The organism is Companilactobacillus bobalius (assembly GCF_002179915.1).
Taxonomy (GTDB): Bacteria; Bacillota; Bacilli; order Lactobacillales; family Lactobacillaceae; genus Companilactobacillus; species Companilactobacillus bobalius.
In genome coordinates this window covers 115,344-173,014 of the sequence record NZ_MYFM01000005.1, presented here as the reverse complement: position 1 = coordinate 173,014, position 57,671 = coordinate 115,344, and the positions used below count along the sequence as shown (strand labels likewise).

Annotated in this window: 62 protein-coding genes (2 of these 62 cut by a window edge); 50 read left to right on the top strand and 12 right to left on the bottom strand. The window is 35.4% G+C overall.

What is annotated here, in order from left to right; all coding sequences use genetic code 11:
* The 5 genes from LKACC16343_RS08885 to LKACC16343_RS08865 form a co-directional block, all read left to right on the top strand.
* Positions 1 to 73, top strand: the 3' end of a protein-coding gene (locus LKACC16343_RS08885; RefSeq protein ID WP_056950996.1) for a heavy metal translocating P-type ATPase. It extends 1,829 nt beyond the left edge of the window; 73 of the gene's 1,902 nt are visible here — the last part of the coding sequence; the start codon falls outside the window, past its left edge; it ends in the stop codon at positions 71 to 73.
* A gap of 83 nt (positions 74 to 156) precedes the next feature.
* Positions 157 to 387, top strand: coding sequence for a heavy-metal-associated domain-containing protein (locus LKACC16343_RS08880; protein ID WP_056950998.1), 231 nt, complete (start codon positions 157 to 159; stop codon positions 385 to 387).
* Positions 387 to 941, top strand: a complete 555-nt coding sequence (locus tag LKACC16343_RS08875; protein ID WP_056951000.1) for a ferritin-like domain-containing protein — start codon at positions 387 to 389, stop codon at positions 939 to 941. Before LKACC16343_RS08880 ends, LKACC16343_RS08875 begins: the two co-directional genes overlap by 1 nt.
* Positions 942 to 954: 13 nt before the next feature.
* Positions 955 to 1,641 carry a Crp/Fnr family transcriptional regulator gene (locus LKACC16343_RS08870; protein ID WP_056951002.1) on the top strand — a complete coding sequence of 229 codons (687 nt, stop codon included), beginning with the start codon at positions 955 to 957 and terminating at the stop codon, positions 1,639 to 1,641.
* A 322-nt stretch (positions 1,642 to 1,963) separates the two neighbouring features.
* Positions 1,964 to 2,728 carry a formate/nitrite transporter family protein gene (locus LKACC16343_RS08865; protein WP_056951004.1) on the top strand — a complete coding sequence of 255 codons (765 nt, stop codon included), beginning with the start codon at positions 1,964 to 1,966 and terminating at the stop codon, positions 2,726 to 2,728.
* Between the two features lie 116 nt (positions 2,729 to 2,844).
* Here LKACC16343_RS08865 and LKACC16343_RS08860 read toward each other — a convergent pair whose 3' ends face one another.
* Positions 2,845 to 3,717, bottom strand: a complete 873-nt coding sequence (locus tag LKACC16343_RS08860) for an aldo/keto reductase (protein WP_056951006.1) — start codon at positions 3,715 to 3,717, stop codon at positions 2,845 to 2,847.
* A gap of 178 nt (positions 3,718 to 3,895) precedes the next feature.
* On the opposite strand from LKACC16343_RS08860, the gene helD reads away from it, so the two are divergent.
* Complete coding sequence (gene helD / locus LKACC16343_RS08855; protein ID WP_082604475.1) at positions 3,896 to 6,208, top strand: RNA polymerase recycling motor HelD; 2,313 nt, start codon at positions 3,896 to 3,898, stop codon at positions 6,206 to 6,208.
* Between the two features lie 571 nt (positions 6,209 to 6,779).
* Here the strand turns inward: helD and LKACC16343_RS08850 are convergent.
* Entirely contained in the window at positions 6,780 to 7,019 is a 240-nt protein-coding gene (locus LKACC16343_RS08850) for a hypothetical protein (RefSeq protein WP_025085553.1), read from the bottom strand.
* Positions 7,020 to 7,199: 180 nt separating this feature from the next.
* Here LKACC16343_RS08850 and LKACC16343_RS08845 point away from each other — a divergent pair, with 180 nt between their 5' ends.
* Positions 7,200 to 8,198: a tRNA dihydrouridine synthase gene (locus LKACC16343_RS08845; RefSeq protein WP_056951274.1), complete on the top strand. Its 999-nt coding sequence runs from the start codon at positions 7,200 to 7,202 to the stop codon at positions 8,196 to 8,198.
* A 612-nt stretch (positions 8,199 to 8,810) separates the two neighbouring features.
* Here LKACC16343_RS08845 and LKACC16343_RS08835 read toward each other — a convergent pair.
* Both LKACC16343_RS08835 and LKACC16343_RS08830 read right to left on the bottom strand, forming a co-directional pair.
* Positions 8,811 to 9,446 (bottom strand): GPP34 family phosphoprotein, encoded by a 636-nt coding sequence (locus LKACC16343_RS08835; protein ID WP_025085550.1) that lies wholly within the window; start codon positions 9,444 to 9,446, stop codon positions 8,811 to 8,813.
* Between the two features lie 11 nt (positions 9,447 to 9,457).
* A complete protein-coding gene (locus LKACC16343_RS08830; RefSeq protein ID WP_082604476.1) occupies positions 9,458 to 10,039 on the bottom strand; it encodes an SGNH/GDSL hydrolase family protein in 582 nt (193 codons plus the stop codon).
* A gap of 92 nt (positions 10,040 to 10,131) precedes the next feature.
* Between LKACC16343_RS08830 and coaA the strand changes: the two genes are divergently transcribed.
* The 6 genes from coaA (at position 10,132) to LKACC16343_RS08800 (ending at position 16,739) form a co-directional block, all read left to right on the top strand.
* Positions 10,132 to 11,058, top strand: a complete 927-nt coding sequence (coaA, locus tag LKACC16343_RS08825) for a type I pantothenate kinase (RefSeq protein ID WP_056951010.1) — start codon at positions 10,132 to 10,134, stop codon at positions 11,056 to 11,058.
* 73 nt (positions 11,059 to 11,131) lie between these two features.
* Entirely contained in the window at positions 11,132 to 12,682 is a 1,551-nt protein-coding gene (gene guaA / locus LKACC16343_RS08820) for a glutamine-hydrolyzing GMP synthase (RefSeq protein ID WP_056951012.1), read from the top strand.
* Between the two features lie 144 nt (positions 12,683 to 12,826).
* A complete protein-coding gene (locus LKACC16343_RS08815; protein WP_056951014.1) occupies positions 12,827 to 13,333 on the top strand; it encodes a hypothetical protein in 507 nt (168 codons plus the stop codon).
* 58 nt (positions 13,334 to 13,391) lie between these two features.
* Positions 13,392 to 14,306, top strand: a complete 915-nt coding sequence (locus tag LKACC16343_RS08810; protein WP_087721285.1) for a hypothetical protein — start codon at positions 13,392 to 13,394, stop codon at positions 14,304 to 14,306.
* A gap of 241 nt (positions 14,307 to 14,547) precedes the next feature.
* Complete coding sequence (locus LKACC16343_RS08805; protein WP_056951018.1) at positions 14,548 to 15,741, top strand: hypothetical protein; 1,194 nt, start codon at positions 14,548 to 14,550, stop codon at positions 15,739 to 15,741.
* A 347-nt stretch (positions 15,742 to 16,088) separates the two neighbouring features.
* Positions 16,089 to 16,739, top strand: a complete 651-nt coding sequence (locus tag LKACC16343_RS08800) for a hypothetical protein (protein ID WP_056951020.1) — start codon at positions 16,089 to 16,091, stop codon at positions 16,737 to 16,739.
* A 253-nt stretch (positions 16,740 to 16,992) separates the two neighbouring features.
* Here the strand turns inward: LKACC16343_RS08800 and LKACC16343_RS08795 are convergent, their stop codons facing one another.
* Positions 16,993 to 18,207 (bottom strand): MFS transporter, encoded by a 1,215-nt coding sequence (locus LKACC16343_RS08795; RefSeq protein WP_056951022.1) that lies wholly within the window; start codon positions 18,205 to 18,207, stop codon positions 16,993 to 16,995.
* Positions 18,208 to 18,268: 61 nt separating this feature from the next.
* On the opposite strand from LKACC16343_RS08795, the gene LKACC16343_RS08790 reads away from it, so the two are divergent.
* From LKACC16343_RS08790 to LKACC16343_RS08780, 3 genes are all read left to right on the top strand, one after another.
* A complete protein-coding gene (locus tag LKACC16343_RS08790; RefSeq protein WP_056951024.1) occupies positions 18,269 to 18,652 on the top strand; it encodes a MerR family transcriptional regulator in 384 nt (127 codons plus the stop codon).
* A gap of 137 nt (positions 18,653 to 18,789) precedes the next feature.
* Positions 18,790 to 19,176: an effector binding domain-containing protein gene (locus LKACC16343_RS08785; RefSeq protein WP_056951026.1), complete on the top strand. Its 387-nt coding sequence runs from the start codon at positions 18,790 to 18,792 to the stop codon at positions 19,174 to 19,176.
* 243 nt (positions 19,177 to 19,419) lie between these two features.
* The gene (locus tag LKACC16343_RS08780) at positions 19,420 to 19,959 is read left to right on the top strand and encodes a dihydrofolate reductase family protein (RefSeq protein ID WP_056951028.1); all 540 of its coding nucleotides are present in this window, start codon (positions 19,420 to 19,422) and stop codon (positions 19,957 to 19,959) included.
* A gap of 55 nt (positions 19,960 to 20,014) precedes the next feature.
* On the opposite strand, the gene LKACC16343_RS08775 is transcribed toward LKACC16343_RS08780, so the two are convergent.
* Positions 20,015 to 20,728, bottom strand: a complete 714-nt coding sequence (locus tag LKACC16343_RS08775; RefSeq protein ID WP_056951030.1) for a VIT1/CCC1 transporter family protein — start codon at positions 20,726 to 20,728, stop codon at positions 20,015 to 20,017.
* A gap of 616 nt (positions 20,729 to 21,344) precedes the next feature.
* Between LKACC16343_RS08775 and eutM (LKACC16343_RS08770) the strand changes: the two genes are divergently transcribed.
* From eutM (LKACC16343_RS08770) to eutM (LKACC16343_RS08685), 18 genes are read left to right on the top strand one after another with little or no spacing between them, the layout of a single operon-like run.
* Positions 21,345 to 21,629, top strand: a complete 285-nt coding sequence (eutM, locus tag LKACC16343_RS08770) for an ethanolamine utilization microcompartment protein EutM (protein WP_025085267.1) — start codon at positions 21,345 to 21,347, stop codon at positions 21,627 to 21,629.
* A 13-nt stretch (positions 21,630 to 21,642) separates the two neighbouring features.
* Positions 21,643 to 22,662, top strand: coding sequence for a DMT family transporter (locus tag LKACC16343_RS08765; RefSeq protein ID WP_056951032.1), 1,020 nt, complete (start codon positions 21,643 to 21,645; stop codon positions 22,660 to 22,662).
* On the top strand, positions 22,659 to 22,940 hold the full coding sequence (locus LKACC16343_RS08760; protein ID WP_056951034.1) for a hypothetical protein: 282 nt from the start codon (positions 22,659 to 22,661) through the stop codon (positions 22,938 to 22,940). The genes LKACC16343_RS08765 and LKACC16343_RS08760 overlap by 4 nt, the downstream gene beginning before the upstream one ends.
* Positions 22,941 to 22,957: 17 nt before the next feature.
* Complete coding sequence (locus tag LKACC16343_RS08755; protein WP_025085270.1) at positions 22,958 to 23,254, top strand: BMC domain-containing protein; 297 nt, start codon at positions 22,958 to 22,960, stop codon at positions 23,252 to 23,254.
* 17 nt (positions 23,255 to 23,271) lie between these two features.
* On the top strand, positions 23,272 to 23,577 hold the full coding sequence (locus LKACC16343_RS08750) for a BMC domain-containing protein (protein WP_056951036.1): 306 nt from the start codon (positions 23,272 to 23,274) through the stop codon (positions 23,575 to 23,577).
* Positions 23,578 to 23,593: 16 nt separating this feature from the next.
* Positions 23,594 to 25,021 (top strand): aldehyde dehydrogenase family protein, encoded by a 1,428-nt coding sequence (locus LKACC16343_RS08745; protein ID WP_056951038.1) that lies wholly within the window; start codon positions 23,594 to 23,596, stop codon positions 25,019 to 25,021.
* Between the two features lie 24 nt (positions 25,022 to 25,045).
* The gene (cutC, locus tag LKACC16343_RS08740) at positions 25,046 to 27,592 is read left to right on the top strand and encodes a choline trimethylamine-lyase (RefSeq protein ID WP_056951041.1); all 2,547 of its coding nucleotides are present in this window, start codon (positions 25,046 to 25,048) and stop codon (positions 27,590 to 27,592) included.
* Between the two features lie 23 nt (positions 27,593 to 27,615).
* Positions 27,616 to 28,566: a choline TMA-lyase-activating enzyme gene (gene cutD / locus LKACC16343_RS08735; protein WP_087721284.1), complete on the top strand. Its 951-nt coding sequence runs from the start codon at positions 27,616 to 27,618 to the stop codon at positions 28,564 to 28,566.
* A 24-nt stretch (positions 28,567 to 28,590) separates the two neighbouring features.
* The gene (locus LKACC16343_RS08730; RefSeq protein WP_056951045.1) at positions 28,591 to 29,715 is read left to right on the top strand and encodes a 1-propanol dehydrogenase PduQ; all 1,125 of its coding nucleotides are present in this window, start codon (positions 28,591 to 28,593) and stop codon (positions 29,713 to 29,715) included.
* Positions 29,716 to 29,719: 4 nt separating this feature from the next.
* Positions 29,720 to 30,235 carry a hypothetical protein gene (locus LKACC16343_RS08725; protein WP_056951047.1) on the top strand — a complete coding sequence of 172 codons (516 nt, stop codon included), beginning with the start codon at positions 29,720 to 29,722 and terminating at the stop codon, positions 30,233 to 30,235.
* 2 nt (positions 30,236 to 30,237) lie between these two features.
* Positions 30,238 to 31,074 (top strand): ethanolamine utilization protein EutJ, encoded by an 837-nt coding sequence (gene eutJ / locus LKACC16343_RS08720; RefSeq protein WP_056951049.1) that lies wholly within the window; start codon positions 30,238 to 30,240, stop codon positions 31,072 to 31,074.
* A gap of 12 nt (positions 31,075 to 31,086) precedes the next feature.
* Positions 31,087 to 31,386: a BMC domain-containing protein gene (locus LKACC16343_RS08715; protein WP_025085277.1), complete on the top strand. Its 300-nt coding sequence runs from the start codon at positions 31,087 to 31,089 to the stop codon at positions 31,384 to 31,386.
* Positions 31,380 to 31,643, top strand: coding sequence for a EutN/CcmL family microcompartment protein (locus LKACC16343_RS08710; protein ID WP_056951051.1), 264 nt, complete (start codon positions 31,380 to 31,382; stop codon positions 31,641 to 31,643). The genes LKACC16343_RS08715 and LKACC16343_RS08710 overlap by 7 nt, the downstream gene beginning before the upstream one ends.
* Positions 31,644 to 31,657: 14 nt before the next feature.
* A complete protein-coding gene (locus tag LKACC16343_RS08705; RefSeq protein WP_056951053.1) occupies positions 31,658 to 32,245 on the top strand; it encodes a cupin domain-containing protein in 588 nt (195 codons plus the stop codon).
* Between the two features lie 25 nt (positions 32,246 to 32,270).
* Complete coding sequence (locus LKACC16343_RS14665; RefSeq protein WP_056951055.1) at positions 32,271 to 32,792, top strand: BMC domain-containing protein; 522 nt, start codon at positions 32,271 to 32,273, stop codon at positions 32,790 to 32,792.
* Between the two features lie 21 nt (positions 32,793 to 32,813).
* Entirely contained in the window at positions 32,814 to 34,349 is a 1,536-nt protein-coding gene (locus LKACC16343_RS08695; RefSeq protein ID WP_056951057.1) for an acetaldehyde dehydrogenase (acetylating), read from the top strand.
* Between the two features lie 8 nt (positions 34,350 to 34,357).
* Positions 34,358 to 35,029 (top strand): phosphate propanoyltransferase, encoded by a 672-nt coding sequence (locus LKACC16343_RS08690; protein WP_025085282.1) that lies wholly within the window; start codon positions 34,358 to 34,360, stop codon positions 35,027 to 35,029.
* Positions 35,030 to 35,052: 23 nt separating this feature from the next.
* Complete coding sequence (gene eutM / locus LKACC16343_RS08685) at positions 35,053 to 35,346, top strand: ethanolamine utilization microcompartment protein EutM (protein ID WP_056951059.1); 294 nt, start codon at positions 35,053 to 35,055, stop codon at positions 35,344 to 35,346.
* A 182-nt stretch (positions 35,347 to 35,528) separates the two neighbouring features.
* Here the strand turns inward: eutM (LKACC16343_RS08685) and LKACC16343_RS08680 are convergent, their stop codons facing one another.
* Entirely contained in the window at positions 35,529 to 36,365 is an 837-nt protein-coding gene (locus LKACC16343_RS08680) for a MerR family transcriptional regulator (protein WP_056951061.1), read from the bottom strand.
* Positions 36,366 to 36,808: 443 nt separating this feature from the next.
* On the opposite strand from LKACC16343_RS08680, the gene sufC reads away from it, so the two are divergent.
* From sufC to LKACC16343_RS08645, 7 genes are all read left to right on the top strand, one after another.
* Positions 36,809 to 37,600, top strand: a complete 792-nt coding sequence (gene sufC, locus LKACC16343_RS08675) for a Fe-S cluster assembly ATPase SufC (RefSeq protein WP_056951063.1) — start codon at positions 36,809 to 36,811, stop codon at positions 37,598 to 37,600.
* A gap of 9 nt (positions 37,601 to 37,609) precedes the next feature.
* Positions 37,610 to 38,791, top strand: coding sequence for a Fe-S cluster assembly protein SufD (gene sufD, locus LKACC16343_RS08670; protein WP_056951065.1), 1,182 nt, complete (start codon positions 37,610 to 37,612; stop codon positions 38,789 to 38,791).
* Complete coding sequence (locus LKACC16343_RS08665; protein WP_056951067.1) at positions 38,763 to 39,992, top strand: cysteine desulfurase; 1,230 nt, start codon at positions 38,763 to 38,765, stop codon at positions 39,990 to 39,992. Before sufD ends, LKACC16343_RS08665 begins: the two co-directional genes overlap by 29 nt.
* Positions 39,989 to 40,435, top strand: a complete 447-nt coding sequence (gene sufU / locus LKACC16343_RS08660) for a Fe-S cluster assembly sulfur transfer protein SufU (RefSeq protein ID WP_056951069.1) — start codon at positions 39,989 to 39,991, stop codon at positions 40,433 to 40,435. The genes LKACC16343_RS08665 and sufU overlap by 4 nt, the downstream gene beginning before the upstream one ends.
* The gene (gene sufB, locus LKACC16343_RS08655) at positions 40,428 to 41,819 is read left to right on the top strand and encodes a Fe-S cluster assembly protein SufB (protein ID WP_411762953.1); all 1,392 of its coding nucleotides are present in this window, start codon (positions 40,428 to 40,430) and stop codon (positions 41,817 to 41,819) included. Before sufU ends, sufB begins: the two co-directional genes overlap by 8 nt.
* Before the next feature lie 11 nt (positions 41,820 to 41,830).
* On the top strand, positions 41,831 to 42,142 hold the full coding sequence (locus LKACC16343_RS08650; protein WP_054643003.1) for a metal-sulfur cluster assembly factor: 312 nt from the start codon (positions 41,831 to 41,833) through the stop codon (positions 42,140 to 42,142).
* 589 nt (positions 42,143 to 42,731) lie between these two features.
* Positions 42,732 to 43,628, top strand: coding sequence for a serine hydrolase (locus LKACC16343_RS08645; RefSeq protein WP_234032509.1), 897 nt, complete (start codon positions 42,732 to 42,734; stop codon positions 43,626 to 43,628).
* A 39-nt stretch (positions 43,629 to 43,667) separates the two neighbouring features.
* On the opposite strand, the gene LKACC16343_RS08640 is transcribed toward LKACC16343_RS08645, so the two are convergent.
* The gene (locus LKACC16343_RS08640) at positions 43,668 to 44,258 is read right to left on the bottom strand and encodes a TetR/AcrR family transcriptional regulator (protein WP_056951073.1); all 591 of its coding nucleotides are present in this window, start codon (positions 44,256 to 44,258) and stop codon (positions 43,668 to 43,670) included.
* Between the two features lie 186 nt (positions 44,259 to 44,444).
* On the opposite strand from LKACC16343_RS08640, the gene LKACC16343_RS08635 reads away from it, so the two are divergent.
* The 7 genes from LKACC16343_RS08635 to LKACC16343_RS08605 all read left to right on the top strand — a co-directional run bounded on the left by LKACC16343_RS08635 (position 44,445) and on the right by LKACC16343_RS08605 (position 51,596).
* Positions 44,445 to 45,098: a hypothetical protein gene (locus LKACC16343_RS08635; RefSeq protein ID WP_234032510.1), complete on the top strand. Its 654-nt coding sequence runs from the start codon at positions 44,445 to 44,447 to the stop codon at positions 45,096 to 45,098.
* Complete coding sequence (locus tag LKACC16343_RS08630; protein WP_056951077.1) at positions 45,099 to 46,073, top strand: SIR2 family NAD-dependent protein deacylase; 975 nt, start codon at positions 45,099 to 45,101, stop codon at positions 46,071 to 46,073. It begins immediately after the preceding gene.
* 173 nt (positions 46,074 to 46,246) lie between these two features.
* Positions 46,247 to 46,555, top strand: a complete 309-nt coding sequence (locus LKACC16343_RS08625) for a PTS sugar transporter subunit IIB (protein ID WP_054643007.1) — start codon at positions 46,247 to 46,249, stop codon at positions 46,553 to 46,555.
* Positions 46,556 to 46,588: 33 nt separating this feature from the next.
* Positions 46,589 to 47,824: a PTS sugar transporter subunit IIC gene (locus LKACC16343_RS08620; RefSeq protein ID WP_056951079.1), complete on the top strand. Its 1,236-nt coding sequence runs from the start codon at positions 46,589 to 46,591 to the stop codon at positions 47,822 to 47,824.
* A 26-nt stretch (positions 47,825 to 47,850) separates the two neighbouring features.
* Positions 47,851 to 48,189 carry a PTS sugar transporter subunit IIA gene (locus tag LKACC16343_RS08615; RefSeq protein ID WP_056951081.1) on the top strand — a complete coding sequence of 113 codons (339 nt, stop codon included), beginning with the start codon at positions 47,851 to 47,853 and terminating at the stop codon, positions 48,187 to 48,189.
* Between the two features lie 11 nt (positions 48,190 to 48,200).
* On the top strand, positions 48,201 to 49,655 hold the full coding sequence (locus tag LKACC16343_RS08610) for a glycoside hydrolase family 1 protein (protein ID WP_056951082.1): 1,455 nt from the start codon (positions 48,201 to 48,203) through the stop codon (positions 49,653 to 49,655).
* Between the two features lie 30 nt (positions 49,656 to 49,685).
* Complete coding sequence (locus LKACC16343_RS08605) at positions 49,686 to 51,596, top strand: BglG family transcription antiterminator (RefSeq protein WP_056951084.1); 1,911 nt, start codon at positions 49,686 to 49,688, stop codon at positions 51,594 to 51,596.
* 43 nt (positions 51,597 to 51,639) lie between these two features.
* Here the strand turns inward: LKACC16343_RS08605 and LKACC16343_RS08600 are convergent, their stop codons facing one another.
* Both LKACC16343_RS08600 and LKACC16343_RS08595 read right to left on the bottom strand, forming a co-directional pair.
* The gene (locus tag LKACC16343_RS08600) at positions 51,640 to 52,473 is read right to left on the bottom strand and encodes a DUF1129 domain-containing protein (RefSeq protein WP_056951086.1); all 834 of its coding nucleotides are present in this window, start codon (positions 52,471 to 52,473) and stop codon (positions 51,640 to 51,642) included.
* A complete protein-coding gene (locus LKACC16343_RS08595; RefSeq protein ID WP_056951088.1) occupies positions 52,466 to 52,801 on the bottom strand; it encodes a PadR family transcriptional regulator in 336 nt (111 codons plus the stop codon). The genes LKACC16343_RS08600 and LKACC16343_RS08595 overlap by 8 nt, the downstream gene beginning before the upstream one ends.
* 112 nt (positions 52,802 to 52,913) lie before the next feature.
* Here LKACC16343_RS08595 and LKACC16343_RS08590 point away from each other — a divergent pair, with 112 nt between their 5' ends.
* Positions 52,914 to 54,146 (top strand): DUF389 domain-containing protein, encoded by a 1,233-nt coding sequence (locus LKACC16343_RS08590; protein WP_082604479.1) that lies wholly within the window; start codon positions 52,914 to 52,916, stop codon positions 54,144 to 54,146.
* 338 nt (positions 54,147 to 54,484) lie between these two features.
* On the opposite strand, the gene celB is transcribed toward LKACC16343_RS08590, so the two are convergent.
* Both celB and LKACC16343_RS08580 read right to left on the bottom strand, forming a co-directional pair.
* Positions 54,485 to 55,837 carry a PTS cellobiose transporter subunit IIC gene (celB, locus tag LKACC16343_RS08585; protein WP_056951092.1) on the bottom strand — a complete coding sequence of 451 codons (1,353 nt, stop codon included), beginning with the start codon at positions 55,835 to 55,837 and terminating at the stop codon, positions 54,485 to 54,487.
* 427 nt (positions 55,838 to 56,264) lie between these two features.
* Positions 56,265 to 57,134 carry a helix-turn-helix transcriptional regulator gene (locus LKACC16343_RS08580; RefSeq protein WP_056951095.1) on the bottom strand — a complete coding sequence of 290 codons (870 nt, stop codon included), beginning with the start codon at positions 57,132 to 57,134 and terminating at the stop codon, positions 56,265 to 56,267.
* Between the two features lie 99 nt (positions 57,135 to 57,233).
* Here LKACC16343_RS08580 and LKACC16343_RS08575 point away from each other — a divergent pair, with 99 nt between their 5' ends.
* On the top strand, positions 57,234 to 57,671 hold the 5' portion of the coding sequence (locus tag LKACC16343_RS08575; RefSeq protein WP_056951097.1) for a sulfite exporter TauE/SafE family protein. It continues 306 nt past the right edge of the window; only the first 438 of its 744 coding nucleotides appear in the window; the start codon lies at positions 57,234 to 57,236; the stop codon falls past the right edge of the window.

Here is a 57,671-nt window from a genome sequence, read left to right as displayed (position 1 = left end):
CAACGCAATGAGATTAATTCAAAATAAACCTTCGAAACTTGATTCAAATCAAGTTCTCAAAACAGCAAACTAAGTAAGATAGTATTTGTAAGTTAGTTGAGCAAGTACTCAACGATGATGCTGGTGAAAGATTTAAGAAATATGGAGGAATCAATTATGGCAAAAGCAATTTTACAATTAGGTGAATTAACATGCCCATCATGTTTAACAAAGATTCAAAAGGGTGTTGAAAACCAAGATGGCGTTTCAAATGTCAAGGTTCTCTTCAACGCTGGTAAAGTTAGGGCAGATTTTGATGAAGATAGGACTTCCGCAGACCAAATTTCCAATGTAATTACAGACTTAGGATATGAAGTTAAAAAGGTTAAAGTTAAGGAGAACAAATAATGGCAGAACTAACAATTGACGAAAAGTTTGCAGCAGAACAAAAACAGGCTGATGCAGATCACCACAAACCAACCGCAGGGGCAATGACAGGACATATTGTTTCTAATCATTTCTTGCTAAATATCAAGTTGCACCAAATCGAGTGGTTCATTAAGGGTGCCAATGCTGAAAACTACAAGGCCGTTTTAAAACAAACTATTGATGAAAATAATGCTTGGTATGATAAGATAGCCGATGAATTGCTTGATGAAGGTGAATTACCACCCTCAACAATGAAAGAATATACTGAATATTCAATGCTTGAAGAAGACGGTAAGAATAAGTACATGAAGGCTGAGGATATGATCCAAACGGTCGTTAATGACTTTGCTACAGATAACATGTTTGTTACACGTGCAATCAAGTTAGCTGAAAATGAAGATCGTCCATTCATGGCTCAAGTTCTAGTTCAATTACTTGGCTTTAACAATCACCAAATCAGAATCTATCAAGCACTTCTTGGCAATTCAGCTAAAGAAGGCTTTGAAGAAGAAGACGATGAAGACTTCGATTAAGGAGAGATAATTAATGGCAAAATTAGCGCATGATCATACAGCGGAAGACTGTGTTCAGTTAGTTCCAATATTTAACACCTTGTCACAAGAAGATATTGAAACGGTGGCTACTTTAGTTACCCATCACCACTACAAGAGTGGGGAATATATCTTTTCTGCTGGGGATGTTGCTGATTCATTGATTATTGTGGCTCACGGACAAGCCAAAGTATTTCAAATGTCCACGAGTGGTAAAGAGCAAATGTTACGAGTTTTGCAGACAGGTGATTTTGATGGAGAAGCAACACTTTTCTCCGATGCTGAGCACAATAACTTTTCTGAAGCCTTGATGGATACAGACGTGTGCCAAATATCTCGTCCAGACTTTCAAAAGTTAATGCAAAAAGCTCCTGCTTTGGCTGTTAATATGGTCAATGCACTAGGGCGTAGAATCGTTCAATTGGAACAACAGACTGCTGAAGCTACTACAGCTAGTGTAGAGAGTCGCTTGGCTAATTATCTGTTAGAAACCAGTGCTGGGTTAGATGAAGATGTTTTTACCTTGCCACTTAAGAAAAAAGATATCGCTACTTATCTTGGAACAACCCCTGAAACAATTAGTCGAAAGTTAAGTTCTTTGACTAAACAAGGTATGATTGAAAAGATTAGTAATAATAAGTTTAAGATTTTAGATGCAGATCGATTAATGATGATCGATTAGAGCGTGGAACAAGGGCGCCCAGCCTCTGAGGATTTGCCTAAGTACTGAAATCGCATGCGAATTATGCGTGCAATTCCAGTACTGTAGCAAACCGCAGGAGGTTGCCCTTGTGAAACGCGTTTCCACTATATTGCAAAGAACAACGGTTAATCCCAAATAGACAGTAAAAATACATAAGACAAAAAATAACACAGGTTATAAAAAATCTGTGTTATTTTTATACATTTTTATAACACGAACAATAACGGAAATTCAATTGACATAGTTCGTGAATGGATGCTATCTTTAATGCAATAAATTAAAAAAGGTAGGAAATTTATCTATGTTTACCCCTGAGGAGATCTTAGAGAAGAGCATTAATGCTGGTGTCGGAAAGTTGAAAAAAGCACTGATTGCCAAAATGATACTTGGTTTTATCGGTGGGGCTATGATCTCCATTGGATTCTTGGCCTACGTTAGAGTTACTGCTTCAATTCCGAAAGACTTGGCTAGTGTTAAATCATTAGTCGGCGGAACAGTTTTTCCTATCGGTTTGATCATTATCTTATTAGCTGGTGGAGAATTGGCTACGGGGAATATGATGGCAGTTGGAGCGTCGTTTTTATCGAAGAAAGCTTCAATACTAGATTATGTAAAAAATCTACTAATAATTACGTTATTCAATTTTATCGGGGCAATTTTTGTCGCCTATTTCTTTGGTCACGTTGTCGGATTGACTCATGCTGAACCATTTAGACAAGCTGTGATTGCTGTGGCTGCTAGTAAAACCAGTGCCGGATTTTGGTCAGCATTCATTTCAGGAATTGGCTGTAACTGGCTAGTTGGTTTAGCTGTTTGGCTCTCGTTTGGGGCTAAAGATGGAGCCGGTAAGATTCTTGGTATCTGGTTCCCAATCATGATTTTTGTGGCAGTTGGTTTTCAACATAGTATTGCTAATTGTTTCATTATTCCTGCAGCAATTTTTGAAGGTGGAAGTACATGGGGACTATTTTTACAAAATTTTGTTCCAGTTTACTTAGGTAATATCATTGGCGGATTAGTTTTTGTCGCTGGATTCTACTACCTCAGTTATAAGAAAGTTAAATAAGAACAGATTAGCTTCCGAGTATGTTTTTAGATTTTTCATAGATTAGTTTTAGAAATGTTTTAGATGAGTAGCAAAAAACCTCGGTCCATTTTAGGGCACGAGGTTTTTTGCTTCTATTATTTTTGCAAGTCAGATAACTTTTCAAAATCTTCATCGCTTAATTTTACATTAGCAGCACTTAAATTGTCTTTTAAGTGGTCTACTGAACTGGTTCCGGGAATAGGAATAATATTGTCAGAACGTTTCAATAGCCAAGCTAAAGCAATTTGTGCGGGACTGGCATTATATTTCTTAGCAATATCGTTTAATGGACTATTAGCTTGAACTAGATTACCAGTATCAAGAGGGAACCAAGGTAGGAAAGCCATATGGTTCTTTTCAGCGTAATCGACAATGGCATCGTCATCCTTATGATGACCAACGTTGTACATGTTTTCTACAGCATCAATCTTAGCTATTTTTTGAGCAGCTTTTAATTCATCGAGTGAAACTTGACTGATACCGATGTGCTTAATTTTACCCTCATCTTGCATCTTCTTTAATTCACCAATTTGATCCTCGATTGGGATATGTGAGTCAATTCTGTGCAAGAATAACAAATCTTCGTGATCACGGTTAAACATACGTAATGAAAGTTCTACTTCTTGGCGAAGGAAGGCTGGAGTCCCAACAGGAACCCATTCGTTTTCACCAGTTCTAACTTGACCAACTTTGTCTGAAATAAAAATCTTATCTGAATCAGAATATTCTTTTAGTGCTTTTGCCAAATATGAATCGGCATTCCAAGGTCCGTAAGAATCTGCGGTATCTATGAAGTTAACACCTAAATCAAAGGCACTTTTGATCAATTCAACGGCTTGAGCAGGATCTTTGTATGGTCCCCAAACGCCTTTACCAGTTAATTGCATGGTACCGTAACCTAAACGATTGACGATAAAGTCATCATCAAATTTGAAAGTACCTGCGTTAGTAGCATTAATCTTATCCATTAAAAATCCTCCTATTACTAAATAATTTACACTGTTACGTTAATCAATTTACTCATTTTATACAAACATTTGCTCCATAGAATGTGAATTTGGGCGGGACCGTATATGATGATTTAATATTTTTGAATTACCAAAAAAATAGTGGTAACATTATATAACTTTAATTTAAGAGGTTATTATGACAGATAAATCTATGATTAATGAACTAGACGAAAAAAAGCTTGAACAAGCACATTTAGAAGATGTGGTTGAAAAGATTAAAAAGTCTGAGGGCCAACTCCGTGAACACATGGAAGTTGCTGAAGAAGATTTAAAAGTTATCAATAATGCTTTTGATGACATTCACTTAGGCATGGATGGGGACTCAATCTCTATGGATGCCGCACTTTCCATTCATCAGCAACAACAGATGTTGGACGAAAGAAACAATAGTTGGCAACAATCTAAACAACGTTTGGGTATTTTGAAGAAGTTGGAAAAGAATCCATTCTTCGCCCGCTTAGACTTTCAGGAAAAGGGAGAACCTAAGAAGGAAACTGTTTATATCGGCTTAAGTTCTTTTACTGATAAAAATGATCATTTTCTAGTTTATGATTGGCGTGCTCCGATTTCTTCTATCTATTACGATGGAAAATTAGGTCAGGTCACTTACATGACTCCTGATGGAGAACAAGAAGTTGATCTCTTTTTGAAGCGTCAATTTTTAGTTGAAAACGGCAAAATCAGAGCTTATTTCGATACCCAAGAAACTATCGGTGACCAAATGTTGTTGGAAGTTTTGGACGGTAAATCTTCTACGCATATGAAGGGTATCGTTAAAACTATTCAAAAGGAACAAAACAAGATTATTCGTGATACTAAGTCGAAACTCTTGTTTGTTCAAGGTGCCGCCGGCTCTGGTAAGACTTCAGCTATTTTGCAAAGAATCGCGTTCCTATTATATAGATATCGTGGAACGTTAACTTCTAGTCAGGTTGTTATGTTCTCACCAAATTCACTTTTCAATGACTATATAAAAGATGTTTTGCCTGAAATGGGTGAACAAAACATGGTGCAAATGACTTACAAACAATTCTTAGCACGTCGTTTGCCTAATTTAACCGTTGAAAGTTTGGCTCAACAATTTGAAACAGTTGTTGATGCTGACAATAAGAATATTGGAAAATTTGTTTCAGATGTTGAATTCTTCAATATTATGACGAACTATAGCAAGTTGTTGGACCAAAGTGGGATGGCATTCAAGGATATCAAATTCCAAGGAAAAGTCTTTATTTCTAAAGAAAAGATTCAAGAAATCTATTACAGTTACGGTCCCCAATATAATTTGGGTAATCGACTAGATGCAACCGTTGACCGTTTGATCAAATTACTTCACCGTAAGATTGGTGCAGAAATGCGCTCTAAGTGGGTTGCTGAAAGAATTGAAAATTTAAGTAAGGAACAATTACAAGCACTTTATAGTACAGCTGATCAAGAGTTCAAAAATGGTGATGAAGAAAATAGATTCTTGGCTCGTAAGATTGTCACAGCTATGTTGCAGGGTGTCTACAAGAATATCAAACGTTTGAGATTCTTGAATGTGGCAGCTAACTACTTGAATTTCTTAAAAGCTGTTCCACAAATTACTGATTTAAGTAAGTGGGGTATTACCGAAGAACAATGGAAGAATTACGTTGATAACTTCGTTAAATCATTTACTGATAAGCAAATTTCAATGAATAACTTGAGTCCATATTTGTACTTGTATGATTTGGTAACTGGTCGTCATGGTGAATTGGAAATGAAGTTTGTCTTTATGGATGAGATTCAAGATTACACACCATTCCAGTTGGCTTATATGAAATTCAAATTCCCACGTGCTCGCTATACCATGTTAGGGGATTTGAATCAGTCGATCTTTACTAAGAAGAATAGTCAGACTCTGCTTTCTGAAGCTCAAAAATTATTTGATGCTGACGAAACTCGAGTTGTTCAGTTGGTTCACTCATATCGTTCGACAAAACAAATTACGGACTTTACGAAGGCAATTTTGACAAATGGTCAAAAAATTGAACCATTCAATCGTGATGGGGACTTGCCTAACATGTATTGTGCGAAAGATGAACAGGAATCGTTGCAACAGGTTAAAACACAATTGGCTGAAAATGATGAACACAATTTTACAACAGCTATTATTGCCAAAACTTTGGAAGACGCTGAACATTTGCACGATCAACTCAAAGAAAATGGGGTTAAATCTACTTTGATTCGTTCGGAAAATCAACGTTTGGCCGCTGGAACGATTGTCTTACCATCATTCTTGGCTAAAGGTTTGGAGTTTGATGCGGTTATTATGTGGGATGCTTCAAAGGACAAGTTCTCTGAAGATGAGCAACAGTTAGTTTACACAATTGCTTCACGTGCAATGCACAAGTTGACAATCACATCAATTGGCGAGTTTTCACAATTACTTCAACGTGTACCAGAAGAGTATTATCAATTGATGAAGTAACTTTCTATAGTTTGTTGGGGTGGAAGGTGCCGTCCTCCGCGGAAATTGAGAATGCATTGGAACGCTATGGGCACGATTTGAAACTAATTATTTTACACTTCGTGCAAAATAATTAGTTTCCAAAGTCGGCCTTATTGTAACCGGCAAAGCCGGTAACAATAATTTCATAGCTGAACGCATTCCCAATTTCCACTCCGGACTGAATAACGAGTTTTATCTTCTATCTCAATTAATTCAGAAATCAAAATAGCATCTATTCTAGAAAATCAATCGTTACCTTTGGTAAAAATTGAAATTAGGAATAGATGCTATTATTTTGGATTAAAAATTTAGAATATTAAATTTCAATAGAACTAACATTTAGACCGGAGCAACAAGAAAATTGGCTCAGCCATGAAGTTTATCTTAGCAATTTATTGCTTAGATAAAGGCTGAACTTGAAGATCCATGAATTTGCACAAAGTGAAAATTCATTAGCTTCCAGTCGGCCCATGGCGTTCCAGCCAAATTTTCTTGTTGCGGAGGGCGGCATACTTAATAACAATAACAGTAACTACACCGCCTAAAATCACTAGTTGTTCTTAATAATATCCTTAAAGAAATCAACCGTAATATCGAATAATGGCTTTAAAATAGCTAAGATTAATAACAATAAATCCACAAACAATAACTGAACTAACCATGTGACTGACATGTTAGTTGTGAAGTGGAAGTAAAGTGCAAATAATCCTAGGAATACTGCCACGAAAACAAAAATGTAAGTAATCGCTAGTCTTGTGATTCTTTCTGAATTTGTTTCTTTATTTTCCATGGCTTTTTCCCCCTCAAATATAAATAAATAGTTTAATTGTTAACGCTTACATTATAACATTTTAGGGCTTTTTATGTATATTTTATAAAATGTTTAAAGGATTAAAAACTTGCACTCAACCTTTCGAAATAGGTATAGTTGAGAGTATTGTAATTGAAAATTTTGATTGGAAGTGAGAGAGTGACCCAGTCAACTTACTGGAATCGCATTGCCGAAAAAGCTAAGAAGGAAAATCGTCCTTTCTTCAGCTTGGCACCAATGGAGGCTGTAACCGGATCAGTCTTTAGAAGAGTAGTTCAAAAAGCCGCTGCTCCGGATGTATTTTATACTGAATTTACTAATGCTTTAGCTATTAATCATCCTTTGGCTAAAGAAGCAACTAAGGGAAGATTGTATATTGACCCTAAAGAGGATCCTAAACCAATTGTTCAGCTATGGGGTAACTCTGGTGAAGACTTTGCCAAAGCAGCTGTAGAAGTGAAAAAGCAAGGCTATGAGGCAATTGACATCAATACTGGTTGTCCTGATATTGCCGTAATCAAAAATCATAGTGGAAGTGACTTAATTCGTCATTTTGATACTGCTAAAGAAGTTATCGAGGGCGCTCGTGAGGCTGGATTACCAGTCAGTGTCAAAACTCGTTTAGGCTTCAGTGAGATTTCTGAATATAAAGAATGGATTCCTTTCTTATTGGAACAACAAGTTCCCGTTTTAACAGTTCATGTCAGAACTAAAGAGGAAATGAGTAAAGTTCCAGCTCACTACGAATTAATCGATGACTTAGTTAAGATGCGTGATGAAATTGCACCAGATACGTTGTTGCAAATTAATGGTGACATTATGAATTATCAAGAAGGAATCAAATTAGCGCAAGAACATCCTGGTGTGGATGGAATTATGATTGGACGAGGAATTTTCTCTGATCCATTTGCCTTTGAAAAAGAACCACAACAACATTCAAGTACTGAACTTTTGAGTTTGTTGCGTTACCAACTCGATTTGTACGATGAATTTGTAGCTAAGGGAATTCCAGGTCATTTTGCACCATTACAACGTTTCTTCAAGATTTATGTTCGTGGAATGAAACATGCTGCTGAAATCAGAAATGATTTGATGCAAACTAAGACAACTGATGATGCCCGTAAAGTTATTGATAAAATTGAGGATAATGGATACTAGAGCGGGACATAACATGTTCAGCTTTCGAGCATTAAAGGAAATAGGACCAGGTAATCGTATTTTGATTACCTGGTCCTATTTGTTTTAAGCGGAAAAAGTTATGTTATGTTCCGCGTTTATGCTGCATATTTAATTAAATATGCAGTTTTGTTTAACTTAATAAGGTTATGGTGACACGATTCAAACGTTTCGACAGTTCAAACAATTTATCATAAATTGAATCTTTTTGATAAAATTCGTTGCTACAAAACTTACTGCAATGTTATTCTGACGATAAATTGTTGAGAGGGAAAACTCGATATATGAATTCCATGAAAAAATATATATTTTGGTTAACTGTATCTTTTAGTTTAATTGGCAGTTTCATTAATACATTCCTTCCCGAATTATTTGGGTATAAATTCATGATTATTGTTCAATCACTCCCGATTGTAGTAAAAATATTAATTCAATTAATTGTACTTGTACTAATATTTTTAACTTTTCCTTACAAAAACAAGGAGAAATAAAGTTTGTATTAATTATTTTCGGAGGGGTTTGTAATCACTGGTATTAAAGAGACTGAAAAAAATGAATACTAAAAAAGCGAAGTCATGTGACTTCGCTTTTTGTTTAACTTAATAAGGTTAGAGTGACACGATTCAAACGTTTCGACAGTTCAAACAATTTGTCATAAGTTGGATCTTTTTGATAAAGAGCAATCTTATCTTTCAATTGTTTCTGTTCGAATTGTGAGAAGTAGAATTTCAAGTCGTGGTTACCATAGAGGGTAGCTAATAAAGCAAAGGCTTCAGGAGAAATTTTATCTGCCGTTAGGATTTCCTTTCGAAGATCAGCTACCAATTCACGTTTCACGCTACGGTTAGGCAAGTAGTTATTCGTTTTGAAAACTAATCCAGTAACTGCTTTAGTTACATCGACTTTGTTGACGAGTGAGTCACCAATTTCGTTGTAAATGATTCGTGTGATTTTTTCATTTGTAGCCATGGCTCTCAAAACATGAGTGACACTTTTACCTTGATTCTTGTTGATGATCTGGAAGAACTCGTTGAGGTACTTCTTGTCGTCAGGCAAAACTTTGTTAATGATGACACTGTTGTCAGTTAGATCGATGATATCGTTTAAAGCTAAGTCAAAAAATGAGCTTTCAGCTAGATAGGCACGACGTCTGGTATTCTTAAAGATTCGGATACTACCTTTTTCATTACACGATAAAATAAAATATTTTTGAGGAATATTTAACTCCATAAAGTGCTCCTTCAATTCGACACTAACTCATTTTGTTTGGCCAGTGTGGCTTTAATTTCTGGTATTAATTCGTCTTCTAAAAGATTATAACCTTGTTTGGTAAAGTGCAAACCGTCAGTCTGTAGCAAATCGTCCAGATTAGCGCTATTTGCCATATCGTGAAGCAAATCGATATACGATACGTCTAGTTGTTTACTCAAATGTTCCGTCACCAATTCAAATTGAAGCTGGCGAGTCCAAGGCCGTTTGGGATCCTTACGCCAATCTGCAAATGGTGGAGAAAGTAGAATAACTTTTTGACTACCTAATGTATCAATCATACTCATTAAGTTGGCAGCAAATTTGCCAGGCTTAATTTCATCATCTACCGAAATATCGTTGATACCAAATCCCAAAATAACAATTCTAGGATCTAATTTTTTTACGCGATCAACTCGTGTCATAGCATTATTGGTTTTGTAGTCGGCAATCGACATATTAATAACCTCGTAACCTTGAAAGTCTTTGCGGATGCGTTTAGCTAACGTATCAGTAGCCTTGCCATCGCGTAGACCCATCAGGGTTGAGTCCCCAAATAATACTATTCTCTTCATATATTATTTCCTTTTTTAAAAAAGTTCTATACTATACTAGAATACCAGAAAATAAATAAAAGTTAATTACTATATTAGGTAGGTTTAACAATATGCAAAGTTTAGCTAACTATGATGAGTTCTCAAGAAAAGAGTGGGAAAACTTTCATGGTGAATACAAGAAACAAGCCATTACTGATGGAGAATTGCGGAAGATCAAGTCTTTAGATGATGAAATTTCAATTGATGACGTCCGTTCAGTGTATGCTCCGATTCGCCATTTACTACATATTTATTTAAAAAACTATCGCAAATTAACCAAGTTAAAGAATGAGTTTTTAAATAATAAAGTTCGTAAAGTCCCATTTGTGATCGGTGTCTCCGGTTCAGTCGCTGTAGGTAAGAGTACGACCGCTCGATTGTTGAAAATTATGTTAGAGCGTTCTTATCCACAATATAAAGTGGCACAGATGACAACGGATGGTTTTTTGTATCCCAGTAAAATTTTAAAAGAACGCCATTTAATGGATAAAAAAGGATTTCCTGAAACATATGATATGTCCAAACTGTTAGATTTCTTAGGTGAAGTCAAAACTCGTGGTGGCAAAATACGATATCCTTTATATTCACATAACATTTATGATATTATTCCTGGAAAATACGAAGAGTTAGATAATCCAGATATTTTGATCGTTGAAGGGATAAATGTATTACAATTGCCTCAGAACGAACAGATCTATGTCAGTGATTTCTTTGATTTTTCAATTTATATTGATGCAGAGGTCGATGATATTGAGGAATGGTTCTTAAATCGTTTTGAGACGCTTTTAGATTTAGCGAGAAATGATCCTAACAGTTATTACTATCAATTCACTCAGATTCCTGAAACTGAAGCGATGAAAATGGCGAGAAATGTGTGGAATACGATTAATTACCCTAATTTACGTGATTATATCAAGCCAACTATGAACCGAGCTGACCTTATTTTGCATAAGTCTGAAGATCATCAAATCGATAAAATTTATCTCAGAAAATATTAAGCGTTAACAATATATGACATGGAACTAATTTTCGTATACAATAGAATAAATAAAAAAAGTGGGGGAAATTGATTTGAGCAAGCAATGGCCAGATGCTGATAGCATCATTGTTCTAGACTACGGTAGTCAATACAATCAATTGATTACTCGTAGAATCAGAGATATTGGCATATACTCTGAATTACTACCAAATACTATTACTGCTGCAGAAGTTAAAGAAATCAATCCTAAAGGTATTATCCTTTCTGGTGGACCTGATAGTGTCTACGACGAAGGCGCCTTTACAATCGACCAAGACATTTACAAGTTAGGTATTCCTATCCTTGGTATTTGTTACGGTATGCAATTGATGTCTTATAACCTTGGCGGTAAAGTCGAATCAGCAAGCAACCGTGAATATGGTCACGCTGATATTACAGTTACTGATAAAGATGCTGTATTATTCAAAGACTTACCTGAAAAACAATACGTTTGGATGAGTCATGGTGACCTTGTTAAAGAAGCTCCAAAAGGCTTCAAAGTAGTTGCTACAAGTAAGAATGCACCTATTTCATCAATCGCTGATGATGAACGTAAGATGTACGGTGTGCAATTCCATACCGAAGTTAGAAATACTGAATTCGGTTCAGAAATCTTGAAGCATTTTGCATTCGACGTTTGTGAAGCAAAAGCTAACTGGTCAATGGATGATTTCATTGATCAACAAATTCAAAAGATTCGTGAAACTGTTGGTGACAAGAAAGTTCTTCTTGGTTTATCCGGTGGTGTTGATTCTTCTGTTGTTGGTGTTTTACTACACAAAGCTATCGGTACACAATTGACAAGTATCTTCGTTGATCATGGTCTTCTTCGTAAGAATGAAGCCGATCAAGTTATGGATAGTTTGAAAGGCAAGTTTAGTTTGAACATCATCAAAGTTGATGCTCAAAAGCGCTTCTTAGACAAACTAGCTGGTGTAACTGATCCAGAAAAGAAACGTAAGATTATTGGTAACGAGTTTATCCAAGTGTTTAACGATGAAGCTCAAAAGCTTGATGGTATTGACTTCTTAGCACAAGGTACACTTTATACTGATGTTATCGAAAGTGGTACAAGTACTGCTCAAACAATCAAATCTCACCATAACGTTGGTGGACTTCCAGAAGACATGCACTTCAAGTTGATCGAACCTCTACGTACATTGTTCAAGGATGAAACCCGTGAATTAGGTGAAAAACTAGGTATGCCACACGAATTAGTATGGCGTCAACCATTCCCAGGCCCAGGTCTTGGAATTCGTGTTATCGGTGAAGTTACCGAAGAGAAGTTACAAATTGTTCGTGATAGTGACTGGGTTCTTCGTGACGAAATCGCAAAGAATGGCCTAGATGAAAAAATTTGGCAATACTTCACAGTCTTGCCAGGTATCAGAAGTGTTGGTGTCATGGGTGATGGTAGAACATACGATTACACAATCGGAATTCGTGCCGTTACATCTATCGATGGTATGACAGCTGACTTTGCTAAGATTCCTTGGGATGTACTTCAAAAGATCTCAGTTAGAATCGTAAACGAAGTAGATCATGTCAACCGTGTAGTTTATGATATTACTTCTAAGCCGCCCGCAACAATAGAGTGGGAATAGGATTCCATAGAAAATAAAAGAGCATCTCTGACTATTGTCAGTGATGCTCTTTTGTATTAGGCGAATAAATAACTATACAAATAGACACTTATGCATTGATGTCATTATGATATAGTTACTTTAATAGATTGTTGAGGAGTATTAATGTCAGATAAAATTGATTTTCCATTAAATGTATTTATTAGTTCGGTCATGCGTAATGATGTTTATCCAGAGAGAAAAAGAATTTTGGATATTAGAAAAGGTTTATCTGAAGAGTTAGACAAGTATAAATTTATAAAAAAGTTTCTTCTTGAAGAAGATAACTCTTCGTCATTGCCTTTAGAACAGGAATATTTGACATATTTGCATAGTTGCGATGTTATATTATTTTTAATAGATGCGGATTATCCAATTTCAGAAGGAGTTTCAATTGAAATTGCTGAAGCCCGTGTCGCAGAAAAAACAAGAATATTTTATATTATTCCTAGTAAAGATGATCAAAAGAATGCCGCTATTAAGCATAAATTGATATCTCAGAATGAAAAGACTTATATTAATATAAAAGATTCTAGTAATTTTGTAGAAGAAATTATGGATGATTTTTTATCAGAAATAGTTACCGTATATCGTTCTAAATTTATTAATTTTCACTATAATAATGTTTCTTAAGATTACCAATGCTCTTATAGTTGTATTTACAAAGTGGCCATCTGAATCTGAGAAACTATTGAAATATATTGTTAAAAATAATGAAAAATATTTTAATAATAATATCAAATTATACATATCTTATCAAAACGATTACCAATTATTTTTAAATAATCAATTTGAGGAAATGAGACGTCAAAACGAACAACAAAATGGACAAAGAGTTTCTCTGTTTGGGATTGATCCTTTCATGAATATATATTCAAGGTTTGATAAAAATAGATTTATGGATGATGAAATATTGAATAAGTTATTTAAAGAAATGGTTGATACATTAAATAATTCTTTTCAAACCTTTGAAATTAAAAGATCTGTGACCAAAGTAGCATTAATGTTATTAACTTATGATGATATTAAATATAAATTGAAAGAATATTTTGTGAAAAACATAAAATTGGATGCGATGGTTGCGGAAAGCACTAGTTTCTTTGAATCTGCAGTACCAACTAATTTAATTGATCTAATTCGTGGAATTATGGGAATATCTTTATCTTTAAAGGAAAATAAAGATTTAATATATATTCTTTCAAATAGTAATTCTCCAGCATATGTGGAGTGTTTAACTGATATTTTAGTTGATTTTATTAAATTATCGATTAAAGACGAATCAAAAATAGAAATGATTCCGCAAGTTTTACAATTTCTTATAACGTACAATAATAGAAATAGTGATAACCAGATATTAATTAATATATCTAAGTGTTTCTTATCTATATCAGACGATAAGAGTTATGGTGAGTTTGCCATAGGGCAATTAAAACTTTTAGTAACGGATACTAATGACACCGTAAAAAGACAGGTGGTGGAAGAAATCTTTGAAATTAAAAATGAAACTAATCCAGATTTAGAAATAATTAAAAAAATATTGATGCAGAGTTCCAGTTTTTCAGTTCGAGATTTGGCAAATAGGAAATTTTTAGACACAGGAAATTAATTTAATTCTAAGTATCATTATTAAAATTGTAATTAAAGTGAGATCAATTGTATCATCGGCAAGAGTTTTATATTCAATAAGAATGTTTTGTTAGGACGATTTCACGTTATATCAAATATTACTTAGATTGTGTTAATTTTAAAGAGGTATAGTTAAGAATAAAGAGCATCTCTGATAAGATTCAGAGATGTTCTTTCAGTCTTATATTCTTTCATAATTATAAAAATGAGGAAATTATATATTGAAAATAGGAAGATGGGATAGAAACAAGTTTTATGATGAGGCATGGCCTGATGAATTTCATGAATTCTGGAAAATTAATAATGATCCAATATCAGTAAGTTGGGATAAGGATTATGTTAATAATTATTTAAAATTAGCAGATGAATATTATCAGGCGGCATGTTCAATTGCTAATGAAATTCTTCAATCTGAACATAGCAATGAGAAAAATGATAGGTGGTTTTTATCAGATATTTTCATGTTTAGGCAATCTATTGAATTAATTTTAAAAGCTAAGGTATACATGTATTATTCAAAAAAACAAGAGGTTCAAAAAATATTTCATGATTTAAAACATAATGTTAGTGGCCTATTTAAGCTAGTTAAAAATTTTGAAAATGATAATCTTACAAATTATGAATTAATATGGATCGAGGATTATTTGAATGATATGGAACAATGGGATAGGAATTCATCAGTATTCAGGTATCCTTTTTCTCCTAAATTTATGGAAAAGAATCCACCTAAATTTGTTGATATTTATCGAACTACAGTAAAAATGGATATAACTTATTCACTAATAAGAAGTACTTTTAAAGAAAGTGGACAATTTAAAGGTGGCATTCCAAATGAATTGCCACACCCAGAGTTTTTTACTGAGGCAAACGATGGTATGGAGAATTGTTATTTAGGTGGGATGGTGTATTCTGATTCTTTCTTTTCCGACAGTAGTAAGTATTATACAGTGGTTAATGGGTACCTGGCCGTAAGTGAATTCCTTTTAACAAATGACCACAAGTATGTTTATCCCGCTCTTTTTTCACTTAGACATCTTATTGAACTTGAATTAAAGCAACTTTCAAGTTCCGATTATAGTGAGATTAAATCACTAAATTTTCGAATGGGAAGTCATAAAATTTATTCTGATTTCTGGAAAAAATTACGTCCCGTAATTGAAAAAACAAATCAAACGGGTGAATCAACCGTTATTCTAGATGATATAGGTTCATTTATTGAACAGTTACAATTGATTGATAAGGAAGGTAGCTTTTTTAGATATCCAGCTGAGTATAATCATCAAGTTCATTACATTTCAAAAAAAATAGATCCAATACATATTTTGACATGTGTAAGGGCAATATCAAATCTTCTAAGTGGATGTTCTTCGATGTTTGATTGTTATTCTGAATATGAGTCTGAAATGTATTTATAATCATAGATATACGAATAATTTATAAAAGAATCTAAATATACAAAAGGGTGCCAATTAGTTATGCTATGCATTTTTTGTATATTTGGATCTAAGTCAAATCATGATGGTAATGATTATCGAGCAATTCTATCAAGATTTGTTTAAAAGAGTATTACCAAAAATGAATTTTGTTTTAGAAGCACTAGAGATAGAATTCATTTTAATATTAAATAATTTTGAAAAGCATTAATAAATTTAGCTGCCAGATATAACTTTTTATCGATAAGGAACTATATCAAAGTAGGATGGAATCGGTCAGAACTTCCCATATATAATTAACTGACATTAATTTTAAAAGGGGAAAGATTATGAAAAGAAGTGATTTTAGAAGAAGTAGGAAAAAGCCTAAGAGGAAAAGATATTGGATAGGTGCTGGAATAATTGCTCTTTTTATGGCAGTAAATGGTTTCACAAATGGTCATAGTAGTGATAATAAAGACAAGTCCCACAAGGTAGCGTTAAAGGATAATAAGAAAAGTGCAGAAAAGGTATCTAAAAAGAAATTAGCCAGTAAACTTGTTGAAAAGAAGAAAGAGGATACTTCAAAGAAAAAAACAAATAGTATATCTGATCAGAGAAAGAAAATTAATGATGAAATTAGGAAAAGTCTAGATGAATCTAAGGGATTTGCCCTTGGAGAATTAGATGAAAATGGTCAGCCAACAGAAAATGGAACTCCCAATTTGGCATTCGCTTGGTCCGTAGTTATAAAAAGAATTGAATATAATGAAAACAAACATGTCGACGTCTATGTAAACAGTGGTTTCAAGGATTTCACGGACAATGAAAAGTCAAAAGTAGCATTAATGGCACAGAATAAGGCTGTTCTTTTCGTAGGAGAAGCTGAAAAGTTCACAATGGATCAATACAAAAAAGGAATAATTACTTTTATTCATTGCGATAATGATAACGTTGGTCGCAGTCATTATACTGAACCTAAGATATTTAAGTGGAATTAATAATCTATATTAGGAAAAATTGTCTTCTTTATTCTCAGATAAAACAAAATTTAAAGAATTGAACTTGATATCGTTTATCATGAATATGGATAAGTGGGACTAGGACATAAGTCTAAGTTGAAAAAATACGACCCAAAAATCATTTGATTTCTGGGTCGTATTTTTATTTAGAACCGAGAGTTATATCCATATTTTTATTCTAAAGAATTTAAAATAAAAGATTTGAAATATTATAACTACATAAAAATTCAATTTAATCTAACTTATTATCAGAACTACTAGGAACAATATCTTTAACAAAATTTTTATTTTTGCGGGCATGAACTAATAAGTACCAAATCAAACCGATAATGATTGTAATACCCATTAGGCAGAATAATCCTCGATAACCAGTCAGTGGTTCAATTATACCTAAAGCATAAGGGCCAACTCCCAGACTTAAATCAAAGAGAATGAAGTAGGTGGCTGTTGCTTGGGAGAGTCTTTCGATAGGAACACTTTTTGCAGCGACGGTTTGACAGGTGGATTGAAAATTACCAAATCCTAAACCAATTAGAAAGGCAGATACCAAGATCATCCAACCAGAACTGGCTACGGCTAAAAGCATCATTCCTAACATATTAATAATTGCTGAAGGAATGATAACCGCATTTTCACCGAAATGATCAATAATTCTGCCGGTGAATGGACGAGAAATTAAAATTGCGGCGGCGTAAATCAAGAAGAAGACGGATGAGTAACTAGCTAAGTTTAATTCTGTTGTATAAAAACTTAAATAAGCTTGAATAGCTGCGTAGCCTAAACCAACGATAAAAATTGTACTAGCGATTGGTAAAGCTTTAGGTTCAATAAAATCATGAATAGTAATCTTAGGATGCTTATTTGTGAAATGAAAAGCAATTTTACTGCCATTAACAAAGAGACAAAAAATCAAAGCGAGAATTGCTAGAATAGTTTCCATCATAAACATTACGTTAAAATTAAAATGTTGTTCTACTAATAATCCAGCAAAAGGTCCAACGGCAGTTGCTAAAATTGTACTAAGACTAAAATAACCGATTCCTTCACCAGTTCTTGCTTTGGGAAATAGTAAAACGACAGCAGTATTAGTTACGGTGCTGACCAAACCGATGGCTATACCCTGAATCAAACGAACAACTATTAGAAAGAGAATTGAATTAGCCATTTGATATAATAAAGTTGCTGGAATTAGAAGAATGGTACCAGCGACCATCAATTGTTTGTTACTAAAGATATGTGTCAAGTAACCACTGGAGAAACGGGAAATAAGAATTCCTATGACGGTGATACCGACAATTAGTCCTGAGATACTAGTAGGAGCTTGAAATTTTTTAACTGAATATAGACCAACAGTTACCATTAAACTATAGTATCCAGTCATAACGAAAAGATTGGTTAATGCAAGCAGCCAAAAGTCACGGCTAAAGAGTGATTCATGATTATTCAATATAAGAGCCTCCGTTTTTCTGAAAACAACAGATTCTATCTTACATAATGGAGTTAAGTCCATGTCAAATAAAAAATTATATTCAATTGGAACGTTTTCCAAAATAACTGGGTTGAGCCCAGATACAATTAGATTTTATGAAAAGAAAGATCTTATCCATCCTGAACATGGTCCCAGACAGTTGCGACAATATACTGATGCCCACGTGGATCATGTGGCATTGTTGCTAAGACTAAAAGCGGCTGGTTTTACTTTGGATGAAATTCATACTTATACCAACTATCGTGGTCAAGGGCCAGAAACCATACCAACACGTTTGAGATTGATGAGGGAAAAAGTTGAGTCCTTACATGAAAAACAGTCTGACATTGAGGTTAGTATCAAATATTTAAATGAAAAAATGGAATTTTTAAAAAAACAGCAACAAGATAATTTAATAAAGTGAACAGAAATAATAACTATAATGTCTGACTTGTAGTTCTAGATCCTCCTTAATTAGAAGTAAATTTGGATTTTTTGGTTAAAAAATATATAAAGTATGTTATTCTTTTAATAGAACATATGTTCGTGCAGGAGAAAAACATGATTTTACATAAAATTAAGAGTATTCGCACAAATAATTTCAATGATCCAGAAATGTTTTCAAAAGTTACAGATCTGTGGTCTAAGTCGGTGGTTAATATACCAGAAAATAAAATTAGGTATGGTATTTATCATAACTATCAATCTGATTATAGGGGCGACTATTCCTTAACTACAGCAATTGAAGATAAAAATGATATGTCTGGGATTTTAATACCTGATTCTAATAAGTACATTACTTATACTGACGATTCAAATGATGTTCCCAAATTGTGGAAACAAGTATGGTTAGACGAGGATAATAAAAAAATTATTAGAAAATATGATTATGATTTTGAAAAATATTATCCTGATGGAACGGTTGAAGTATATATATCCGTTAAGTAAGAATTGTAAAAATAGGTCTTGGGTTCAAGTGGAATACCTTATTGGATAAATTGAAATATATTAATAATTCATTAGATGACTATGCAGCAGTAATCTTTGTTAGAACAATGCCAAACACTTATTGAGCAATTCTATCAAGATTTGTTTAAAACGATTATGAATTAAAATAAATAGCCTTTTATTAGTAACTTCAACTGCAAGAATATACAATATGTTTAACCAGAAGAACCGGAGGATAGACATATGACACGTAAAGTTATTCTATTCATCGCGGAAACTTTAGATGGATATATTGCAGAAGAAAATGGCAACATTGACTATTTGATTGATAATGATTTTACATCTGGTGAAGACAATGATCGTGAATATGAGAAATTAGTTAAACATGTGGATTCAGTAGTCATGGGGCGCAAAACTTATGATCAGGTGGCTAATAAATTGTCGCCAGATAGTTATCCTTATGATGATTTTGATAATTATATAATGACTCGTCAGCCAATTGATGATGTCGGTAATTTGCATTTTGTAGACGGTGATATTGTTGATTTGGTTAAGGGGTTGAAGAATAGGTCATCAAATAAAGATATTTGGATCATCGGTGGCAGTAGTATCATTGCTCCATTGGTTAACAGTGATTTAATTGACGTTTATCAAATAGGAATCGTCCCAATTATTTTGGGAAAGGGTATTCCTTTATTTTCAGATAAAACAAAATTTAAAGAATTAACAATGGTATCAGCTAAAAAAGTTAACGGTATTGCCTATCTTGAATACGTTAAGTAAAAAATAAGAGCATCTCTGATTGAAGTCAGGGATGCTCTTTTAGTATTTAGAATAATTAAGTTAAAAGTGTACCTATGAAGTAGGTTACGATCATCGTTCCCAACCCAACAAGTAGATTTCGCAAAATACCTTTGATGACATTGGATTTGCCCAGTCTACTACTGATATATCCTGTGAAAGTTAAAGCAATGATTACTGAAAACATGGTTCCTGAAACTTTATATGGATAAGGAATAAAGGTAATTGCCATCAGCGGTAATAATGAACCAATGATAAATGAGAAAAATGAAGAGAAAGCTGCCTGCCAAGGGCTGAAGTAATCTTTGAATTCAATATTGAATTTGGATTTTAATGTGGCAGCTAGGGGATCTTGTTCCATTAAACTAGAAGAAACTTGTCTTGATAAATCCAAGCCTAAACCTTTACTTTCATAATAACTGGCTAGAGCATTTTCTTCACGATTAGGATTTGCAGCAATCATTTCCTCTTGCAATTTAACCATATTTCTTTGAGTATCTCTTTGAGTACTAACGGAGACATATTCACCTCCACCCATTGATAGGGCTCCAGCAAACATACCAGCTAATCCAGAAATGAATAATGTCATCTGACTTTGTTGTGCACCAGCCACTCCAGTCACAATTCCAGCTACGGAAATGATACCATCGTTAGCTCCTAAAACACCGGCTCGAACTACGTTTAATCTTTCGGATAAACGTAGTTTTTTAATTTCCCTGGGTACGATTGAATGCAGTAAATAATTACTCATAATTGGTCTCCTTCTGTTAGATCATCGGAAATTATAATGTCAATGCAAACGTTTAACTAAATATATTATATTTTTGAATAGAAAGAAAGATAAATTTTTAAAAGACAAGTAATATGCTCAGTAGAAAACCAAAAAAATGTGCGAATAATTTCACATATAAACATTAAATTGAAGGTGTTTTTGGAAGATTAAACGATCTTCTAAAAATGCTTTTTTTAGTAGAAGAAATTTTTTCAAGTAAATTTGTTTAGAAAACGACAAGTGTAGTCTGACAGGCTTTCTTCACGTAAACCTGTCCCTAGGGTCAGGGTCTTATTTTGAATTTTGAAACGTTGTTAAATCGGTATTTTTAAAATTTAACTCAAAAAATATTCTTCAAAAATGCCTTTTTTAAAAAATTGTGAAATTTTCTACATGTCAAATAAAAAGACTTGATTGTCATGATTATGTCTAAAAAAATAAAATTTTAATCAAAAAGCCTATTCTACGGCCTTTAGTGGCAGTTATTTTGTGTTTTAGAACACAATTTGAAATGGAGTGTTGACTTGAACCGTAGGGGGCATAAATATAATGGCACCATAACAAAAATGCAAACGCTCACAAAGGAGAGATTATCATGAAATATGACGCACTTGGAATGATTGAAACTAAAGGTTTAGTAGGTTCTATTGAAGCGGCCGACGCAATGGTGAAAGCAGCTAACGTATCTCTTATTGGTAAAGAATTAGTTGGTGGAGGACTAGTTACTGTCATGGTTCGTGGTGATGTTGGTGCTGTTAAGGCCGCTACTGATGCCGGTGCCGCTGCTGCCCAAAGAATTGGCGAACTATTATCAGTTCACGTAATTCCTCGTCCACATGCAGAAGTTGAGAATATTTTACCAACTCCAAACACAAAATAAGGAGTAAGTGACAATGGATATTAATAAGGAATCTATCAATGGTCGCATTAATCTTGCGGATAGTAAGAAAAATGCATTAACTAAAAAATTCCACACTACAGGATTAATTAATGGTGCAATTTCTGGATTAACGTATGGTATTTATTCAACTCTGGTAATGGTTGCTAGTGGGTATGATCCATTAGTCAGTGCCGCTGGATTTTTGGCAGCACCGTTTGTCTGTTCAGGACTAAATGATTTTATTGCCGGATTGTGGTTGTTGATCTACAACGCTAAAAAAGGTCGCTTGAAGGAGTTAGGCAGAACTCTTAAGACTAAGCCAGGCAAGATGTTGGTTATTGGATTCCTTCTTGGAGGACCAATTGCTAATGGTGCTTACTTAGTTGGTTTAGCAATGGCCGGTGCCTATGCAATTCCAATTTCTGCCACATGTAGTTTGTTCGGTGCTTTGTTTGCTTGGATGTTTTTGAAGCAAAAGCCAACCAAACGTGTTGTCTTGGGTATGGTGCTTTGTGTATTTGGCGCAATTATTATTAATTTTGTAAAACCTGAAGGAGCACCTAACTTCACTCTTGGAATTATCTGTGCTTTGATTGCCGCTGTTAGTTGGGGACTTGAAGGTGTTTTCTCCAGCTTTGGTGGTGCAATGATCGATACTGACGTTGCTGTTAATTTGAGAGAATTAATTTCAGGTCTAGTAGTTCTAGTTCTTATGGTTCCAGCTGTAGGAGCTCTTAAATTACTTGGCGGAACAATTTCAGCCGGAATCCCACTTGCTTGGTTAGCTGTAGCTGGACTAAGTGCAGCCATCTCATTCGTTACTTGGTATAAAGCTAATGCAACTGTTGGATGTGCAATTGGAATGTCACTCAATGTTACTTATGCTTTCTGGGGAGTTCTATTCTGTGTCCTATTCTTAGGTCAAACTTTGACTCCAACAATCGTCATTGGTTCAATCGTTATTGTTCTAGGTGCCATCATCGTAACGATGAATCCTTTAGATCTATTTAAAAAAGGAGGCGTTGAACAATGAGTTTACCAAGTAGAATGGCCGTTTTGAATTATATGAATAGTCACGAAGCAGTTGATGTTAAGGCAGTTATGGCAGCCTTAAAACCACTTTATGGAAATGAAAAACAGTTTAACGAAGAATTATATATGGAACATTTTATGGCTTTAGAGGCCAATGGGCTGGTCGAATTAGATAGTTATGAACTAGACAAAGACGACAACCTAATTATGAATTATCGAATCAACGCTGATGGTCGTGATGCTGTTGCAAAATATGTTGATAAAAAGTATAGCAACTAAACTAAGAGGTTGAATTTATGAGATATAAAGGTGATGAAGCATTGGGACTCATAGAGACAGTTGGTTTGGTCCCTGCATTGAAAGCAGCCGATGAAATGTTAAAAGCTGCAGAAGTTGAATTGATTTCATATGAAAACATAGGATCCACACTAGTTACGGTTATTGTAAAAGGCGATGTTGCGGCAGTTAAGTCAGCCGTTGAAGCTGGTGCCAAAGCAGCATCAGAGATCGGTAAACTTACGGCTAGCAATGTTATGCCACGTCCAATACCAGGTGTTGGCGACATTGTTTCAGTTCATGATATTGATCAATAACTTAGGAGTAAACAGATATGGAGAATTATAAAGCAATAGGATCAATTGAAACATTTGGTTTGGTGTTTGTTCTACAGGCTGCGGATGCTATGTGTAAAGCAGCAGATGTCGATATTGTCGGATATGAAAATGTTGCTTCAGGATATATTTCTGTAATTGTTCAAGGTGATGTTTCAGCCTGTGAAAGTGCAGTAGCCGCAGGAATCAAAGCTGTAGAAAATATGAATGCTGAAGTATATAGCTCAGTAGTCATTCCTAGTCCTCATCGCGACCTAACAAAAATAATTGATCGATATGCATTGAATAAACTATTGCCTGAATAATAAGGGAGCAATAATTATGCAATTAATAGACAATGATTTGAAATCATTACAGGAAGCAAGAATCGTCTCGGAGACAGCTAGGGATTCGTTTGGAATGTTAAAAGGATACAGTCAAGATGAACTGAATCTTACCCTTAAAAAAGTAATCGATGATTTGACCAAAGTTTTGCCAGACTTGTTAAAGCTTGAGTATGCCAATAAGTCCATCGGATCATGTGAAGATAAGTTGGATCTATATAATCAGTTCATTGAACTATATAAGAAAAATATTGATAATGAAAAAATTATTGGACCACTTTTATTCAATGATAAAGATCAGATTGAAAAGATGGGCATGCCCCTAGGTCCAATTGTTACGCTCTTACCAATTGAAAATACCGTTTTATATAGTGTTTACGCATTATTAATAGCGATTAAATCAGGGAATACTTTAGTATTAGTTCCATATCCAAAGGTGTCATCAATTTCTTCAAAAATATATCCACAGATTCAACTGATCTGTACTAACGCAGGATTACCTCAAGGATTCCTCGGATATATGAACAATGTGACTTTCAATGGTGTTAAAGAATTAACCGCCAGTTCAGAAATAGCTGCTGTAATCAATGTTGGTTGTGCTGAATATTATGATCAAATCAATATTCCAAGCAAACCGGTATTTTATGCAGAGACAGGTTCAACACCAGTTTTTATTCAAAAGACAGCCAACATTGCTAAAGCAAGTTCGCAGATTATTAAAAGTAGAGCTTTTGATAATGGATTGGCCCCGGCCTCAGAACAATTCGTTGTTGCCGAAAGCTCCATTTCTGAACATGTCAGAACACAATTGATTAATGACGGGGCTTACTTCATGAATAAAGAAGAAGAGGCTAAGTTGAGACAATCATTATTCCGTAATGGAGTAGGGGTCAGTGAAGAATGTATCGGTAAGACAGCCAAATGGATTGCTAATCGATCGGGCTTTTCCATTCCTGATGATGCTCTGGTACTGGTATCCGAACAACCTTATATTTTTGAAGATGATCCATTCGCTGTGAAGTTGAAATGTCCAATTATGGCTTTTTATAAAGAACCAGATTGGCGTCACGCTTGCGAAAAATGTATCCATCTTTTGAAAGAAAAACGTAACGGACATACCTTAGTTATTCATTCCAAAGATGACAAAATCATCAAAGAATATGCTATTCAAAAACCAGTTGGTCGAATGATCGTTAATGATTCAGCTTATCTAGCTGGTGTAGGAATAGGTTCGAATTTTCCACTTTCAATGTTTTTAGGTGGTCAAACGACTGGTAGAGGTTGTACTGCTAAGAACATCGTAGCTGAAGATTTAACTTACCAAAGAATGATTTATTACAACGATGATGAAACTATTTTATCCTACGACAAAAATTTTGAAGAAGATGTTCTAAAGAAGTTCCTTAATAAGATTTTAGAAAATTAATTCCACGAGAAGTGAGGGAATGATATGAATATTAAAGATTTTTCAGAAAAGTTATCTGAAGCTACTAAAGATTTAAGCGATGAAGAACGCCAAGCATTAGTGAAAATGTTTAGTTCAGTTTCAAACGAAGTATCTAAAGATGCTGAAACAACGCCTAGTAAAGTTGTTGTTGAAGATGAAGAAACTGAAATTCCAGACGGAATTACAAGTAGATTGAAGGCTCTAAAAGACAACTATTTGAAGCAAGTTCCTTCAATCACAACTTATCGTGCACGTGCCATTACTAAGATTGCCAAAGAAAATCCTGGTATGCCAAAGATCATGTTACGTGCTAAATGTTTCAAGTATTGTTGTGAAACAGCACCCTTAGTTATTCAAGATAACGAATTAATCGTTGGTGCTCCAAATGGTGCTCCTAGAGCTGGTGCTTTCTCTCCTGATATTGCTTGGAGATGGATGGAGGACGAAATTGACACGATTGGTACAAGACCTCAAGATCCTTTCTACATTTCTGATGAAGACAAGAAAATCATGCGTGAAGAACTTTTCCCATATTGGAAAGGTAAGTCAGTAGATGAATATTGTGAGGATCAATATCGTGAAGCCGGTGTCTGGGAATTATCAGGTGAATCATTTGTATCTGATTGTTCATACCACCAACTAAATGGTGGTGGAGATTCTAATCCTGGTTACGACGTTATCTTGATGAAAAAAGGTATGATCGATATTCAAAATGAAGCCAAGGCTCATCTTGAAGAATTGGATTATGAAAATCCAGATGATATCGACAAGATTTATTTCTACAAGTCAGTTATTGATACAACTGACGGTGTAATGACTTATGCCAAGAGAATGTCAGATTATGCAAAACAAATGGCTGATAAGGAAACTAACCCTAAGAGAAAAGCCGAATTGTTAAAGATTTCTGAAATTAACGCTAAGGTACCTGCACACAAACCAGATACTTTCTGGGAGGCTATCCAAGCTGTTTGGACAGTTGAATCGCTACTTGTTGTTGAAGAGAATCAAACGGGTATGTCAATTGGTCGTGTTGATCAATATATGTACCCAATGTTTAAGCACGATATTGAAAGCGGTAACATAACTAACTATCAAGCGTTTGAACTTGCTGGATGTATGTTGATTAAGATGTCAGAAATGATGTGGATCACAAGTGAAGGTGGATCTAAGTTCTTCGCTGGTTACCAACCATTCGTTAACATGTGTGTCGGTGGTGTGACACGTCAAGGTCTAGATGCAACTAATGATTTGACTTACTTATTAATGGATGCCGTTCGTCACGTTAAGGTTTACCAACCTTCACTAGCCTGCCGTATTCACAGTAAATCACCTCGTGCATACCTAAAGAAGATTGTTGATGTTGTTAGAGCTGGAATGGGATTCCCAGCATGTCACTTTGATGACACACACATTAAGATCATGCTTGCCAAAGGAGTCTCACTTGAAGATGCTCGTGACTACTGTTTGATGGGATGTGTTGAACCACAGAAATCTGGTCGACTATATCAATGGACATCAACAGCTTATACACAATGGCCTATCTGTATCGAACTTGTTCTAAACCATGGTGTTGACCTATGGTACGGCAAGAAGGTTTGTCCAGATATGGGTGATCTATCGAAGTTCAAGACATACGAAGAATTCGATGCTGCCGTTAAGGAAGAAATTAAGTACATTACTAAATGGACTGATGTTGCAACTGTTATCTCACAAAGAGTTCACAGAAGCCTAGCACCTAAACCATTAATGTCAATTATGTATGAAGGTTGTATGGAACATGGTAAAGACGTATCAGCCGGTGGAGCAATGTACAACTACGGACCAGGTGTTGTTTGGTCAGGATTAGCAACATACACAGATTCAATGGCTGCTATCAAGAAGTTAGTCTTTGATGACAAGAAATACACACTTGAAGAATTAAACAAGGTTCTTGTTTCCGACTTTGAAGACAACGATCAGGCTCGTAAAGATTGTTTAGCTGCTCCTAAGTATGGAAATGATGATGACTACGCTGATTTAATTGCTGCTGACATCATTGCCTACACAGAAGAAGAACATAAGAAGTACAAGACATTGTTCTCAAACTTGAGTCATGGAACATTATCAATTTCCAATAACACACCATTTGGTCAAATGACAGGTGCTTCAGCCAACGGTAGAAAAGCTTGGACTCCATTATCAGATGGTATTAGTCCTACACAAGGTGCCGATTATAAAGGACCTACAGCTATTATTAAGTCTGTATCTAAGATGTCTAACGATTCAATGAATATCGGAATGGTTCATAACTTCAAGATCATGTCTAGCTTACTAGATACCTCCGAAGGTGAAGAAAGTTTGATCATGTTGTTGAGAACAGCTTGTGCTTTAGGCAATGGACAAATGCAATTTAACTACTTAGATAATAAGACTTTGTTAGATGCTCAAAAACATCCCGAACAATATCGTGATTTGATTGTCCGTGTTGCTGGATACAGTGCCTTCTTCGTTGAATTATGTAAAGACGTTCAAGACGAAATCATTAGTCGTACGGTGCTTACTCACTTTTAATTAACAATCAGGAGATGAAAACAATGGATACAAATGTGGATGGTGGCATCGAACGTCAGGCCATGATATTCAATGTTCAGAAATATAGTTTGTATGATGGGCCAGGGATAAGAACCATTGTATTCATGAAAGGTTGCCCATTAAGATGCAGATGGTGTGCTAATCCTGAGGGTATGAACCGAAAATACGAAGTTATGTTCAAGGAAAGTTTATGTAGCGATTGTATGGCATGTGTTGAAGCCTGTCCTCGCGGTATTCACTACATAGATGAGAATGGTCAACATCGTGTTAGACGTGATATTTCTTGTATTGGTTGTCATAAATGTGAAGAAGTTTGTCCAATGAATGCAATCCACATTACCGGAGCCATTAAAACCATACCTGAATTAATGAAAGTTATTCATGAAGATGATGCTTTCTATCAACAATCAGGCGGCGGTGTAACTTTGAGCGGTGGAGAATGTACTTCACAACCAGATGCCGCATTGGCTTTATTAAAAGCCTGCAAAGCTGATGGAATCAATACAGCTATTGAAACATGTGGACACAGTCGTATGGATAAATTGATGGAAATGGCCGATTACATTGATTTGTTCCTATATGATATGAAACACATGGACCCAGTAAGACATAACGAGTTAACAGGAATTAGCAATGAGAGAATCTTAGCTAATTTGAAAGAACTTTTCGAACGTGGATACCAAGTTAAAATCAGAATGCCAATGCTCAAGGGTGTTAATGACAGTGAAAAAGAAATTCATCAAATCATTGATTTCCTAATGCCATATCGTGATTACCCTAACTTCCAAGGTATTAATTTATTGCCATATCATAAGCTCGGAGTTAACAAGTACGGACAACTAGGAATTGATTATCCAGTCAAAGAAGATCCAAGTTTATCCGACGAAGATTTGGACCGTATCGAAGGTTGGATTAAAGAATACGATTTTCCTGTAAAGGTTATAAGACATTAATACTAGATGAAAGGAGGGAATCATATGAATAAATTCAGTATGAAAACAGAAATAATCAGTGGAAATAATTCAATAAGTGAGCTTTCCAACATGCCGATCAAAAATGCTTTAGTTGTCTGTGATCCATTCATGGTCAAGTCAGGTAAGGTTTCGGCAGTCACAGATGCACTTGATAAATTAGACGTTAAATATGATATTTTCTCCGAAGTAGTTCCTGATCCTTCAATAGATGTAGTTTCAGGTGGATTATTCAAAGGAATATCACTGAAGCCTGATACGATCATTGCTTTAGGCGGTGGTTCAGCGATGGACACTGCTAAAGTAATCAAGCATCTCATGGATAATATCGAGATTAAATTAATTTGTATACCTAGTACTAGTGGTACTGGTAGTGAAGTTACTTCATTTGCAGTTATTTCAGATCCAAGCGCCAATGGTAAATATGCTTTGGTAGATGAAGATATGATTCCAGATATTGCTATATTAGATCCAAGTTTAACCATGAGTGTTCCAGCAACAATTACAGCTGACACTGGAATGGATGTAATCACACATGACTTGGAGGCCTATGTATCACTGAATAGTAGTAGTTTTACCGATGCTTTGGCTGAAAAATCCATTCGAATTGTTTGGAATGAATTGCCTAAGGTTGTTAAAAACGGTAACGATGTAGAAGCACGAAAAGTCATGCACGATGCATCTTGTATGGCGGGGATGGCCTTCAGTGAAGCTTCATTAGGAATTTGTCACAGTCTGGCTCATGCCTTAGGTGGTCGTTTCCATAAAGCACACGGAAGACTGAACGCAATGTTATTACCTTATGTCATTCAATATAATTCTGGAATTGATGGATCTGAAGAAACTGAAGCATTACACCGATATGCACAAATTGCTCGAGTTTTAAATATTTCATCATATACAGATAGATCGACTGTTAATTTATTGATTGGTAACTTGAAGAGACTAACTGATCAGCTTTCAATTCCTAAAACAATTGCTCAATTAGGAATTGATGAAAATGAGTATAAATCAGCAGTTCCGGATATGGCTAAAGCAGCATTAAAAGATAGATGTACGGTAACTAATCCTGTTGTTCCTACACAAGAAGATTTAGAAAATATATATCTTAAGTTAGTTAAAGGAAGCTAAAGATATGTTTATTACGGAAAGAGAATTACAGGGTCTCTACCATAAAGCAGAATTTTCAGAATATATGATTTCCAAGAACGACAGGTTAACACCTGAAGCCAAAAGTTTTTTAACAGGTAAAGGAATAAAAATAATCGAAAAAGATCATTCGAAGGATGTCCATAAGACAGAAATCACAGACGGCCAAGATATTACTAAAGAACTTTTAAAGTTAGATCTACAGGCCGCCATCGTTGAAGCTTATGAAATAGATATCAAATTAGGCAACAGTATTTATGAAGTGTATGAGTTGCTTGATCAAGAAATGCCACCAAATTTACAGATATATTCATGTGATGCAAATGAAGTACTTAGTAAACCTATAACAAAAGAAACGTTAAGAAACCCTAAGTATAAAGTGATTATTTTACTTAAAAAGTGTTTATCAAGAATATGTGAAGTTCAATTAGATTCAAAAGATCAATTGAATTTAGTAAAGATAGAGCTGGTCGATCAGATTCGTAAACTAATGGAGGATTAATTATGGGTGAAAGTATGCAGGCTTGTAATGATTTAGTTTCAAAATTTGAAGCCGTTGTTGCCAATCCAGTAATTGATAAAAGCAAAATATATTACACAGGTGTTGATCTAGGAACTGCTTGTGTGGTTCTAGTAGTTATGAATTCTGAATATGAACCAGTTGCGGGTGCATATGAATATTCAGATGTGGTAAAAGATGGAATGATCGTTGATTATTTTGGAGCTATTACCTTAGTAAAAAAACTGAAAAAGAAATTAGAAGATCTGCTTGATACAGAACTTGTTTATTCTTCCACAGCCATTCCACCGGACACTGAGTCCCTGGATGGCGGAGCAATTAAAAACGTAATTCAAAGTGCAGGCTTTGAAATTACATCTATCTTAGATGAACCAACTGCCGCTAATAATGTTTTGAACATTAAGAATGGTGCCATCGTGGATATTGGTGGTGGGACAACCGGGATTTCCATTTTAAATAATGGAAAGGTAGTCAAAGTATCCGATGAAGCAACTGGTGGAACTCACTTAACCTTAACAATAGCTGGAGCAATGAGTACTTCATTTGAAGATGCTGAATTGTATAAGAGAAATACAGACAATCACAAAGAACTCTTACCAATTTTGAAACCAGTTATTGAAAAAATTTCAACTATCATAACAACACAAGTTGCTGGGTATGATGTGAAGGATTTGTATTTGGTTGGTGGAACTGCTTGCTTAGGTGGGATTGAGAAGATTATTGAAAAGAAAACGGGGATAACAACACATAAGCCAGTAAATCCCATGTTTGTTACTCCTTTAGGGATTGCTAAAAGTTGTACAAATGAAGTCATAGATTAGGAGGCAGTAGATATGGACTGTAGAATTATCAAGTCACCTAGCGAAGGAACCATGGCGATATTAAATCGTCGTAAAGGTTCTGGAATTAGAGACAAAATCGACAACATAGATGCCGTCGGTTTAGTTCAAGGAAGATTGATCGAAATGGTTGTAGCCTCGGATATTGCTGAAAAAGCTGTCGGTGTTACCACGGAAGATATCAGGGGTAGCTGTCCTCAGAACATGATTATGCTCGCCATCTTTGGCGATACTGCCTCCGTCACTTCAGCAATCGAAGAGATCAAGAAAACGTGGGAAACGGAACAATGGTAATAGCTAAATTAATAGATAATGTCTGGGCAACCAGAAAAGCTGATAATATGAACGGCTTGAAATTAATGTTGGCAGAGATCACAGGCGGTAGAAAGAACGGAGAACAAATCGTAGTTTGTGATGTAATTGGTGCCGGTATTGGCGATAGAGTCATCATAGCTAGTGGCACTGCAGCCAGACAGGCGTTAGGGGACAATACCATACCAATAGATTCAGCTGTGATTGGAATCATCGATGATAGCTGTAAACCAGTCTGAGGGGGTGTTGGTAAATGAAAAAGGCACTATGTGCAAGCACTGTTGAAAGCGTTTACTCAAATGGTCAAACGAATATTGAAGTTGATCAAGATACCATTATCACACCTTTGGCCAAAGATTTAATTGAAGAATATGGTTTAAATGTAAAAATCATTGAACCAAAAAAGAAGAAAGATGCGAGTTCTAAAAATATTTCTGAAGAATTGATCGTATCAATAATTAAAAAGATATTGAAAGATTCTTTGAATAATCGATATGTAATGAAACTCGATTCTAATGGATTAAAAGTTGTCGATGGGAGCAGTATACAATTTACTGATATTCCTAACTGTACAAATGGTGGGTCCGGTCAATATTGCAGTATTTTTTTCGGAAATTCTAATAAATCAAAGTTTGGCTTAGTCAGACTAAATCATACCGAACTAACTAAAACCATTGGAAATGACACTTATCTATACATATCTAAAGGAGCATTAGATATCTCCATTAATGAGAATTCGTGTGTATCAAAAGAAGGCGACATCATTTTCATTCCTAAGAGAGCTAATGTCACTGTTAAAGCCCTTAAAGATGTCGAACTTGTTTATTCTTTAACTGAATAATTCATATAAATTGATGGAGGTAATTATGCAAGCATTAGGGTTAATAGAAACCAATGGACTAATCGCCGCTATTGAATCCAGTGATGTCATGTTAAAAACAGCTGAAGTTGACCTAGTGTCAAAAGAATTCGTCGGTGGCGGATTAGTAACAGTATCAGTTGTTGGGGATGTTGGGGCTGTAAAAACGGCCGTTGATGCCGGAGCTAGTGCAGTCGAACAATTGGGAGATAGTTTCCTAGTTTCAAAACACGTCATTGCCAGACCTGATTCAGAAATTGAACCACTTTTAGATGGTCCAAAAACGAAAAAGGTTCCAGAAGAAGTTGCCGAAGAGATAGTTGAAGCAGATCCAGTTGAAAATGTCGAAGAAACACCGAAGAAAAAACCAGTCGGTTTTAAACCTGAAGAGCTGGAACCAAAACGAATTGCCGAACTAAGAAAAATAGTAAAAACTAAAACGAACTTGAACATATCAGATGCCGATTTACAAAAGATGAGTAAGAAGCAGATTATCACTGAAATATTGAATTCTGATAAGGAAGGTTAGTAATTATATAGGAGAGCGAACATGGAGAATTTTGATAAAGATTTAAGATCAATTCAAGAAGCCAGAGACCTTGCCAGAGCGGGCCATCAAGCCGCAGTTGATATTTCAACTTTTAGTCAAGAACAAATCGATGCCATTTTAAAAGCAATGAGCATTGCTGGAGAGAAACATGCTGTTGAGTTAGCTCAATTGGCAGTTGAAGATACTGGATTCGGAAATGTTGCTGACAAGACATATAAGAATCACGCTGCAGCAACTTTGCTATATGAGCAAATCAAAGATGAAAAAACAGTCGGTATTATCAGTAAAGATACTGAATTGAAGACTATGGATGTTGCAGAACCAGTTGGTTTGGTAATGGGAATCGTGCCATCAACTAATCCAACATCAACTGTTATTTTCAAATCAATGATTGCTTTGAAAGCAAGAAATGCCATTGTTTTTGCTCCACATCCAGCCGCTGCTAAATGTACATTCAGAGCTGCAGAGATTATGAATGAAGCCGCTAAATCTGCCGGAGCTCCGGATAACATTATCACTTGTGTTTCAAATTCAACAATGGGATCAACTAATGAGTTGATGCATGCTAAAGAAGTTAAGCTGATTATTGCTACAGGTGGCCCAGGAATGGTTAAAGCAGCCTACAGTTCAGGTAAACCTGCTATTGGGGTTGGAGCTGGTAATTCTCCTTCCTATATTGAACGCAGTGCCGATGTAAAAGAGTCAGTTTCACAAATCATCGCAAGTAAATCATTTGATTACGGAACAATCTGTGCATCAGAACAATCCATTATTTGCGAAAAATGTAATAAAGATGAAGTCGTCAGTGAGTTAGAAAAACAAGGTGGATACTTCATGGACGATGCTGAAACAGAAGCTGTCTGCAACTTGTTATTCAAGAATGGTGGACACGCAATGGACGCTAAATTCGTTGGTAGATCACCACAAGTAATTTCTAAAGCAGCTGGTTTCGAAGTCCCTGCTGATACAAAGATTTTGATTGGTAAACAATCTGGTGTTGGTGAAGGCAATCCGCTTTCATACGAAAAACTAACTACAGTATTAGCATTCTACGTTGTAGAAGATTGGAAAGAAGCTTGTCAATTAAGTATTGAACTTCTTCAAAACGGAATTGGACATACAATGAATCTTCACACTAATCGCGAAGATATCGTCTTAAAATTTGCAGCCAAACCAGCCTCAAGAATCCTTGTAAATACTGGTGGTAGCCAAGGTGGAACAGGTATCAGTACTGGCTTACCAATTTCCTTCACGTTAGGTTGTGGAACATGTGGTGGAAGTTCAGTTTCAGAGAATGTAAGTCCTAAACATTTACTTAACATCAAGAAAGTAGCCTTTGGTTTGAAAGATGTAACAACTTTGGCTGAAGATGACAAGAGCTTCAATCATCCAGAACTCAAAGATGTTGTTAAGAAATGTGTAAACAAAACTCAATGTGACAGTTCATTAGAACATGTAACAAAAGATATGTCGGATAAAGAACTAAAAGTACTAACTGAATTAGTTAGAAAAACATTATCTGAAATGAATGCGTAGGTGTCGACATGGAAGACTATGAAGAATTATTAGGTAAATTGGTCGAGAAATTATCTGGACCAAATGTTTCCGAAGACGTGATTGCGGAAATTGCTAAAAAAGCTACAACAGATGAAAAAACAATTCCGGTTGGAGTATCTAACCGTCATATCCATTTATCACAAACTGATTTGGATAAGTTGTTTGGCAAGGGCTATCAATTGACTCCTTTAAAGGATTTATCACAACCTGGACAATATGCTAGTAAAGAAACAGTTATTATCTGTGGACCTAAAGGTTCAATCAGTAAGGTGAGAATCCTTGGACCAGTCAGAGCTAGAACCCAAGTAGAAGTTCTAAGAGGCGATACCTTTAAATTAGGTATTAAAGCACCACTTAGAATTTCAGGTGACTTACTTAATTCAGGACAGGTTACTGTTGTTGGTCCTAAAGGGTCAGTTGAATTAGATGAAGGTGTTATCGTAGCCCAACGTCATATTCATATGTTGCCAAGCGATGCTGAAAGATTTGGTGTTAAAAATGGCGATATCGTTACGATTGTTATCGAAGGTGATCGTGGTGGAGAACTCAACAATGTAGCCATTAGAGCTAACGATAAATCTGGGTTAGAGTGTCATATTGATACTGAAGAAGCAAATGCTTTAGGAATGAATTCTAAAACTAGGATTCGTATTAAATAAACGAAAATTTGGAGGAAATTATAATGAAATCTGATGCATTAGGAATGATCGAAACAAAAGGACTAGTAGGTTCAATTGAAGCAGCCGATGCTATGGTAAAGGCAGCTAATGTTACTTTAGTAGGAAAAGAATTCGTTGGTGGCGGAATTGTCACAGTTATGGTTAGAGGCGATGTTGGGGCTGTTAAAGCAGCTACAGATGCTGGCGCCGCAGCCGCTCAAAGAATTGGTGAATTGTTATCAGTTCACGTAATTCCTCGTCCACACGCAGAAGTTGAAAATATTCTACCAAAGACAACAACAACTACAGCTGAATAAGAATATTATAGGTAGTCAATTTTTTCTCAAGTTACAACTCCATATTCACACTCCGAAAAATTAGAGCTGAACTAGCACATTCAACTCTTAAATAAAAAGCCGGCAACTCTTTCAAATCAGAGTTACTGGCTTTTGTTTTAATTTAAATTTACACCCTGTATTGCATTAGAATATGAAGTAGATTAGTTTTTAACGATGGGTATCAAGATTTCAGTGACAAACATATTGATATCGGTAGTAGTCCAATAATCGACGACGAATCTTTCATACACGTTGGGACCGCAATTGTAGCCATTTTCTTTAGCCCAATTTTCCATATCAGCGTATTTTTTATACATTTGAGCGTGGTCACCGATGTAATAAGAGGAAATAAAAGTTTTACCACCAATATTTTCTAAAGGTAAGTTACTGTCATTATTTCGAACTGGCTTTTGCATGATGGTAACACGGTTGGCTAATTCTAAGGATTTCTTTTGACAATCATCAAAGGCTAGAATCACTGGACCAGTAATTTCAGCGTTATTTTCCTCCAAGTACCTGATCCAAGGAACATTGATTACCGATTCTTTATAATCATAATCAAAATCTTGGTCTAAAAAGAAATATTGAGTTGGCTGAATATATTTGATATTGATAGATTCAAATTTATTACTGGTCACATTCATACCTTCATGAATCAGTTCCAACCAATCCATCAAGGCTTGGCGAGAATTTTGAATTCTTTTTTCTTCGTCTTCTAAGAATGATATTTGATTTAAAAAATTTCTTTCATGGAACAAACAACTGTTATTGTCACCAACGCCATTCATGTCCTGCAACTTAAAACCCATCTGTTTATAATATTTAAGGATTGGCATTAATTGAATAGTGGAGTCACTGTAGTATCGATACCCGTTGGATGGACAAATGTAGTCTGGTTTGAGGATACCTAATTCTTCGTAGAAAATTAAAGTTTTGCGAGAGACTTTGCATATTTTGGCTGTTTCACCTATGGTATGCAAATTTTTTGAGTCAACCATTATTAACCTCCATGATAAATACCGTTCATAAGTGTATTATATAACAGTATAGTTGTAAACGCTTACAATATTTTGAGCCGATTTATATTTAGATTGAATATGTGATGAATATTGACTAATTTTATTCCAAAAAACAATCATGATTTTTGGCATATAAAAAATATAATATTAGTCTATATTGCCTGTTCTTCTTTGTTTGACGTTGCTGTAGAATGTTAAATAAGAGATGGTATGAAACCTATTTAAACAAATATGTGAAGTAAAAAATGATCTCTGATTTTTTAAATAATGGCTCTAAATACTAAAGCCGGATTGCATCAGAAATGATCAGACATATTGAGGACGAAACCATCTTTATCGACTCTAAAATAATAATTGTGCTTAATTGTAAGAGTTGTTTTTAAAATCTATGAATTGATTACTATTGAAACAGGAGAATAAATATGGCGGAATTGTTAATAAAAGAACTTCATGTTGAAGTTGTAGATGAGGAAAAGAAGACTAGCAAAGAAATTCTCAAAGGCGTTAATTTAGAGATGAAGACTGGTGAGATCCATGCCATCATGGGACCTAATGGAACAGGTAAATCGACTTTGTCGCAAACTATTATGGGTCAAAAAAATTATCATGTAACTCATGGTGACATTCTGTTAAATGGGCAAAGTATTTTGGATATGCCAGTCGATGAACGTGCTCGTAAAGGTTTGTTCTTGGCAATGCAGTATCCAGCTGAAATTCAAGGTGTTACGAATGCTGAATTTTTACGTGCTGCGATCAATGCTAGACGACCAGAAAATGACAAAATCTCAGTTATGGACTTTATTAAGGAATTAGACAAGAATTTGGAATTGTTAGATATGAGTGAAGCTATGACAGAGCGTTACTTGAATGAAGGCTTTTCCGGTGGTGAAAAGAAACGTAATGAGATCTTGCAACTATTGATGATCAAACCAAGTTTTGCACTGTTAGACGAAATTGATTCTGGACTTGATATCGATGCACTTAAGGTTGTTTCAAAAGGTGTCAACTCAATGCGTGGCGATAATTTTGGAGCTTTGATCATCACTCATTATCAAAGACTGTTGAATTATATCAAACCGGATGTTGTTCATATTATGATGGACGGAAGAATTGTGAAAACTGGTGATGCACAGTTGGCTCAAAAACTTGAAGATGAGGGTTATGCTGGCTTGCGTGATGAATTAGGACTTGATGTGAATCTGATTGACGACTAAGGGGATATTATGACACTAGAAAAATTTGCGATGACAACAGATGAGCCAACTTGGTTCACTCAAAAAAGACAGGCATCTTTTGAGTTGATTGATAAGTTGCCTTTGCCTAAGATGCAACGTTTTAACTTCAGTAATTGGCAATTGATGCCATCAACTAAAACGATTATTAAGACTGATGTGCCAACAACGTATGACGATTATGTTTTAATGGATATTTTTGATGCTATGACAGCGTACCCAGAAATGATTCAAAAGTACTTCATGAATAAAGTTATAAAATCTGACGAAAATAAAATGACAGCTTACCATACAGCATTCCTGAATCAAGGTATTTTTCTGTATGTACCTGAAAATACAGTAGTTCAGAAGCCAATTGAAATTGAATTAAAACAAGATTCCCAGCAACCTTTTATCTCACATATCTTAATTGTGGCAGGTGAGAACTCGAAGTTTTCCTTTATCCAAAGAACTAGAACAGAGGGCGATGCCAAAAGTGTTGCTAACTGCGTAGTTGAAGTAATGGCAATGCCTAATAGTGAAGTGAGATATGCAGCCGTTGATGAAATGGGAGAGAATGTCACTTCTTATTTAAGTCGTCGGGCTTACGTTGATCAAAATGCTTATGTTGATTGGTCAATTGGGTTGATGAATTCTGGTAATACGGTAGCTGATTTTGACACTGATTTGTTTGGCGAAGGTGCTCATTCAGAAATTAAAGTTGTCGATATCACTTCAGGACAACAACAAGAAGGCGTTAATACTCGAGTTACTAATTATGGTAAACATTCAATCGGTAATATTAATCAACGTGGGGTCATCATGGATCGTTCACGTCTGATTTTTAATGGTATTGGACACATTATCAAAGGCGCTTCAGGTGCCAATGCTGAACAACAGAACCGAGTTATGATGATGTCAAATGAAGCCCACGGTGATGCTAATCCAATTCTTTTGATTGATGAAAATGATGTTTTGGCTGGACATGCAGCTAGTGTTGGTCAAGTTGATCAGAGACAACTCTACTATTTGATGAGTCGGGGAATTGATCGTAAAACAGCTCAACGGATGGTTATTCGAGGATTCTTGGGTGACGTACTGGTTTCGATTCCTTCCAAACCTATTCGTGAGGAATTAGTTCAAACGATTGAGAGGAAATTGGCCGATGGACAAACAGTTGCAACAAATTCGTAAGGACTTTCCAATCCTTAATCAAAAAGTAAATGATGAACCACTAGTATATTTGGATAATGCCGCTACTAGTCAGAAACCTAATCAAGTTATTGATGAAATCGTTCGTTATTATCAAAATGATAACGCCAATACTCGTCGAGGTGTACATACCTTAGGTGAGAGAGCTACTGAAGAGTTTGAAGCTGCTCGTCAAAAAGTACAACAGTTTATTAATGCCAAAGAGAGCCGAGAAATTATTTTTACAAAAGGTGCGACTGACAGTTTGAATTTAGTTGCAAGTACTTATGGTGAGGACAATATCGAAGCTGGTGACGAAATCGTCATTTCCGTTATGGAACATCACAGTAATTTGATTCCGTGGCAACAATTGGCTAATCGTAAAAAAGCTGTTTTGAAATATATTGGTTTAACAGCTGATGGTCAATTAGATATGATTGATGCTAAAAAGCAAATCACTGATAAAACAAGAATTGTTTCTATCGCTCATGCTAGCAACGTTCTTGGTGTCACTAATGATATTAAACAGTTGGCTAAAATTACTCACGCACATAACGCTATTATGGTAGCCGATGGTGCACAGGCAGTTCCTCATATGCCAGTTGATGTTCAGGACTTAGATGTTGATTTCTATGCCTTTTCCGGACACAAAATGTTGGCTCCAATGGGAATCGGTGTTTTATATGGTAAAGCCGATTTGTTAAAATCCATGCCGCCTTATCAATACGGTGGTGAAATGATTGATTTTGTTGAGAAATATCAAAGTACCTGGACCGATATTCCTTGGAAATTTGAAGCCGGAACACAAAATGTATCTGGTGCTGTCGGCTTAGGTAAAGCGATTGATTACTTGAGTAGTATCGGCATGGAAAATGTTGAAAATTATGAGAAAGAATTAGTATCGTATGTCTTACCAAAATTACTTGAGATCGATGGATTAACGGTTTACGGGCCACAGGATGCTGATCATCACAGTGGAGTTATCTCATTTAATCTTAAAGGGTTACATCCACATGATGTGGCAACTGCTTTGGATATGGATGGAGTGGCGATTCGAGCTGGACATCACTGTGCTCAACCATTGATGAAATATTTGGATTTAGTAGCCACGGCTCGAGCTAGTTTTTACATTTACAACAATAAGCAGGACGCTGATGGATTGATTCAGGCAATCTGTGACACAAAGGAGTTTTTCAAAGTATGAGTTTAAATGGTTTGAACAGTCTGTACCGTGAAGTTATCTTGGATCATTCTGAACATCCACATCATAAGCAAAGCTTGTCGGAAGCGACGAACAAGATTACTTTGAAAAATCCAACTTGTGGTGACGTGATCAATTTAGAAATTAAACTGGATGGCGATAAGATAAACGATATCGGTTTTACAGGCGAAGGTTGTACGATCAGTCAATCTTCCGCTAGTATGATGACCGATGCAGTTCTCAATAAAACAATAACTGAGAGTTTAGAAATGGCTCATATTTTTTCAGATATGGTCATGGGTAAAGAACACTCTCAAGCTGATTTAGATAAATTAGGCGATGCTGCAATTTTATCTAGTATTATGCAGTTTCCCGCTAGAATTAAATGCGCTACCTTGTGTTGGTGGGCATTGAGAAAGTCGTTAGGAGATGAAGACGATGATTGATTTAAATGATTCAGATTACGAATATGGCTTCCATGATAATATTGAACCCAAATATTCGACAGGTCGTGGCTTGACTGAAGAGACGGTCAGACAAATTTCGGCTGAAAAAAATGAACCACAGTGGATGTTAGATTATCGTCTGAAATCCTATGAGGCTTACAAAAAATTGCCAATGCCTACATATGGTCCGGATCTATCGAAACTTGATCTGAAGAATATGCTTTATTATCAAAAAATGACTGATAAAAAGTATCGTGATTGGGAAGATGTTCCTGATAAAATGAAGGAAACTTTTGACCGCTTGGGTGTTCCAGAAGCCGAAAGAAAATACTTAGGTGGATCGTCAGCACAATATGAATCTGAAGTGGTTTACCACAATATGCGTGAAGAGTTTGCAAAATTGGGAATCATCTTTACTGATTCGGATACAGCTTTAAAGGAATATCCGGAATTATTCAAAAAATGGTTTGGTAAATTAGTAAAACCGACTGATAACAAATTTGCGGCTTTGAATGGAGCCGTTTGGTCTGGTGGATCATTCATCTATGTACCAAAAGGTGTCAGAACTGATATTCCAATTCAGTCGTATTTCCGTTTGAATTCTGAAAATTCAGGACAGTTTGAAAGAACGCTTATCATTGTCGATGAAGGTGCCAAAGTTGATTACGTTGAAGGCTGCACCGCACCAAATTATTCATCCGACAGTTTACATGCGGCAGTAGTAGAGGTTAACGTTCAAAAGGATGCTTATTGTCGTTATACTACGATTCAGAATTGGTCAGACAATGTTTATAGTTTGGAAACTAAACGTGCCGCTGCCGAGGAGAACGCTACGATGGAATGGGTCGATGGCAACTTAGGCTCTAAAGTTACGATGAAGTATCCAAGTGTTTACTTAAATGGTGAAAATGCCCGCGGCACAATGCTTTCGATTGCGGTGGCAAGTAATGGAATTCATCAAGATTCTGGTGCCAGAATGATTCATAACGCCAAGAATACTTCTAGTTCAATTGTTTCTAAATCAATTGCCAAAACTGGTGGTTCAGTTGATTATCGAGGAACTGTACGATTTGGTAAACACTCTGATGGATCAAAAGCTCACGTTGAGTGTGACACGATTATTATGGATGATCAGTCTTCATCTGATACAATACCTTATAATGAAATTGATAATGCTAACGTTTCAATGGAACATGAGGCTCGAGTTTCCAAAATTTCAGAAGAACAACTTTATTATTTAATGAGCCGTGGAATTTCTGAGGAAAAGGCTACTGAAATGATTGTTATGGGATTCGTGGAGCCATTTACAAAAAAACTCCCAATGGAATATGCCGTCGAATTAAACCGTTTGATCAGTTTTGAGATGGAAGGTTCAATTGGTTAAAGGATAAGATTATGACAGAAAAAAAGGATCTAGTTATGGAGGCCTTAGAGGATGTGATCGATCCGGAATTAGGAATCGATATCGTGAACTTGGGTTTGATCTACGGAGTAAGTATTGAACATGAGAATAAAGCCGTGGTGACGATGACCTTGACTACAATGGGATGTCCTTTGAGCGATATGTTACATGATTCGATTGTAGAGGCCGCCGAAACAGTTGAGGGAATCAGTGAGTGTGAAGTTGAGTTAGTTTGGTATCCAACTTGGGATATTTCCAGGATGAGTCGTTATGCTCGAATTTCACTGGGAATCTTTGGAGGATAGACATACTACCGACTAGTTTCCCTGATTCTAATATTATCGATGATTTGAAATTTTTGAAGAAATTTAAATCAAAAGAACGACCTCTATTAAGTATTCAAGATATATTCTTTACTTGAATCTCTTAATAGAGGTCGTTCTTATTTTTTTAGATTAGACTTATTTTATAAGATTATGAATTAAATATACTTATCTCAGAAGAATAAACAAAATACTATCTAGTCTGTAGTAAGAATTGGAAATGTGTTCAGCTATGAAATTATTGTTGGCGGCTTTGCCGCTTACAATAAGGCTGATCTTGGAGATCCATAATTTTGCCGAAGGTGAAATTATTAGCTTCAAGTCATGCCCATAGCGTTCCAACACATTCCCAATTCTTGCGGAAGACGGAAATTTAAGCAAATTGGTTTTTGATTTTTATTTCAGCGATGTAACAAAATTTACAAATTGTTAAAAGAGTTGTAATGAAAATGTATAAAGAAAATTCACAAATAGCTCGTATAATTGACTTTATTAAATTTTACAATTAATGGGATGAGGTAATCTTATACGAGTCAAAAGAAGAAAGTTCAAAAAATATTTGAGAGTTCTTTTGATTGCAACAATAATAATCGTTGGTAGTTTGAGTTATTTCTTCAATAATTCATATGCATCAACCATTATCGACAACTTTAAAACTGAACAGGCAATTAAAAAGAAACAAAAAATTATTCAGACGAATCTGACTAATTATCTGAATACAGTCACCAAGGACGGTACTGCTAGTGTTAGTTTTTACAATTTAGGTGCAGAGAGTGGCAGTGCGGCGGCTAATAGTAAGTATGCCAAACTTTATCAAGCCGGTAGTTTGGAAACTGAAGCGAATGCTCATGCAGTTAAGACGGCGGCTAGTACGTATAAATTGTATTTAACAGCTTACTTGATGAATCAGAAATCGAATGGTAATTTCAGTTGGACGACTGAGAATACTGATAATTTTAACAAGATGATTGTTAATAGTGAGAATGATTTTGCGGAAGCACAGCTTAACAAGTATGGTGCCAGTACAATCAGTGCCTTCATTAAAAAGCAAGGTTGGTATCCATCAGTTTTCCAAGATGGACAAGCTGCCAAAACAACCAGTTACAGTTTGCAGCTGTTGCTAGAAGATTTGGCCAATGGCAAAGGTGCTTTTGAAAATAAATCTGATCAGGCAAAAATTTTGAATTTAATGGACCAACAAATTTACCGAACGGGAATCCCTGCTGGAGCATCCGCTGCTGATAGCGGAACAACTGTCCAAGATAAAGTTGGTTTTCTAAATGATACGAATAATGATGCTGGTATTGTGACGTTGCCAAATGGACAAAGATATATTTTGGTCGTCATGACCAATGGACATAATCAAAGTGGATTGAGCGGTTTTTCAAGAATTGCGGAAATCACTAAGAACGTGCAGAAGATTGTTTATGGATCTGACGCTGGAACTAAAATTGAAAATTATTCTTAATTAAAAAAGTCGAGGGTATCCTCGGCTTTTTTTGTACTATTAATTTTTTAAAGAATTATAACCAGCACCAGTAAATTTATTTAACAGTTGGAGTTCATGGTACCAAGAATCGTTTTTTACAAAGTGGTGTCGTTTATTAATGGCAAATGATCCGTGAATTGAATAGATAAATAGTAGTTCAGCATCTGATTCACTAAGACCAGTTCTTTTTTGAATAGATGGCACCATGCGTGATTTTTCGTGGGCAACGATACGACCAATAATATAGTCACTAAGATTTGAATCCATTAAGAGTTTACGATATTTAGAAGAATCAGCTATTCTTTGACAAGCCGGTAACATTGATTCATTTTCTCGTAATAAGTCAATGCTGAGATTAGAAGGGTCAATGTTATCACTAGGATTCGTTTCATCCTTGAATAATAAGGCGTCGTCCAAAACAGAATTTAAAACGTCAGTCAGATTATCGAAGTGTAAGTAGAAAGTAGAACGGGTGATTTCCGCTTCACGACATAATTTGGCCACATTGAGTTGATTGTATGGCTCGTGTTTAATCAATTCTAAAAAAGAATCCTTAATAATATTAATAGTATAAATAGTTCGACGGTCTGGCTTACGATTTTTTTGCATATAAACTCCTTAACACAATTTAAAAACTGTTTACAACATGAATTAAATTCGAAATGTGTGCTTAAATTTGAATTTGTTTTCATGTATTTTAAATATATTCAATACAGTATGTACATAATTATACATTATGTTAATTAATTTGTTAAAGGAGATAAAATAGAAAAACAGATAGAACAAGCTCGCAAATTGATTGATGAAAGTGATGCGATTCTTGTTAGTGCAAGCAATGGCCTGTCTATTTCAGAAGGATACAACATATTCGCTGATGACGAAAATTTTGAAAATTACTTTAATCATTTCAAGATTGTTTACGGCATTAGCAGTTTGATTCAAGGTGTTTTTGCACAATTGCCGGCGCCAGATCATCAAGAATTCATGAGAAAAGTTCATCAATATTTAATTGAGGATTATAAGCCGACAGAAACATTTCAAAGTCTCAATAAAATACTTAAACCAAAAGATTATTTCATTCTGACATCAAACGCCGATAAACATTTTCAATTAAACGGTTTTTCCGATGAAAACATTTGGGAAATTGAAGGTAACTTTGATGGATTGAATATGAATTCTGAAGCTTGGAATGAACAACGAAATAGGTTCGTTGAGTTTGCTCAAAAGAATAAAAATAAGAAAATTTTACAACTGGAGTTAGGTATAGGTTCTAAAAATAAAATGATTAAGGCTCCATTAATGGATATGGTGGCAGATCATCCAGCTTGGAATTATCTAACTTTGAATATGCCGCAAGAAATTTATATTGATCCTAAAATTGAGCATCAATCTGTAGCCTTGCCAGGAAATATTGATACTACTTTTAAAGAATTATTGGAGGAAAATTAAATGAGCTTATCTTTTTATGAACAATTAGTAATGAAGACACAAACCAACTATTCACAATTTTTTAATGTATACGCCAGTGGCAAAACGCCGGTTAAATTGACTAGTAGAGCACCTTTGCCATATGAGGAACAGATCAATATTTTAGCCGAAAAAATTAATGAAGCGGATCATATTTTGGTAGGTGGAGCTTCAGGATTATCCGCTGCAGGTGGTGGTGACTTCTATTATGAAGATAACGAATCTTTTAGAAAATATTTCGGAAAATTTGCCGAGAAATATGGTATAAAAGGGGCCTTCTCTGGAATGCAATATCGTTGGCCAAGCCGTGAAGAGTATTGGGGCTATTTGGCAACTTTTCTTCATACGACGCAACATGCGGAAATAAGAAAACCATATAAAGATTTGCAAGCTATTTTGCAAGATAAAGACTACTTTATTTTGACCACGAATCAAGATACTCAAGCAATAAAAGCTTTTCCAGAGGACAAAGTTGCTCAGATTCAAGGGGATCATCGTTTCTTTCAGTGTTCTGCACAATGTAGTGATGAAGTGTGGGATGCGGTCAAACCAGTTGAGGAAATGGTCCAAGCTATGGGGGATGACACTAAAGTGCCAACAGAACTAATACCTCGTTGTCCCAATTGCGGAGCGGAAGCTTTTCCTTGGGTCAGAGGTTATGGAAACTTCTTGGAAGGTACTAGATATCATCAGGAATATAAAAAGGTTTCAGATGATGTTTTGACACATCTACATGACAATCATCTTCTCATGATCGAATTAGGAGTTGGTCGTATGACACCAATGTTTATTCAAGAACCGTTCTGGGCCCTAACAGGAAGCCTTGAAGGTTCATATGATGTCATGATCAACCGTGATCATCAATTTTTGCCAGAGGAAATTGAAGATAAGGGTCAAGCTATTAAAGGAGATATTTCTCAAGCTCTAGCAGATGTTAGAACTGTATTGGGAAAATAAATAGTTAGTAAAAGAGTCGAGGTTATCCTCGGCTTTTTTTGTCTAGAAAGTTTTGTCACTAGGAGGGTGACAAAACTAAATGTAACCGTATTCAGGAATAACTTACTATATAACCGTAAAGAGAAACGGATAACAAAGCATATAAATTAAAAAATATTACGGAGGTAAGTATTATGAGTAAAAGTATTCTATTAATTTGTGGTTCAGGAGCATCATCAGGGTTTATGGCAGCTAATATGAGAAAAGCTGCTAAGAAAGAAGGACTTGATTACAAAATTAAGGCTCGTAGTGAATCAGAATTAGGTGATTACATGGATGACATTGATGCCTTAATGGTTGGACCACATTTAAAAGCTGAATTCGATGCTATCAAAGCACGCGTTCCCGAAAATGTGACAGTAGTTTTAATGCACTCCGACTATTATTCAATTCTTGACGGTAAAGGTGCTATTGCACATTTAAAAGAAGAATTAGGAGATTAGTAACGGAAAAAGTAAATTGGGGAGTGTGCCAAGATGAATAAATTTATGGATTTTCTCAATAATAAATTTGCGCCTAAAGCTCAAGTTGTTGGGAATAATCAATGGATCGTAACATTAAAGAATTCCGTACTTGAAGTATTGCCTTTCATTTTAGTTGGTTCAGTAGTCAGTCTATTAAATATTCCGGGTAATTTTTGGAAATGGTGGCCTGATTTTTCACCAGTAAGTAATTTTACCTTTGGATTATTGTCTATTTTTGTAGCATTTCTAGTTCCGTTTAATTATATGGAATTCAAAAAACTAAAGAAACAAAGAATTATTGCCGGATTAACATCAGTAGCTTTGTTCTTAATGTTGATTAATCCTAAATTTACTAATTCTGGAGCTACTGCTTCATTTAGTTTTAGTGAATTTGGTGCTGGTGGTATGTTTGTTGCTATCATTGTAGCTATTTTTGTCAGTTTGATTATGGAGGGATTCGGAACATTTTCCTTCTTTAGTGAAGATACAGTAATTCCTGATTTTGTAACATCATGGTTTGATTCAATGTTACCGATTGGAATCATCATTATCATTGGATGGTTATTAGTTGATATAGCTCATTTCAATATGTATAACGCAATTCAATCAATATTTGCACCATTAGCAACAGGTGCCGATACGATTTATGGATTCACATTTATTTTGTTCCTAGATTGTTTTATTTACTCAATGGGTATTTCAGGTTGGGTTCTATCACCAATTACCCAACCTTTAATGTTGGGCGGTATTGCCGCCAATGTAGCTGCAGTAGCTGCTGGAAATCCCGCAACACATGTCTTTACTAGTGAAGTTATCTACAGTGGTTGGGCATGGATCGGTGGTGTTGGATGTACGATGCCATTGGCTTTGATGATGCTGTTAATGGCAAAGTCTCAACGTTTAAAGGCTTTAGGAAAAGCATGTATTGTTCCATCACTATTCAATATTAATGAACCACTTGTTTTCGGTACTGTCGTTTGGAATCCATACTTGATGATTCCGCTATGGATTAACGGTATTGTAATTCCAATTATTACATGGTTAGGTTTAAAGATGGGATTGGCTGCTATTCCAAAGGCTTTAATGCAAATGTGGTACATTCCATTCCCAATTTCAACATGGATTGTTAGTCCTTCTGTTGGAGCAATTATTTTAATGGCAGTTATCTTTGTTGTAGCTTGGGTCATTTGGTTCCCATTCTTCAAAGTTTATGATGGCCAAGTAGTTAAAGAAGAGGCAAAAAATTAATTTAAAAGGTTTAGGAGAAGAGACACATGTCAGAAGAAGAATTTGATAATAAGTCAGTCAAAGACACAATGGACATTATTATCAACGCCGGTGATGCTCGAGCATTTATTGCCGAAGCATTGGATGACGTTGGCGATTTTAATTATGAAGAAGCAAAAGAAAATATAAAAAAGGCGGATGCCAAATTAGTTGTGGCACACCGTTTACAAACTAAAAAACTTCAAGAAGAAGCTGAAGGGGATAAGGTTCAATATTCAGTTCTATTCACACACGCTCAAGATACTTTAATGACTATTATGAGTGAATATAATTTGGCAAAGCATCTAATTACCGTATTTGAAAAACGTGACCAAAAGTCTAAATGAGGAGATAAATTATGAAAGACAATAAATATCCATATTTTCCAGATAATTTCCTATGGGGTGGTGCTCAAGCTGCTAGTCAGGCTGATGGTGCCTATAAAGAAGATGGCAAAGGATTGAATTCGTCAGATGTTCAACCATATTTGAAGGGATTATCTAATGATAAAATTCAAGAACTTGAAACAGAAGGTATGACTCTGGCACAAGTGAAGGAAAATGTTAAAGATACAACTGATTATTTCCCAAAGCGTTTTGGAATTGATTTTTATCATACTTATCCAGAAGATATTAAATTGTTAGCCGATATGGGATTCAAAACATTTAGAACATCATTAGATTGGTCAAGAATTTTTCCAAATGGTGATGAGGCAGAACCTAATAAGTCAGCACTAGAACACTATGACAAAATGATCGATTGTATGCTGAGTTATGGAATAGAACCGATTATTACTATGAATCACTATGAAACTCCAATTAACATAACTATTGAATATGGTGGTTGGCCTAATAGAAAAGTAATTCCTATGTTCGAAAAGTTTGGTAAGACCTTATTGGATTGGTTTGGTAAAAAGGTCAAATATTGGATTGTTGTCAATCAGATTAATATGGTTCAAATCGAACCATTCTTGTCAGTCGGTGTTTGTTCAGATCAGTATGAAAACGAAGAAGAGGCACTTTATCAAGCTGTTCATAATCAAATGGTCGCAGCTGCATGGATTAAACAATATGCTAAATCATTAAATAATCCAGATATTCATATTGGGACGATGGTTGCTGATGGAACAGCTTATCCTGCTAGTTGTAAACCAGACGATGTGATTTTAACAATGCGTCAAAATCGTTTACAGTACTTCTTCACTGATGTTCAATTCCGTGGTTATTATCCTGAATATGCTAAAAATTATTTTGCTGAACGTGGAGATAAATTAGATATCAAAGATGACGATATGGAATTGTTAGCTAATAACCATATGGATTTCTTAGCTATTTCATATTATTACTCCAAAGTTGTTGATTCGACTAAGAATGAATATCGTCCATCAGATACTACTAAAAATCCTTATTTAAAGGAAAGTCCATGGGGATGGGCTGTTGATCCTCAAGGTTTGTATAATACGTTAAGTCAATATTGGGACAGATATCAGAAACCTATTATCATCGCTGAAAATGGTATTGGAATGTATGACAAGGTTGAAGATGGAAAGATTCATGATCCTTACCGTTCAGAATATATAAGTGCACATATTGAGCAAGTTGGTAGAGCAATTCATGATGGAGCCAAAGTAATTGCATACTGTGCTTGGGGCCCAATCGATATCGTAAGTTGTTCATCACAACAAATGTCTAAGAGATACGGATTCATCTATGTAGACAAGGATGATGAAGGCAATGGAAGTGGTAAACGATTATTAAAGGATAGTTATTATTGGTACAGGGATGTTATTTCATCCAATGGTAAAGAAATATAAATAAAAAAGACGTATACGGAGATGAGTTATTTGCGTAAAGACCATAAGAAAGAACTATGGGACTATTTACAAAATAACCCTGGATGGCATACTTCTAGTGAACTAGCTGTAGTAATTGGTGTATCTCAACGTAGTATTAAACGCTACGCAAAGGATTTAATCGATACTGCAGCTATTTTTGTAAGTAGTGAAGGTTATAAAGCTAACCAAAAAAAGGTAAATAGTACTACTAAAAGAAATTCAGATTATGAAAGTATAAAGAGAGTTTTAATTAATGAATTTACCCAACAGGAAAATTTAAATCTTTATGATCTTGCTGATCAATTCTATTTAAGTGAGTCGACAATATTGAAATTATTAAGGGAGATACAGCTTTATGTAAAACCGTTTGATTTGGAATTAAGACAAAATGGCGATAACTGGTCACTGTTAGGTAGTGAAATGGATAAGCGAAAGCTGATCAGTGACATTTTATACAGAGAGTCTAAGCAGACATTTATCGGCAATGATACTATTCAAGATAGTTTTCCTGATATAAATGTAATCCAAATTTCAGAAGCTATAAAAAAATTAACAATGATAGAGAATATTTATTTGAACACTTTTGATTTCAATAATATTCTGTTGCATATTGCGATAGCTACTCATCGGATCAAAAATGGTTATCAATCCCAAAATTCAGAAAAGGATAACGACGAAAAAACTGTTATTCAAAATGATAATAGAGAAAATAATCAGGAACAAAGTTTTGGTAATAAATTAATCGATTTTGTAGAAAATGCAGAACATATTCATTTTTCTGAATCTGAAAGACAGAGTTTAATTTTAATTATTCAGTTCTCTATAACCAGAAAACATAGGGATTTGGAAGACAACGTTAAACACAGCACAATAGTTTTAGTAGATAATCTTATAAAATACGTTAATTCAATGCTCAATATTGATTTGAGGGTACTGAACTTTAGGGAACAATTTGCGATTCATATCCAAAGATTATTGGAACGTTCATCACACGGGTATGTAGAACGGAATCCGATGACAGCTAAGATAAGAAAGTCGTCGCCAATAATTTATGAATGTGCAGTGCTTATTTCCAATCGAATGGAAGAAATTGAAGATATTACTTTGGAAGATGATGAAATTGCTTATATAGCAATGCATATTGGAAATGCTGTATCTGAATATATCAATGACTTGCATAAGTTGTACGTAGTGGTGTTAATGCCTGATTATCAAAGTGATAATGATGAATTCATGAGTAGACTTGAACGGCTTTTTAGTCAAGATATTGTGATTGGTAGAGTGATTCATAATCCGGATATGATAGATGAAGTCGATTATCCAAGAAAAATAGACTTTGTTATACAAGTTAATTCGGAATATTCATTATCTGGAATTAGACATGCCAATATTTCACAGTTTTTAACGCAGATTGACTATAAGGAAGTTAACCAATTGATAACTGGTTTGAAACATAAACAGGAGAAAATAAATTTTACTAATAATTTAGAAAAATTTTTCCCAAAAGAAAATTTCAAAATAATTAATAGTGAAACTAATCGAGATGCTTTATTTAAAATGGTCTGCGATGAGTTAGAACAGAAGAGTGTTGTAACAACCGATTTTAGGAATAGATTGGAAGCTAGAGAAAAAATGTCTAGCACCGCTTTTGGAAGAGTGGCGATACCTCATTCTTTACAGATGGTTGCTTTGAAAACTCAAGGATATGTGGTAATTGATCCTAAGGGAATAAATTGGGACAAGGATAATAATCACGTTAATTTAATGTTTTTGTTGGCAATAAATGAAAGTAATAAACAAGCATATCGAAATATCTTTGATGATTTGTCACAGATTGCCGTTGATCCTAAGAATATTGCTTTGCTGGTTAAATCAAAAACGTATGATGAGTTTATAAAACAATTAACTGCGTTACTGTAATAAAAAAACTAGACGCTTAAAAACGTCTAGTTTTTTTATGTAATCATTGATGTTTACGATTATTCCACTGGAAATAACTAAAGAACCAAATAATACTGATCACGCTCAAAATAGCAGTTATAACCAGGATGGTTTTGCTCATACTTGTAGGTGCATAAACTTTAAAAATATTCGACAGTGCAATAACCCAAATCATCGGTTCAGCAGCAATCATAACTGGACGCCACTTGGCTTTAATCAAAAATAGGGCAACAATCGAACCGATGAGAATAAGACTGTTCATAATAATAATTAGATTATTCGTAATAGGAATGTTGAACATAGCCGGTTTAGTAAATTGAATAGCGGTAAAAATTACAACAGTTAGAAGACTGACTATCCAAGCACTCGCAAAACTGATAGCCTTGTGTTCGAAAATCTTGGAGTAAATAGTTTGATGAATGAGCCAGAAGGCTGCAAAGATGAGAACCATCATGAAAATTCCGTTTAAGACAAAAGGCACAAGATTCAATTGTTGTTCTTGACCATTCATCTGAATGACTAACGTCCAAATCGCTGTAATACCAAAAAGGCCTCCGAAAAATTTCAGACGTTCACGGAGACTAGTTTTGGTGAAACTAGCGGTCAGTTGGTTGGCAGTGTCAGTGGGAGCCTGTCCGAAGTAGTCTTCAGCGGTAGATCCATCGTTTTGAGCGTCGATAATATCTTGAAGAATCTCTAACAACTTACTTTCAACTTCGTAGTCGTCATAGAATAAACCCGCGGTACGAACGTAAATTAGTAGATTGCTGTAATACTTTTCGTTAGCAGGATTGAGTTTTTTACGTAAATCATTGTTACTAGAAATCAGTTCCTGTACTTCGTCAGATTTAGTCATCTTGTTCACCTTTTCTTGAAATGATTTGGTTAACTACTAACTCTAGTGACTGCCATTGGTCGGCAAATTCGGTCATCTGTTTTCTACCTTGTGTAGTTAGAGAATAATATTTCCGTGAAGGACCCTCTGAAGAAGGCTTGCGTTGACTACTTAAGTCGCCACGTTTTTCTAACTTTTGAAGTAGTGGATAAACAGTGCCACCGATTAAATCGGTAAAACCTAATTTATTTAATTTTTGGACTAACTCGTATCCGTAAATTTCACCGTCAGAAATGACGAATAAAACGCAACCTTCTAGAATGCCTTTAAGTAATTGAGAATTGTTCATGCTTATGACCTCACTAATATGTAATACATACTACTCGGTGATAACTAATATGTAAAGCATAATAGTGGAATCTTTGGTAAAATAGACCTGAAAATTGTGAAGTGGGGAAGAAATGATGGATAATGAGGAACTTTTAAAATCAGATATTATTGATCAACATGTACGGCAAGGGCTAGGACTCAGTTGGCTTAACTTTGCAGTTTTATTTTGTGCCACGATCATAGCTTGTGTGGGTTTGAATATGAATTCGACAGCTGTAGTCATTGGTGCTATGTTGATTTCACCAATTATGGACCCAATCATCGGAATGGGTTACGGCTTCGGTATTCGTGATACGAAATTAATACGAAAAGCAGCGACACTCTACCTTATTGAGTTGGTAGTTGCACTGTTGGCGGCCACAATTTATTTTTCACTGTCACCAATTAAAGATGCCAGTGACCAAATTATTGCTCGGACACAACCAGCTATTTGGGATGTTCTAGTGGCTTTCTTCGGAGGTGTCGCTGGTATTATTGGTTCCGCCAAGAAAGATCCGGGAAATATTTTACCTGGAGTAGCGATTGCGACAGCTTTGATTCCACCACTATCAACAGTGGGATATGGATTGAGTCAATTCAAATGGTCCATAGTTTTGAGTGCCGGATATCTATTTTTGATCAATACCTTTTTCATTGCTTTGGCAACGATGATTTGTACGTTAATTTTCAATCTTAGAACCAAACGGGCAACTGGTATACCTCTGAAGAATCAAATCTTAATCATTGCGGCAGCGATTATCATTACTATTCCCAGTTTGATTTCAGCTTCAACTTTGGTCAAACAAACTTACAATGAGACCCAATTGACCAGTTTTGTCGATAATGAATTGCCAGGATTGTATGTTGTGAATAAGCAAATCGCTAATGGAAAAATTAAATTAGTCGTTATTGGCAGCCATTTGAGTCACGCCGAGATAAATAGCTTGGATGATAAGTTGGGCGACTATCAGTTAGGGAGTTATAAATTACAATTTCAACAGCTATCTAAAGGGAATTACTTAAGTGTGAATGCCTTTAAAAAGTATGTTGATCAAGAAAAGAATGACAGTACGCAGAGTACAACAACTGATAACAGTGATAAGAACTTGTTGAAACTGAAGCAACAATTAACCAAGAAGTATCCAGATGATATTTCAAAAGTTTATGTCGGACAATTGGCAAGTAAAACAAAGATTAAAGAATCAATTATTCTGATTAAATTGAATAAAGATAGTGAATCAAAACAGGATGAAGTTAAGAAGTATGCAGAGAACTTAGCCGATAAGTTGGGGATTGAAGCGACGGTTCACTTTACTTTAGATTAGAAATTTAGGTACTAAAAAAGGCTTTCGATGATTTCATCGAAAGTCTTTTTAATTGCAAGACAAGATAAACATTGTACTTTACTGAATAGTGGAAACGAGCTCCACAGGCCAGATTCCTGTGCTTTGCCTGATTTCACAAACTGCCTGCTACGCAGTCAATTCGCAAAGTCCTGCAAATGCTCAGAATCTAAACGGGCCTGTCCCACTCTCTAATTGAAACGAGCTGCGCAGGGGTAACCTCCTGTGGTTTGCTACAGTATTGGAATCGCCCGTAAAGTACACGTGCAATTTCAATACTTAGGCAAATCCTCAGAGGCTGACCACCCCTGCTACGCTCTCTATGCAGCTGCTTCTGCTTCTTGTTCTTGTTTTAGTAGTCTGTTGTCGTAACGTTTGATAAATGGGAACCAAACTAGGAATGCAACAAGGGCACAGACGATTGAAAGGACAGCACCTCTCCAACTAGCAGTACCGATAAATCCACTCAAACCAACTGGTGTAGGCCATGGTTGTTGTGTAATGATCTTAGGAACTAGTTTTGATGTGAATGCGAAGTAACTGACAAGTCCTGAAACTAATGGAGCACCCAAGAATGGGATAAATAGATCAACGTTATAAACGATAGGTAAACCGAATAGTAAAGGTTCATTGATATTGAAGATAGCTGGAACAAGTTCAACTTTACCAATTTCCTTTAGTTGAGCTGATCTAGAGAAGAATGCTAACCAAATGGCAACACCTAAAGTAGCACCAGAACCACCGATGATAACAAAGGCGTTCAATGGATCACCGGCAAAGAAATTGTCGGCACCTTTAGCGTTAGCAGCCATGTTAGCCAAAATAATTGGTGTGTAGAATGAACTCATGATTGTAGCACCGTGAATACCGAACCACCATAGGAAGTGGATAAGGAAGATGATAATCAAGAATCCCCACCATGTATTTGTAATGTCACTGATAAATGAAAATGGAATGTATAATACCTTGAAAATATCTGTTCCGGCAAGAACTAGAGCTAAGTTAAGAACACTGACAACGATAGCAACACAGGCACCAGGAATCAATGAACTGAATGAGTTAGAAACACCAGCTGGAACTGATTCTGGCATCTTGATTTGCCAGTTGTGTTTAACAGTGAAACGATAAACTTGAACTGTGATCCAACCAACAACTAAACCTGTAAAAATACCTACAGCAGCAATTCTTGTGATACCACCAGTAGATACGGCGTAGCCACCACCGATAATGTTATCTGGTTTTAGAGATTGTTGAAATTGAATAACACCGTTTTTCCAAATTAATTGGGGAACGGTAATAAAGAATGCCATTAAAAACATGAATAAAGCATTTAGTGGAACTAGATTCAAATTCTCTTCTTTTTCATAAATTTTTGTATAAGAGAATGTGAATTGACCCGCGAAGATCAAAGCCAAAATACCCATTGTGGCATTATAGCCAGCTTGGAATAAGTTCGAAAAACGGCCCAAACTGTTTGCATATACAGCTGCAAATCCAGGAATTGGAAAGGCTTGGGGTAGAACATTCAAAATAAGGAAAATAGAACCAATAATGGTGAATGGAATAACACTGTAACCGGCATCCATGATGGCTCTAACAAACCTAGTAGCCGCAAATTTACCAGCAAGGTTAATCATTCGGTCCTTAAAAGAACCTGTACTCTCACTTGACATAAAAATCCCTCCTTCAAAAAGTTACATTCATTATACTAGTGCAAACGGTTTCAAATGTAAACCGGTTTTTGAAATAAATTCAACAAAAAAGTCCTCATACTCCAATTGTATCAAGATGTCAAGACTCATTCGAATCTCTTTCTAATTGAGATTGGTATACCTCTAGAGATTGAAATTTTATATGAAAAAAAACTTCCATACCGTTTTGACAGTATAGAAGTTTTACGAATGTATATTTGAATTATTCCATTTGTTGATAATATTTATAACTAGAATGGTGATTATTTTTTAGCTAATGAGGGTACAAAAAAAGCGCTAGGTGACCACACCCAACGCCTCTTTGGATACAAGATAACCGAGAATAGTTATCTATAAATGCTGTATCAAATTGAGTATAACAGAATTTTCGTAAAAAACATAGTTGTTTTCAATTGTTTCGATATTTACGTGGAGTTTGTCCGGTTTTATTTTTGAAAACTTCAGTAAAGTGACTGGCCTGTGGAAAGCCTGATTTAGTAGCGATAACGTTAATTGGCAAATCAGTTTCTTGCAACATCTTGGCGGCCTGATTCAGACGATATTCAATCAAATATTCGTAAGGAGTCATCTGTAAAGTAGTCTTAAAGCAGCGTAAACACTCGGACTTACTAACATTTGCACTTATAGCTAAACCTTCTAAAGTGATTTTTTCAGAAAAATGATTTTGAATATAATTTAAAAAAGTATGCATTCTCTGGGTGATAATCTTGTCAGCTCTTTGATGTTGAGCGGGGCGAATATTTTGAATCATTGCCAGCCAAATAGTAACTAAGGTAACCAAAACTTGGTAAGAATAGAGGGTATCTTTGTTATTTTCGAAACCAATCAATTTTTGTAACAACCGAAGGATATCTCTTTCCCATCCAACTGTAGGTTTAAGTACGTAAAAATGGAAGTTTTCATTATTGATCAAAGAACTAACCGCAGCTTGGGCGGGACTGTTGAAGTAAAATTTGAGGAAATAATCGGGGAAAATGAAGCTATGGTAATGCGAATGTGTTTCGGGAGTAATTAGGTGTGCTAAGTCTTTGCTGATAAAGAGACCTTCACCAGCATGCAAAGTTAAATTAGTTTCCCCCAAGGTGGAAAAGGTTATTTCACCGGAGGAGATATACACAAACTGTAGATCCTCATGCCAATGCATAACTTTGAAACCAGGATTAAGTGGAAAACTCTGTGCATTTTTTACATTCAAAACAAGATAGGGGAAATTACTCTTTTGATTTAAATTGATGGAATTGATTATTCTTTTACTCATAATGACACCTTTTTGACGATATTATGATACTTTTTGCCACTTTATTATCATTATAGAGCAGTCAATTCAGATACGATATTGAGTAGAAAGGAAATTATTATGCTCAATTTTACATTAGTTTTAGTCTTCTTCGGCGGTATCGTGGGCGGAATCATCTCGTCAGTTGCCGGAGGAGCATCGATTGTTTCATATCCGGTGCTGTTGATCAGTGGCGTTCCACCAATCTTTGCTAATATTACCAATCATGGAGCCCTGATCTTTGATTATTTAGGAGCAGTTGCCTCGTCAGCACAAGAATTAAAGGGACATTGGAAACAGGCATTGTTCTACGCAATATCCGCAACCGTCGGTGCCATATTCGGAACCTACCTATTATTAGCCTTTCCTTCAAGCGTTTTTGAAAAGGTAGTGCCCATCTTTTTAGTGATTTCTGGAACGATGTTTTTACTAGGAAAAAAACAGAATCGTGGTACTAAGAAGAATCTTGCAAATATCTGGGTTATCATCATTATGGCCTTAATGGGGTGTTACACAGGC

Excerpts from the sequence above, each read along its gene's own strand:
- LKACC16343_RS08880 (WP_056950998.1), top strand. The coding sequence starts at position 157 with ATGGCAAAAGCAATTTTACAATTAGGTGAATTAACATGCCCATCATGT.
- LKACC16343_RS08875 (WP_056951000.1), top strand. The coding sequence starts at position 387 with ATGGCAGAACTAACAATTGACGAAAAGTTTGCAGCAGAACAAAAACAG.
- LKACC16343_RS08870 (WP_056951002.1), top strand. The coding sequence starts at position 955 with ATGGCAAAATTAGCGCATGATCATACAGCGGAAGACTGTGTTCAGTTA.
- LKACC16343_RS08865 (WP_056951004.1), top strand. The coding sequence starts at position 1,964 with ATGTTTACCCCTGAGGAGATCTTAGAGAAGAGCATTAATGCTGGTGTC.
- LKACC16343_RS08860 (WP_056951006.1), bottom strand. The coding sequence starts at position 3,717 with ATGGATAAGATTAATGCTACTAACGCAGGTACTTTCAAATTTGATGAT.
- helD (WP_082604475.1), top strand. The coding sequence starts at position 3,896 with ATGACAGATAAATCTATGATTAATGAACTAGACGAAAAAAAGCTTGAA.
- LKACC16343_RS08850 (WP_025085553.1), bottom strand. The coding sequence starts at position 7,019 with ATGGAAAATAAAGAAACAAATTCAGAAAGAATCACAAGACTAGCGATT.
- LKACC16343_RS08835 (WP_025085550.1), bottom strand. The coding sequence starts at position 9,446 with ATGGAGTTAAATATTCCTCAAAAATATTTTATTTTATCGTGTAATGAA.
- LKACC16343_RS08830 (WP_082604476.1), bottom strand. The coding sequence starts at position 10,039 with ATGAAGAGAATAGTATTATTTGGGGACTCAACCCTGATGGGTCTACGC.
- coaA (WP_056951010.1), top strand. The coding sequence starts at position 10,132 with ATGCAAAGTTTAGCTAACTATGATGAGTTCTCAAGAAAAGAGTGGGAA.
- LKACC16343_RS08815 (WP_056951014.1), top strand. The coding sequence starts at position 12,827 with ATGTCAGATAAAATTGATTTTCCATTAAATGTATTTATTAGTTCGGTC.
- LKACC16343_RS08800 (WP_056951020.1), top strand. The coding sequence starts at position 16,089 with ATGAAAAGAAGTGATTTTAGAAGAAGTAGGAAAAAGCCTAAGAGGAAA.
- LKACC16343_RS08790 (WP_056951024.1), top strand. The coding sequence starts at position 18,269 with ATGTCAAATAAAAAATTATATTCAATTGGAACGTTTTCCAAAATAACT.
- LKACC16343_RS08785 (WP_056951026.1), top strand. The coding sequence starts at position 18,790 with ATGATTTTACATAAAATTAAGAGTATTCGCACAAATAATTTCAATGAT.
- LKACC16343_RS08780 (WP_056951028.1), top strand. The coding sequence starts at position 19,420 with ATGACACGTAAAGTTATTCTATTCATCGCGGAAACTTTAGATGGATAT.
- LKACC16343_RS08775 (WP_056951030.1), bottom strand. The coding sequence starts at position 20,728 with ATGAGTAATTATTTACTGCATTCAATCGTACCCAGGGAAATTAAAAAA.
- eutM (WP_025085267.1), top strand. The coding sequence starts at position 21,345 with ATGAAATATGACGCACTTGGAATGATTGAAACTAAAGGTTTAGTAGGT.
- LKACC16343_RS08765 (WP_056951032.1), top strand. The coding sequence starts at position 21,643 with ATGGATATTAATAAGGAATCTATCAATGGTCGCATTAATCTTGCGGAT.
- LKACC16343_RS08760 (WP_056951034.1), top strand. The coding sequence starts at position 22,659 with ATGAGTTTACCAAGTAGAATGGCCGTTTTGAATTATATGAATAGTCAC.
- LKACC16343_RS08755 (WP_025085270.1), top strand. The coding sequence starts at position 22,958 with ATGAGATATAAAGGTGATGAAGCATTGGGACTCATAGAGACAGTTGGT.
- LKACC16343_RS08750 (WP_056951036.1), top strand. The coding sequence starts at position 23,272 with ATGGAGAATTATAAAGCAATAGGATCAATTGAAACATTTGGTTTGGTG.
- LKACC16343_RS08745 (WP_056951038.1), top strand. The coding sequence starts at position 23,594 with ATGCAATTAATAGACAATGATTTGAAATCATTACAGGAAGCAAGAATC.
- cutC (WP_056951041.1), top strand. The coding sequence starts at position 25,046 with ATGAATATTAAAGATTTTTCAGAAAAGTTATCTGAAGCTACTAAAGAT.
- cutD (WP_087721284.1), top strand. The coding sequence starts at position 27,616 with ATGGATACAAATGTGGATGGTGGCATCGAACGTCAGGCCATGATATTC.
- LKACC16343_RS08730 (WP_056951045.1), top strand. The coding sequence starts at position 28,591 with ATGAATAAATTCAGTATGAAAACAGAAATAATCAGTGGAAATAATTCA.
- LKACC16343_RS08725 (WP_056951047.1), top strand. The coding sequence starts at position 29,720 with ATGTTTATTACGGAAAGAGAATTACAGGGTCTCTACCATAAAGCAGAA.
- eutJ (WP_056951049.1), top strand. The coding sequence starts at position 30,238 with ATGGGTGAAAGTATGCAGGCTTGTAATGATTTAGTTTCAAAATTTGAA.
- LKACC16343_RS08715 (WP_025085277.1), top strand. The coding sequence starts at position 31,087 with ATGGACTGTAGAATTATCAAGTCACCTAGCGAAGGAACCATGGCGATA.
- LKACC16343_RS08710 (WP_056951051.1), top strand. The coding sequence starts at position 31,380 with ATGGTAATAGCTAAATTAATAGATAATGTCTGGGCAACCAGAAAAGCT.
- LKACC16343_RS08705 (WP_056951053.1), top strand. The coding sequence starts at position 31,658 with ATGAAAAAGGCACTATGTGCAAGCACTGTTGAAAGCGTTTACTCAAAT.
- LKACC16343_RS14665 (WP_056951055.1), top strand. The coding sequence starts at position 32,271 with ATGCAAGCATTAGGGTTAATAGAAACCAATGGACTAATCGCCGCTATT.
- LKACC16343_RS08695 (WP_056951057.1), top strand. The coding sequence starts at position 32,814 with ATGGAGAATTTTGATAAAGATTTAAGATCAATTCAAGAAGCCAGAGAC.
- LKACC16343_RS08690 (WP_025085282.1), top strand. The coding sequence starts at position 34,358 with ATGGAAGACTATGAAGAATTATTAGGTAAATTGGTCGAGAAATTATCT.
- eutM (WP_056951059.1), top strand. The coding sequence starts at position 35,053 with ATGAAATCTGATGCATTAGGAATGATCGAAACAAAAGGACTAGTAGGT.
- LKACC16343_RS08680 (WP_056951061.1), bottom strand. The coding sequence starts at position 36,365 with ATGGTTGACTCAAAAAATTTGCATACCATAGGTGAAACAGCCAAAATA.
- sufC (WP_056951063.1), top strand. The coding sequence starts at position 36,809 with ATGGCGGAATTGTTAATAAAAGAACTTCATGTTGAAGTTGTAGATGAG.
- sufD (WP_056951065.1), top strand. The coding sequence starts at position 37,610 with ATGACACTAGAAAAATTTGCGATGACAACAGATGAGCCAACTTGGTTC.
- LKACC16343_RS08665 (WP_056951067.1), top strand. The coding sequence starts at position 38,763 with ATGGACAAACAGTTGCAACAAATTCGTAAGGACTTTCCAATCCTTAAT.
- sufU (WP_056951069.1), top strand. The coding sequence starts at position 39,989 with ATGAGTTTAAATGGTTTGAACAGTCTGTACCGTGAAGTTATCTTGGAT.
- sufB (WP_411762953.1), top strand. The coding sequence starts at position 40,428 with ATGATTGATTTAAATGATTCAGATTACGAATATGGCTTCCATGATAAT.
- LKACC16343_RS08650 (WP_054643003.1), top strand. The coding sequence starts at position 41,831 with ATGACAGAAAAAAAGGATCTAGTTATGGAGGCCTTAGAGGATGTGATC.
- LKACC16343_RS08640 (WP_056951073.1), bottom strand. The coding sequence starts at position 44,258 with ATGCAAAAAAATCGTAAGCCAGACCGTCGAACTATTTATACTATTAAT.
- LKACC16343_RS08630 (WP_056951077.1), top strand. The coding sequence starts at position 45,099 with ATGAGCTTATCTTTTTATGAACAATTAGTAATGAAGACACAAACCAAC.
- LKACC16343_RS08625 (WP_054643007.1), top strand. The coding sequence starts at position 46,247 with ATGAGTAAAAGTATTCTATTAATTTGTGGTTCAGGAGCATCATCAGGG.
- LKACC16343_RS08620 (WP_056951079.1), top strand. The coding sequence starts at position 46,589 with ATGAATAAATTTATGGATTTTCTCAATAATAAATTTGCGCCTAAAGCT.
- LKACC16343_RS08615 (WP_056951081.1), top strand. The coding sequence starts at position 47,851 with ATGTCAGAAGAAGAATTTGATAATAAGTCAGTCAAAGACACAATGGAC.
- LKACC16343_RS08610 (WP_056951082.1), top strand. The coding sequence starts at position 48,201 with ATGAAAGACAATAAATATCCATATTTTCCAGATAATTTCCTATGGGGT.
- LKACC16343_RS08600 (WP_056951086.1), bottom strand. The coding sequence starts at position 52,473 with ATGACTAAATCTGACGAAGTACAGGAACTGATTTCTAGTAACAATGAT.
- LKACC16343_RS08595 (WP_056951088.1), bottom strand. The coding sequence starts at position 52,801 with ATGAACAATTCTCAATTACTTAAAGGCATTCTAGAAGGTTGCGTTTTA.
- LKACC16343_RS08590 (WP_082604479.1), top strand. The coding sequence starts at position 52,914 with ATGATGGATAATGAGGAACTTTTAAAATCAGATATTATTGATCAACAT.
- celB (WP_056951092.1), bottom strand. The coding sequence starts at position 55,837 with ATGTCAAGTGAGAGTACAGGTTCTTTTAAGGACCGAATGATTAACCTT.
- LKACC16343_RS08580 (WP_056951095.1), bottom strand. The coding sequence starts at position 57,134 with ATGAGTAAAAGAATAATCAATTCCATCAATTTAAATCAAAAGAGTAAT.